The organism is Porphyromonas gulae DSM 15663, assembly GCF_000378065.1.
GTDB lineage: Bacteria > Bacteroidota > Bacteroidia > Bacteroidales > Porphyromonadaceae > Porphyromonas > Porphyromonas gulae.
In genome coordinates this window covers 1-49,352 of the sequence record NZ_KB899165.1, presented here as the reverse complement: position 1 = coordinate 49,352, position 49,352 = coordinate 1, and the positions used below count along the sequence as shown (strand labels likewise).

At 50.1% G+C, this 49,352-nt stretch carries 42 protein-coding genes and 2 pseudogenes; 15 read left to right on the top strand and 29 right to left on the bottom strand.

Annotated features, from left to right (window positions below; genetic code table 11):
• Nucleotides 1-193, top strand: a pseudogene (locus F452_RS11560) (IS3-like element ISPg5 family transposase); the annotation flags it as partial.
• Between the two features lie 142 nt (nucleotides 194-335).
• Here F452_RS11560 and F452_RS12815 read toward each other — a convergent pair.
• A complete protein-coding gene (locus F452_RS12815) occupies nucleotides 336-437 on the bottom strand; it encodes a DUF1661 domain-containing protein (RefSeq protein WP_235290115.1) in 102 nt (33 codons plus the stop codon).
• Between F452_RS12815 and F452_RS13365 the strand changes: the two genes are divergently transcribed.
• Nucleotides 418-510 carry a DUF1661 domain-containing protein gene (locus F452_RS13365; RefSeq protein WP_230587851.1) on the top strand — a complete coding sequence of 31 codons (93 nt, stop codon included), beginning with the start codon at nucleotides 418-420 and terminating at the stop codon, nucleotides 508-510. The two genes, F452_RS12815 and F452_RS13365, sit on opposite strands and share 20 nt — an antisense overlap.
• Nucleotides 511-763: 253 nt before the next feature.
• Here the strand turns inward: F452_RS13365 and F452_RS11550 are convergent, their stop codons facing one another.
• The 4 genes from F452_RS11550 to purN are packed head-to-tail and all read right to left on the bottom strand — an operon-like array spanning nucleotide 764 to nucleotide 4,276.
• The gene (locus tag F452_RS11550; protein WP_026292278.1) at nucleotides 764-1,087 is read right to left on the bottom strand and encodes a hypothetical protein; all 324 of its coding nucleotides are present in this window, start codon (nucleotides 1,085-1,087) and stop codon (nucleotides 764-766) included.
• Nucleotides 1,088-1,091: 4 nt separating this feature from the next.
• Nucleotides 1,092-2,633, bottom strand: coding sequence for a YifB family Mg chelatase-like AAA ATPase (locus F452_RS0106880; RefSeq protein ID WP_018965484.1), 1,542 nt, complete (start codon nucleotides 2,631-2,633; stop codon nucleotides 1,092-1,094).
• A 24-nt stretch (nucleotides 2,634-2,657) separates the two neighbouring features.
• A complete protein-coding gene (locus F452_RS0106875; protein ID WP_018965483.1) occupies nucleotides 2,658-3,698 on the bottom strand; it encodes a TlpA family protein disulfide reductase in 1,041 nt (346 codons plus the stop codon).
• On the bottom strand, nucleotides 3,695-4,276 hold the full coding sequence (purN, locus tag F452_RS0106870; protein ID WP_018965482.1) for a phosphoribosylglycinamide formyltransferase: 582 nt from the start codon (nucleotides 4,274-4,276) through the stop codon (nucleotides 3,695-3,697). Before purN ends, F452_RS0106875 begins: the two co-directional genes overlap by 4 nt.
• 169 nt (nucleotides 4,277-4,445) lie before the next feature.
• On the opposite strand from purN, the gene F452_RS0106865 reads away from it, so the two are divergent.
• The 3 genes from F452_RS0106865 to rnc are packed head-to-tail and all read left to right on the top strand — an operon-like array spanning nucleotide 4,446 to nucleotide 6,746.
• Nucleotides 4,446-4,682 carry an acyl carrier protein gene (locus tag F452_RS0106865; protein ID WP_004584733.1) on the top strand — a complete coding sequence of 79 codons (237 nt, stop codon included), beginning with the start codon at nucleotides 4,446-4,448 and terminating at the stop codon, nucleotides 4,680-4,682.
• A gap of 10 nt (nucleotides 4,683-4,692) precedes the next feature.
• A complete protein-coding gene (gene fabF, locus F452_RS0106860; RefSeq protein ID WP_018965481.1) occupies nucleotides 4,693-5,949 on the top strand; it encodes a beta-ketoacyl-ACP synthase II in 1,257 nt (418 codons plus the stop codon).
• Nucleotides 5,950-5,969: 20 nt separating this feature from the next.
• Nucleotides 5,970-6,746: a ribonuclease III gene (gene rnc, locus F452_RS0106855; RefSeq protein WP_230587852.1), complete on the top strand. Its 777-nt coding sequence runs from the start codon at nucleotides 5,970-5,972 to the stop codon at nucleotides 6,744-6,746.
• A 132-nt stretch (nucleotides 6,747-6,878) separates the two neighbouring features.
• Here the strand turns inward: rnc and secDF are convergent, their stop codons facing one another.
• From secDF to rpsO, 5 genes are all read right to left on the bottom strand, one after another.
• On the bottom strand, nucleotides 6,879-9,824 hold the full coding sequence (secDF, locus tag F452_RS0106850) for a protein translocase subunit SecDF (protein ID WP_026292276.1): 2,946 nt from the start codon (nucleotides 9,822-9,824) through the stop codon (nucleotides 6,879-6,881).
• A gap of 300 nt (nucleotides 9,825-10,124) precedes the next feature.
• Nucleotides 10,125-10,679, bottom strand: coding sequence for a GNAT family N-acetyltransferase (locus F452_RS0106845; RefSeq protein WP_230587171.1), 555 nt, complete (start codon nucleotides 10,677-10,679; stop codon nucleotides 10,125-10,127).
• Nucleotides 10,627-11,256, bottom strand: coding sequence for a metal ABC transporter ATP-binding protein (locus tag F452_RS0106840; protein WP_018965477.1), 630 nt, complete (start codon nucleotides 11,254-11,256; stop codon nucleotides 10,627-10,629). The genes F452_RS0106845 and F452_RS0106840 overlap by 53 nt, the downstream gene beginning before the upstream one ends.
• Nucleotides 11,246-12,193: a metal ABC transporter solute-binding protein, Zn/Mn family gene (locus F452_RS0106835; RefSeq protein ID WP_018965476.1), complete on the bottom strand. Its 948-nt coding sequence runs from the start codon at nucleotides 12,191-12,193 to the stop codon at nucleotides 11,246-11,248. Before F452_RS0106835 ends, F452_RS0106840 begins: the two co-directional genes overlap by 11 nt.
• A gap of 115 nt (nucleotides 12,194-12,308) precedes the next feature.
• Nucleotides 12,309-12,578, bottom strand: coding sequence for a 30S ribosomal protein S15 (gene rpsO / locus F452_RS0106830; RefSeq protein WP_004584741.1), 270 nt, complete (start codon nucleotides 12,576-12,578; stop codon nucleotides 12,309-12,311).
• A 272-nt stretch (nucleotides 12,579-12,850) separates the two neighbouring features.
• Between rpsO and F452_RS0106825 the strand changes: the two genes are divergently transcribed.
• The 3 genes from F452_RS0106825 to F452_RS0106815 all read left to right on the top strand — a co-directional run bounded on the left by F452_RS0106825 (nucleotide 12,851) and on the right by F452_RS0106815 (nucleotide 15,416).
• Nucleotides 12,851-13,882: a porin family protein gene (locus F452_RS0106825; protein ID WP_018965475.1), complete on the top strand. Its 1,032-nt coding sequence runs from the start codon at nucleotides 12,851-12,853 to the stop codon at nucleotides 13,880-13,882.
• A 255-nt stretch (nucleotides 13,883-14,137) separates the two neighbouring features.
• Nucleotides 14,138-14,338 (top strand): DUF1661 domain-containing protein, encoded by a 201-nt coding sequence (locus F452_RS12810; protein ID WP_230587170.1) that lies wholly within the window; start codon nucleotides 14,138-14,140, stop codon nucleotides 14,336-14,338.
• A 196-nt stretch (nucleotides 14,339-14,534) separates the two neighbouring features.
• A complete protein-coding gene (locus tag F452_RS0106815) occupies nucleotides 14,535-15,416 on the top strand; it encodes a fructose bisphosphate aldolase (RefSeq protein WP_018965473.1) in 882 nt (293 codons plus the stop codon).
• Between the two features lie 142 nt (nucleotides 15,417-15,558).
• Here F452_RS0106815 and F452_RS0106810 read toward each other — a convergent pair whose 3' ends face one another.
• The 5 genes from F452_RS0106810 to F452_RS0106790 form a co-directional block, all read right to left on the bottom strand.
• On the bottom strand, nucleotides 15,559-18,084 hold the full coding sequence (locus tag F452_RS0106810) for a S9 family peptidase (RefSeq protein ID WP_026292274.1): 2,526 nt from the start codon (nucleotides 18,082-18,084) through the stop codon (nucleotides 15,559-15,561).
• 18 nt (nucleotides 18,085-18,102) lie between these two features.
• The gene (gene selD / locus F452_RS0106805) at nucleotides 18,103-19,149 is read right to left on the bottom strand and encodes a selenide, water dikinase SelD (protein ID WP_018965471.1); all 1,047 of its coding nucleotides are present in this window, start codon (nucleotides 19,147-19,149) and stop codon (nucleotides 18,103-18,105) included.
• Nucleotides 19,146-19,370: a DUF3343 domain-containing protein gene (locus F452_RS0106800; RefSeq protein WP_018965470.1), complete on the bottom strand. Its 225-nt coding sequence runs from the start codon at nucleotides 19,368-19,370 to the stop codon at nucleotides 19,146-19,148. The genes selD and F452_RS0106800 overlap by 4 nt, the downstream gene beginning before the upstream one ends.
• Nucleotides 19,354-20,484: an aminotransferase class V-fold PLP-dependent enzyme gene (locus F452_RS0106795; protein WP_018965469.1), complete on the bottom strand. Its 1,131-nt coding sequence runs from the start codon at nucleotides 20,482-20,484 to the stop codon at nucleotides 19,354-19,356. The genes F452_RS0106800 and F452_RS0106795 overlap by 17 nt, the downstream gene beginning before the upstream one ends.
• Before the next feature lie 143 nt (nucleotides 20,485-20,627).
• Nucleotides 20,628-22,451, bottom strand: a complete 1,824-nt coding sequence (locus F452_RS0106790) for an alpha-L-fucosidase (RefSeq protein ID WP_018965468.1) — start codon at nucleotides 22,449-22,451, stop codon at nucleotides 20,628-20,630.
• Between the two features lie 414 nt (nucleotides 22,452-22,865).
• On the opposite strand from F452_RS0106790, the gene F452_RS0106785 reads away from it, so the two are divergent.
• From F452_RS0106785 to carB, 5 genes are all read left to right on the top strand, one after another.
• Nucleotides 22,866-24,485: a CTP synthase gene (locus F452_RS0106785; protein ID WP_018965467.1), complete on the top strand. Its 1,620-nt coding sequence runs from the start codon at nucleotides 22,866-22,868 to the stop codon at nucleotides 24,483-24,485.
• 128 nt (nucleotides 24,486-24,613) lie between these two features.
• Nucleotides 24,614-26,497 (top strand): membrane protein insertase YidC, encoded by a 1,884-nt coding sequence (yidC, locus tag F452_RS0106780; RefSeq protein ID WP_018965466.1) that lies wholly within the window; start codon nucleotides 24,614-24,616, stop codon nucleotides 26,495-26,497.
• A gap of 90 nt (nucleotides 26,498-26,587) precedes the next feature.
• Nucleotides 26,588-28,471, top strand: coding sequence for an amidophosphoribosyltransferase (locus F452_RS0106775; protein ID WP_018965465.1), 1,884 nt, complete (start codon nucleotides 26,588-26,590; stop codon nucleotides 28,469-28,471).
• Nucleotides 28,472-28,504: 33 nt separating this feature from the next.
• On the top strand, nucleotides 28,505-29,578 hold the full coding sequence (carA, locus tag F452_RS0106770) for a glutamine-hydrolyzing carbamoyl-phosphate synthase small subunit (RefSeq protein ID WP_018965464.1): 1,074 nt from the start codon (nucleotides 28,505-28,507) through the stop codon (nucleotides 29,576-29,578).
• 18 nt (nucleotides 29,579-29,596) lie between these two features.
• On the top strand, nucleotides 29,597-32,824 hold the full coding sequence (gene carB, locus F452_RS0106765) for a carbamoyl-phosphate synthase (glutamine-hydrolyzing) large subunit (RefSeq protein ID WP_018965463.1): 3,228 nt from the start codon (nucleotides 29,597-29,599) through the stop codon (nucleotides 32,822-32,824).
• 194 nt (nucleotides 32,825-33,018) lie between these two features.
• Here carB and F452_RS0106760 read toward each other — a convergent pair whose 3' ends face one another.
• From F452_RS0106760 to F452_RS12805, 3 genes are all read right to left on the bottom strand, one after another.
• The gene (locus tag F452_RS0106760; protein WP_026292273.1) at nucleotides 33,019-34,962 is read right to left on the bottom strand and encodes an NAD(+) synthase; all 1,944 of its coding nucleotides are present in this window, start codon (nucleotides 34,960-34,962) and stop codon (nucleotides 33,019-33,021) included.
• A 108-nt stretch (nucleotides 34,963-35,070) separates the two neighbouring features.
• Complete coding sequence (locus F452_RS0106755) at nucleotides 35,071-35,919, bottom strand: VanW family protein (RefSeq protein ID WP_026292272.1); 849 nt, start codon at nucleotides 35,917-35,919, stop codon at nucleotides 35,071-35,073.
• 154 nt (nucleotides 35,920-36,073) lie between these two features.
• The gene (locus F452_RS12805) at nucleotides 36,074-36,163 is read right to left on the bottom strand and encodes a DUF1661 domain-containing protein (protein ID WP_369794172.1); all 90 of its coding nucleotides are present in this window, start codon (nucleotides 36,161-36,163) and stop codon (nucleotides 36,074-36,076) included.
• Between F452_RS12805 and F452_RS13360 the strand changes: the two are divergent.
• Nucleotides 36,123-36,248 (top strand): annotated as a pseudogene (locus F452_RS13360) (DUF1661 domain-containing protein); the annotation flags it as partial. The gene F452_RS12805 and the pseudogene F452_RS13360 overlap by 41 nt on opposite strands.
• A 12-nt stretch (nucleotides 36,249-36,260) precedes the next feature.
• On the opposite strand, the gene mnmD reads toward F452_RS13360, so the two are convergent.
• The 8 genes from mnmD to F452_RS0106720 all read right to left on the bottom strand — a co-directional run bounded on the left by mnmD (nucleotide 36,261) and on the right by F452_RS0106720 (nucleotide 45,260).
• A complete protein-coding gene (gene mnmD / locus F452_RS0106750; protein WP_018965460.1) occupies nucleotides 36,261-36,947 on the bottom strand; it encodes a tRNA (5-methylaminomethyl-2-thiouridine)(34)-methyltransferase MnmD in 687 nt (228 codons plus the stop codon).
• Between the two features lie 30 nt (nucleotides 36,948-36,977).
• Complete coding sequence (locus F452_RS0106745) at nucleotides 36,978-37,625, bottom strand: polysaccharide deacetylase family protein (protein WP_018965459.1); 648 nt, start codon at nucleotides 37,623-37,625, stop codon at nucleotides 36,978-36,980.
• Nucleotides 37,626-40,925: a glycosyltransferase family 117 protein gene (locus F452_RS0106740; protein WP_018965458.1), complete on the bottom strand. Its 3,300-nt coding sequence runs from the start codon at nucleotides 40,923-40,925 to the stop codon at nucleotides 37,626-37,628.
• A 51-nt stretch (nucleotides 40,926-40,976) separates the two neighbouring features.
• Nucleotides 40,977-42,290 carry a ribosome biogenesis GTPase Der gene (gene der / locus F452_RS0106735; protein ID WP_018965457.1) on the bottom strand — a complete coding sequence of 438 codons (1,314 nt, stop codon included), beginning with the start codon at nucleotides 42,288-42,290 and terminating at the stop codon, nucleotides 40,977-40,979.
• Between the two features lie 64 nt (nucleotides 42,291-42,354).
• Nucleotides 42,355-43,254 (bottom strand): GTPase Era, encoded by a 900-nt coding sequence (gene era, locus F452_RS0106730; protein WP_018965456.1) that lies wholly within the window; start codon nucleotides 43,252-43,254, stop codon nucleotides 42,355-42,357.
• A 79-nt stretch (nucleotides 43,255-43,333) separates the two neighbouring features.
• A complete protein-coding gene (locus F452_RS0106725; RefSeq protein ID WP_018965455.1) occupies nucleotides 43,334-44,341 on the bottom strand; it encodes a beta-ketoacyl-ACP synthase III in 1,008 nt (335 codons plus the stop codon).
• A 175-nt stretch (nucleotides 44,342-44,516) separates the two neighbouring features.
• Nucleotides 44,517-44,702, bottom strand: coding sequence for a 50S ribosomal protein L32 (rpmF, locus tag F452_RS11540; RefSeq protein ID WP_080637703.1), 186 nt, complete (start codon nucleotides 44,700-44,702; stop codon nucleotides 44,517-44,519).
• A 6-nt stretch (nucleotides 44,703-44,708) separates the two neighbouring features.
• On the bottom strand, nucleotides 44,709-45,260 hold the full coding sequence (locus F452_RS0106720) for a YceD family protein (protein WP_018965454.1): 552 nt from the start codon (nucleotides 45,258-45,260) through the stop codon (nucleotides 44,709-44,711).
• Nucleotides 45,261-45,520: 260 nt separating this feature from the next.
• Between F452_RS0106720 and F452_RS13035 the strand changes: the two genes are divergently transcribed.
• Nucleotides 45,521-45,646, top strand: a complete 126-nt coding sequence (locus F452_RS13035; protein WP_255327689.1) for a hypothetical protein — start codon at nucleotides 45,521-45,523, stop codon at nucleotides 45,644-45,646.
• A gap of 456 nt (nucleotides 45,647-46,102) precedes the next feature.
• Here F452_RS13035 and F452_RS0106710 read toward each other — a convergent pair whose 3' ends face one another.
• From F452_RS0106710 to F452_RS10805, 3 genes are all read right to left on the bottom strand, one after another.
• A complete protein-coding gene (locus F452_RS0106710) occupies nucleotides 46,103-47,542 on the bottom strand; it encodes a DUF3868 domain-containing protein (RefSeq protein ID WP_018965452.1) in 1,440 nt (479 codons plus the stop codon).
• 39 nt (nucleotides 47,543-47,581) lie between these two features.
• Nucleotides 47,582-48,175 carry a DUF3575 domain-containing protein gene (locus tag F452_RS0106705; protein ID WP_018965451.1) on the bottom strand — a complete coding sequence of 198 codons (594 nt, stop codon included), beginning with the start codon at nucleotides 48,173-48,175 and terminating at the stop codon, nucleotides 47,582-47,584.
• Nucleotides 48,176-48,630: 455 nt separating this feature from the next.
• On the bottom strand, nucleotides 48,631-49,352 hold a 722-nt coding region (locus tag F452_RS10805; RefSeq protein ID WP_033317161.1), incomplete at its 5' end, for a T9SS type A sorting domain-containing protein.

Sequence of the window (49,352 nt, the reverse complement as noted above, 5' to 3'; positions counted from 1 at the left end):
AGCCGTGCGCATGTACAACGAGGCGCGTCCACATCAAGCTCTAAGGGCGAAAACGCCTATGCAAGTCATTACACCGGAGTCTGAAAATCCCTTACTGGCAAGGATCGAACATTGGCCGGAGATTGCCCCCGAGCTATACCGAAGAATGAATGTCAGACAAAAAGCTAACTTTGCTCGTGTCAACCGAAATTAGACCTAAGGGTAAGGGCTGTCAACCTAAAGTAGAATTATAGAAAGAACCAGTAAACCAATTGTAGAACGATCCCGCCCAACTGTCAACTTTTTTCAGTACACGTCAGTGTCATTTAGGGGTTGCCATTCCAATCATCCCAAACTTACCTTTTCGAGAACACGAGCGAAAAATATCCCGATTGCGGTTCGTGATTTCTGAGAAAGTGGCGCGAGATTTTTTTCGTTGTGGCGCGTAAATTTTTCACTTCCCGAACCGGAACGAATAAGTTTACGCGCCACGTTTTTTCGACCGATGTTCTGCGTTTTTTCGGTCTGTGACGTGTAACATCGTCAAGTCTGTCCCAAAGTATGCCACCTCGAATATCTTATTTGCCGACAACATCATTATGGCCAACAACGAACACTGTCAATCGCTTCTTGATATTCTTCAAACAGTGAAGTCCCGTTCCTTCGATTAACTTTCCGGCAAACGTCAGTCGATGAGAGTTTCATTACTGTGAAACTACTCTTGGCCGACTATAGACGGGAAAATTAGGAGAAAGGGTACACTTGTCCCTCCTCGTTCGATCCACTAACGCAGGAGATGGGCAGGAGAGGAGGCTGTAGGAAAGTGGTAGAGATGCACGGGAGCGGTCTGTAGCAAGTGGAGCCGACTTTGCATTTCAGGAAGTGTGATACTTTGTGTATCAGCAGGGAGGTGAGGCGACAGATCAGCCGGACAGAGCAGAAGACTCCCCGACAGAAAAACAACGGCCTCGGATTCATGAGAAAAAGAACTTAACTCCCAGCATCCGGATGCAGCATCAAACCGGAGAAAAGGGTAAGGGTAGCTCGTTTCGCCGATAATCAGGCGATGGGCGGCGAATGAGGGCAGGCGTGTGTGTGGGCTTTCCATTGTCTCAAGCCTTACCCCAGTTTTCTCGGTCGAGATTGCGGTAGCCGATGGCTTCTGCTATGTGTTCGCCACCCACATCTTCGCTGCCTGCCAGATCGGCAATGGTGCGTGCCACTTTCAAGATACGGCCATAGGCACGAGCGGAGAGGTCGAAGCGTTCCATAGCGGTCCTCAATCGTTGAAGTCCCTTTTCGTCGGGCAGTGCATAGCGGTTCATCAATTTGTCGTCCATCTGGGCATTGCAATGGACACCGGAGTAGTCGGCGAATCGTTTGCTTTGGATTTCGCGTGCTGCCACCACTCGCTGACGGATTTTCTCACTGCTTTCGGCCGGCCGGCTGTCGGATATTTTCTCAAAAGGAACGGGTGTAATCTCTACCTGTATATCGATCCGGTCCAAAAGAGGCCCCGATATGCGGCTGAGATACTTCTCCACCTGTCCGGGTGCACAGGAGCAAGCGCGTGTGGGATGGTTGTAGTAGCCACAAGGACAGGGATTCATAGCAGCTACGAGCATGAATCCGGCAGGATAGTCCACGGTCATTCTGGCTCTCGAAACGGTGATCCGCCGATCTTCCAAAGGCTGCCGCATCACCTCGAGAACGGAGCGGTTGAACTCGGCCAGCTCGTCCAAGAAGAGCACGCCATTGTGAGCCAGACTGATCTCTCCGGGCTGTGGATAAGTGCCGCCGCCCACGAGGGCTGCGGAAGAGATGGAATGGTGGGGCGAACGGAAAGGGCGTTGGGTCAGGAGCATAGAATTGACCCCCAACTTACCGGCCACGGAGTATATTTTGGTCGTTTCAAGCGATTCGCCAAGTGTAAACGGAGGAAGGATTCCGGGCATTCGCTTAGCCATCATGGATTTCCCACTGCCGGGACTCCCCACCATGATCAGATTGTGTCCGCCTGCAGCCGCCACTTCGAGGGCGCGCTTCACCTTCTCCTGTCCCTTCACCTCCGAGAAGTCGAAAGACACCTGCTGCTGATGGTCGAAAAATTCCCTGCGGGTATCGACTATAGTGGGCTGTAGTTGATCGCCTCCGTTGAAATGGCTGATCACCTCTGCTATATGCTTCACGCCATAGACATTGAGGTTGTTCACGACGGCTGCTTCGCGTGCATTTTCCGCCGGGAGGATCAGTCCGTCGAATCCTTCGGCTCGTGCTTGGATGGCGATGGGCAAGGCTCCTTTGATCGGACGGAGCGATCCGTCCAGCGAAAGCTCGCCCATAATCATATAGCGCGGCAGGGAGTCTGCTCCGATAATGCCATCTGCAGCCATGAGTGCAATGGCAAGGGGCAGGTCGTAGGCAGTACCTTCTTTTTTGATATCGGCCGGACTGAGATTGATCGTAATGCTCTTTTGGGGAAAGGCGATATTCAGGCAGTCGTATGTGGAGCGGATTCTATCCAGACTCTCACGAACTGCTGCATCGGGGAGTCCTACCATGCTGAGATAGCAACCTCGGGTGATATTGACTTCGACGGTAACGGTAAGAGCATCTATGCTGTGCAGAGCAGCGGCAAAGGTCTTTACTAACATAAATACGGGGAAAGTGCGTGCGAACTATGGGAGACTGTGACCGGCATGGCGGCTGCGGATGTATCCGGCAGTGTCGATATGGACAGTATATGGGAGGCTGTCTATGCCGTATCGTTCAAGAAGTGTCGATACCTGCCCGACACTGTCCGACACGACGCGCCCCGGCATGGCCAATCCTGCGGTCAGCTTTCGGAGCGATGAGTCCGGCGCAAAAAGTGTGAGGGTCAGGACTTCCGGCTTTTTCATTCCTGTTTTATTTTTCCAGGCTTTCAGGCATGCGACAGTAGCGGAGTCCGGCTTATTAGCAAAGTGCAAAAGGACATCTTGCCCCTTGTACCAGGAAAGCGTAAAGGATCGCTGATCGATATCCTTGACAAGGAAGTCCGGTGCCAAACGGCCGATTGCATACGACTCGTTCTTTCTAAGGACGGAATCAAGAGGTGCGGGGAGCCGGTGCATCGAAATACCGGAGCGACGAACGAATGCCGCATCGAAGAGATCGTATTCCTCCACCAATCTGTTTATACCGGGGGCATCGGAATGGGAGAGATAGAAGCGGAGGGCTTTGAGTCGCAGATCTGCGAAGGCTTCTGCCTTGGAGGGAAAGTCGGTCGTTCGGAGATGATCCTGATAGCTGCGGATCTCATCATCCGCTGTTTGCATGAACTCATTCAGTGTAGCATGGGTGCTTCCTCCTTTTATTTTAGGCAGGAGAGGTTGGTCGGCATCAAGCGTGATTGTGAGATCCTCTCCCCTTTCAGGATAAAGCCGTAGCACATTATTGCCTTCGTTGAAATAGAGCAAAATGCGATTAACATCGCCTTTGACTTTGTGTCGGATCCGGGCTTTGGGTGGCGTGACTCGTATTTCTTCTGTGCTAAAGGAGCCTCCTCCTTCCAGTCGAAGGACTAAAACAGAATCGCCACTGCTGAGATTGCTCAGCTTAAGTTTGAGGTGGCAAACATCGGATTCTCTACTGCATGAAAGCGTGAGGAACAGAATAAGCCCTATTACTATATAATATAGTATGCCGGATAGAGTGCGCATGGGGAAGGAGTGTTTCATGATTCTGCCGGAAGCCGGAGCAAGTATTCCTCTATGGCCTCAGGATAGTGTGCATATTCCAGAGCATGGATCCTTTCGGCAAGCGTATCGGGCGTATCTTCCGGAAGAACCGGACAGACAGCCTGACGGAGGATTTTGCCGTGATCATAATGCTCATCGACGAGATGAATGGTGATACCGCTTTCTTTCTCCCCCGCAGCAAGGACGGCTTCGTGCACATGATGGCCGTACATTCCCTTTCCACCGAACTTGGGCAGCAATGCCGGATGGATATTGACGATCCTGTCGGGGAAAGCCTCCAAGTAAGGAGGGGTGATATAACACATGTAGCCGGCCAGAACGATCAGTTCTATTCCCAACTCTTTCAGTAGGGCAATGGGCTTGGTTCCTTCGTGCATTTCTTTCGTAGTAAAGGCATAAGCCGGAATTTTCAGCCGTTCTGCTCGTGCCATTACTCCCGCATCGGAGTGATTACTAAGGATGACAGCCAAGCTTGCCAAACCTCTTTGGGAAAAGAAATGATACAGATTTTCTGCATTTGAGCCATTGCCGGAGGCTAAAACCGCTACTTTTCTCATTTTATTTACTATTTTTGCTGCACACAAAGAGTGCGATTGTGCAGATTTCACGGCGTCAATAATGGAAATAACACAGTATTTTCTGTACCGAATCCGCTAAACGACGCAGAATGAAACACAAAGATAAATAAGAAGATTATTAGTAATAACCATTTTAAAGAACAAGACTATGTCTGAAGTAGAAAAAAAAGTAATCGACCTCGTAGTTGACAAATTGAATGTAGAAGCTTCTGAAGTAACGCGTGAAGCCAGTTTCTCAAACGACCTTGGAGCAGACTCTCTTGATACAGTTGAGTTGATGATGAATTTCGAAAAGGAATTCAACATGTCTATTCCTGACGACCAAGCACAGGAGATCAAGACAGTCGGCGACGCCATCGACTATATCGAAAAAAACCTGAAGTAATAATACTCCGATGGAACTGAAAAGAGTAGTAGTAACAGGGTTAGGCGCCATTACTCCGCTCGGCAACACCGCTCCCGAAACATGGGAAAGCTTAGTGGCAGGCAAGAGTGGAGCCGGACCTATCACGCTCTTTGATGCCTCCAAGTTCAAAACGCAGTTCGCCTGCGAAGTGAAGGGTTTTGATCCTTTGCAACATTTTGACCGCAAGGAGGTGCGTAAGTTAGACCGCTACGCGCAACTTGCACAAGTAGCGGCCGATGAGAGTGTAAAAGACTCCGGCCTCGATTTGGACCAATTGGACAAGAATCGTGTGGGAGTGATCGTTTCTGCCGGAATCGGTGGTCTGACGACTTTCGAGAGTGAAGTGCGCGACTATAATCCGGAGAACGGGCCTCGCTTCAATCCGTTTTTCATCCCCAAGATGATCTCCGATATTGCAGCAGGCCAGATCTCAATCAAATACGGCTTCCATGGCCCGAACTACTCCATCGCATCGGCATGTGCGTCTTCTACCAATGCTCTGATCGATGCTTGTCATCTGATCCGCTTAGGTAAGGCCAATGTAATCATCGCAGGAGGCTCTGAGGCGTCGATTTGCGCTGCCGGAGTGGGAGGTTTCAATGCTATGAACGCTCTCTCCACGCGCAACGATGCTCCGCAAGAGGCCAGTCGTCCCTTCAGCGCCAGCCGCGACGGATTCGTTATGGGCGAAGGAGCTGCATGTATGGTTCTCGAGGAGCTGGAGCATGCTCTTAAGCGTGGTGCCCGTATCTACGCCGAATTGGTGGGAACAGGTCTTTCAGCCGATGCATATCACCTGACGGCAAGTCATCCTGACGGGTTGGGAGCCAAGCTGGTTATGACAAACGCCATCGAAGACGCAGGCCTGAAGCCGGAGGATGTTGACTACGTCAATGTGCACGGTACCTCTACTCCTGTCGGAGACATTTCAGAAGCGAAAGCTATCAAAGATGTCTTCGGAGAGCATGCTTATAAGCTGAACATCAGCTCTACAAAGAGTATGACGGGACACCTTCTTGGAGCTGCCGGTGCCGTAGAGGCTATGGTATGCGTGAAATCCGTACACGAAGATATCGTTCCGCCTACTATCAACCATCAGGACGACGATCAAGATCCGGAAATCGATTATAGCCTGAACTTTACTTTCAACGAAGCACAAAAGCGTCAGGTACGTGTAGCCCTATCCAATACGTTCGGATTCGGAGGACACAATGCCAGCGTTGTATTCAAGAAGTTCGAGAAATAATAGATTGATAGATAACTGCAATGTTGTCTTTGAGTACATACTTATCAAGACTCCCTTGGCGAAAGCCGAGGGGGTCTTTTGTTTTGCTTTCGGATACTCTTGGTTTCAAACCAAGGCAGATTCCTTTATATGAGCTGGCTTTTCGGCATAGCTCATGTAGTTTGATAGATGACGAGGGACACAGGCTGAACAACGAACGTCTGGAGTTTCTCGGCGACTCGGTTCTTGCCACTGCGATCAGTGGTTATCTGTATCGCCAACATCCTCATTGGAATGAAGGAGATATGAGTCAGCGGCGCAGCGCGATTGTCAAAAGACAGATCAACAACATCGTGGCGCAAAAGCTCAGACTGGACCGATTCCTGATCGTTCGCGGCGAAATATCTCAGATGAGTCCTGATATTATGGGCAATACACTGGAAGCCCTTATCGGAGCAATATATATGGACAAAGGATACCAAGCAGCGGAAAAGTTTGTCCTTACACGCTTCATTCCCGTCTTTCATGAATTGGAAGACAGCCTGACGGACACTACTACGAATTACAAATCCCTTCTACTTGAATGGGCACAGAAACACCACTTGAATCTGGAGTTTCGTCTCATTTCCGAACCTAAGCGTGCTCACGGAAATTTCAATTACGCTGTGTTTGTGGATGACCATCGTATCGGTAGCGGAATCGGCATGAATAAAAAAGAAGCTCATCAGAATGCGGCACACGATGCTCTGGAAAAGTTGAAGCGTGCACGCGATTACCGACAGAAAAAGAAATTCTCATCATCTTCAGAGTCGGAATAAAGACACAAAACCCTGTACACAATAGCTTGTGCAGCAGTTTCTTATTGCATTTTCAGAAAAAGAAGCAACCCCAACGACACTCCATTTCGTGTCGTTGGGGTTGTTGCTTTAGAAGTAAGCGAAGCGATCGAATTATTTCTTAGCTGCTTTGTTGAGCTTGCGCTTTTGGATCTCGTAAGCAAGCGGCGTAGCAACAAAGAGCGTAGAGTATGTACCGATAACGATACCGAGAAGGATCGAGAACGTGAAGCTACGCATCGTAGCACCTCCGAAGATGAAGATAACCAACATCACGATGAAGGTGGTCAAAGAGGTATTCAGCGTTCGAGCCAATGTTGAGTTAAGGGCATCGTTGATTACTTGGTAGCGATCTCTGTTAGGGTACAACTTCATCGTTTCACGAATACGGTCAAAGACAACCACGGTGTCATTGAGCGAGTAACCGATGATAGCCAAGATGGCAGCGATAAAGTTCTGATCAATCTCCATCGTGAAAGGAAGAATCTTCCACAGCAACGCATACAGAGCGATAATCGAGAATGTAGTAGAAGCTACAGAAACGAATACCCCGGCAGAGAATGAAATATCACGGAATCGAATCAGAATATAAATTGCCATGAAGATCATCGACAACAACACAGCCCAGATAGCACCTCTCGTGATGTCGCTCGACATGCTGGGGCTTACCTTTTGAGAGCTAACGATGTTGTCCAAGAACTGATCGGCCGCAGGCTCTTGTGCATAGAAGCCTTTCAGACCCTGATACAGTTTGTCTGTAATCTCAACTTCTATCTCTTCGCTTTCTTCCTGAATCTTATAGTTCGTAGATATACGCACCTCTGTTCCATCTGTACCAATCGATGTAACCAAGACTTTCTCTTGCAACGGAGAAGACAAGGCGGAACGGACAGCCTCGGAAGAAACAGGCTGATCGAATTTAACTACATAGTTACGACCTCCCGAGAATTCGATACCCCTGTTGAGACCGATCGTAAAGGAAGCCACAAGACCCAATGCGATGATAACCATCGGGATGATAAAGCCCACCTTACGCTTGCCCAGGATGTTGTATGTCGGATTGACAAGAACGTTGCGAGTAAGACTTGTCGTAAATGTAACCTTATCCAAACGACCTTTTTTCGCCAGTCTCTCGAAAACGATACGAGTCAGGAAGACAGCCGTGATAAAAGAAGCGATAAGACCGATAATCAATGTAGTGGCAAAACCACGAATCGGACCCGTTCCATAGAGGAATAGGATGATACCGGTAATGATAGTCGTAACGTTCGAGTCGAAGATGGCAGAGAAAGCGTTGCCATAACCATCCGTAACGGCACGAATCGGAGTCTTACCGGCACGAAGTTCTTCCTTGATACGTTCGAAGATAAGCACGTTAGCATCCACAGCCATACCAAGCGTCAGCACCAAACCGGCAATACCGGAGAGAGTAAGCACGGCATGGAAAGATGCCAATACCCCCAATGTAAAGAAGCTGTTTACGATCAATGCACCATCAGCAATGAGGCCCGGCAAGAAACCGTAAGCAAGACACATGTAGCACATCAGAATGACCAAAGCAAGGAGGAATGACAAGAATCCGGCTTTGATGGACTCAGCACCGAGCGTAGGACCAATCACGTTTTCCTGCTCGATACTTACAGTAGCATCCATTTTACCGGAGTTGAGTACGTTGGCAAGGTCGCCCGCTTCCTCCACAGTAAAGTTGCCGGAGATCTGAGAGCGACCGCCCGTGATCTCATCGTTCACATTCGGTGCGGAATAAACCACTCCATCCAAAACGATGGCGATAGCGCGGCCTACGTTATCCTTTGTGATACGCGCCCATTTGCGAGCACCTTCCTCGTTCATCGTCATCGAAACGATTGATTCGGAACGACCGAAGTCATTCTGGATGTCACTCTTGGCAGAAGTCACCACTTCACCACCCAAGTCAGGGTCTCCCGTACGATTGGTGCGAATAGCATAGAGCTCATAGAGGTCCGTTTCCTTTTTGGTTTCGGGATCTTCGATTGCTTTAGCACCCCAGAGGAAAAGTACGTCTTCACGCGTAACCTTCAAGTCGTGAGCTTGCTCGAGCATTTCGGAGATCTGAGCCATATTGGCACGACGGGCCACACCCACTACAGCACCACCACGATTCACGGGCGTGAGCAAAGAGAAGAGTACATCTTTACGAGTAGCATCCTTGGCCTCGTCTTGCACTACTGCAGCAGAATCAGCTACAGCTTGTACGGCGGCAGAGTCTGCAGTTGCGGCTACAGAGTCAGTAGCTGCAGGCACCGTTTCGGGTGTAGCGTCTGTGCTGTTCATAGCCAACTCGCTCAGGCGAGCATTAGCAGCGATCAAGTCTCCACTAACCTCGTCGAATTTGTATGTACGCCAGAACTGCAGATTGGCACTGCGCTGCAAAAGAGAGCGAACACGCTCCGGATCTTTCACACCGGGGAGCTCCACCAGGATACGTCCCTGCCCTTCCAATCGCTGCAGATTGGGAGCAACCACACCAAAGGCATCGATACGAGCGCGGAGCACATTGAACGAAGCCTCTACAGCACTGTTATATTTTTCTTTGAGCAGATGCACTACGTCTGCATCCGTAGACTTTGCGGTAATCTGGTCGCGAAGGTCACCCGAACCGAAGATAACGGCCAAGCGTCCGTTGGGGTCGAGCTTGCGATATTCCTTCACGAAAATATCGATGAAGTCGGATTGTTCCGTGCTCTTGGCAGCATTCTCCAGAGCTTTGTTGAAGTTGGGATCCAAACTTTTGTTAGAGAGGTTGCGAAGCAGATCGCTTGCGTTAAGTTTCAAGATAACGTTCATACCCCCCTTTAAGTCAAGGCCAAGACCGATTTGCTGGGCTTGAGCTTCTTTCAGCGTGTAGCCGAACCAGACCTTCTCATTCGACATGGAATCAAGATAGGCCATTCCGGCAACATCGCCCATCGCCTTAGCCTTCTTTTCGTAACGGTTCGTAACGAAAGAGAATGACAGGTAAAACGCACAGATGATGGCCAGAGCCGATGTGATAACAATCACAAATCCTTTGTTTTGCATTTTGTCTGTTACTTATTTTATTGTTAGATTTTTTTCATCTATACAAGCATATTCATAGGGCGCAAAGTTACGTTTTTTTTTACACCATCTCTCACTTTATATATAGAAAATAGCCGACGAATCCGATCATCGGCAGCAAAAACAGTGTCACTTTGCCTCAGTTCGGGCAGTGAACCGGATCCTACAGGATTCCCCTGTCATACCAACCAAGTAGAGCAAAAGAGGCTGTTCGCCAAATGACTCAGCCGAACAATCTCTTCCACACCGAGGATCAGATCGGGAGAGTCGGAGCAGCTGCTTTCAGAGCGATTTTTCGAAAGCGATGTATGGCAAAGGCTTCTGCTTCATATGGAAAGAGCAAACCTGCCGGTAGCCAAGGCGACGGAAAAGGCTCTGTGCAGCCGTATTGGGGCTATACGTATCTATGTGTATGCAGGTGCCCCCTTGTTCGCGCGCTATCGTCTCGGCAGAGGAAAGCATGGCAGCGGCATACCCCTTGCGAAGCAGAGAGGAATGAATGCCCAGGCGGTGTATCGTATAGGCTTTCCCTTCGGTCTGCCACGGCAACGAGTCGTATTCGGCCGGCATCTGATCGTTCACGGCCATTACCCCCAAAGGGATGCCCTCTATCTCCAGCAAATAGGCTTCTCTCCGGGCTATATCCTCCCGAGCTTCCGGTTCTCCGGGGTATGCTCCCTGCCACTGAGGATTGCCGGAGGCAAGCATGGTTCGGCGAGCATCCTCCCACAGGGCAAGAATGCTGTCGTAATCGGACGGAAGAGCCTGACGGATGAGATAAATATCAGTCGAGGGACAATATCCTGTCTGCCTGCTGCCAAATGGATTCTCTATCATGTGAAATCAATAAGATGGTTGCCCCCTCTTTGTGTCTTTGGGATACGGTCTGTTGTACAAGTGCTTCGGCCAATTCGTCCAAGTAACTGTTGGGTTCGTCGAGCACAAGAAGTTCGGGACGGCTCACAATGGCTCTGGCCAATAGGACACGCTGGAGCTGCCCTCCACTCAAGTCCGAAATAGGCCGCTTGAGCAAGTCGCTTATCCGAAGATCGGAGGCTGCACGGACTAAAAGCTCTTGGTGCGAACCACGATTGCTCTCTCCGAGCAAACCCGATCGAATGACCTCCTCCACACGAATGGGGAAAGCCCTATCGATACGATTGAGTTGAGGCAGATAGCCGATCGAAGGCTTCGCACAAGGCTCCCCCTCCCGGTCGTAGAACGTAAGACTCCCTGATCGTAGTGGCAGCAACCCGATTATTGCTTTCACGAGGGTGGACTTGCCCCCACCATTGCGTCCTACGATACCGAGAAATTCGCCACGAACAACATCGAGCGAATAGTCCCTGAAGACATTTTTCTGTCCATAGCCGAACGAGGCCGACTTCAGGCTGAGCAATAAGCTACCGTTCATGAGCTAAAGTGCGAGCAATATGTAAAATTTCCTCCTCCCACGAGCTGCGCAGAGGATTGATCCTTACCGGACGAGCACCGATCTCGCGCGCAATGTCTTCCGCCTGACGCGTTTCGAATTCGGGTTGGATAAATACGATTCTGACACCATCGGCACGTGCCTGATCGATCACACTACGAAGGTGGGCAGCCGTAGGCTCTTTCCCATCCTCCTCTATGACGATCTGCCGCAGGCCGAATTCTTGGGCGAAAAAGCTGAGCGATGGGTGATATATGACGAAGGCTTTGTCTGCCTTGCCATTGGCAAACATGGTATCGACGAGCCTCTTCACGCTGTCGATACGTGCGTTGAGACGGTCGTGCCCTTTGTCCCATTTGTCTTTCTCGTTCGGATAAAGCTCCACAAGTACATCGTATGCTGCACGACTGAGTGCCTTTGCTCCTACCACACTGCTCCAATAGTGCGGATCGTGGGCATGCAGATCTGCATGTGTATGATCTGTGCAGGAGTCGTGGAGATCCGCGCCTCCGGCATCCGTCAAGGCTTTGCCCATTTCAAAAAGAGGAAGCTTAGGGTTATTGTCCCGAATGGCCGAGAGATTTCTCTGCTCAAACCCCAATCCGCCTATATAGAGGTACGCATCTGCTTCGGACAAACGCTTCATCACGGCAGGCGAAGGGTCGTATTCCTCCGGATTGCTACCGGCCGGCACCAATGCCACCACCTGCACCGACTTATCCGCAATGGACTCGATGAAGTATTTCTGCGGCTCGATGGTCACAGCCAGCGTACGATCGAAACCTGAAGCAGTACCCCCTCCACAAGCCGACAAGGCAATACATGCGGAGATAAAACCGAGAAAAAGCGGCAAAAAAAGAGTAGCTCCCCGACCCCAAAAGTTCGAGAATACATATCGTGAAAGTATCGTTCTGATCATAGATTGCAAATCTACCAAAAAGAAAGGCTGTGTCCTAAGGTTTTACCCTTATTCGACACAGCCCGTAGACAACTTTTTTATTCAGGCAAATGCTCTTTGAGGCACTCTGCGAGAATTAGCGACGGATACCGAGTTCCTTGATGATGGCACGGTAACGCTCGATGTCTACCTTGATCAAGTAGTCGAGCATACGACGACGCTTACCTACCAGCATCTTCAAAGAACGTTCCGTGGCAAAGTCTTTCTTGTTCTGACGCAAGTGCTCAGTCAAATGCGCGATGCGAAATGTGAACAAAGCGATTTGACTTTCGGGGCTACCCGTGTCCTTCACTGACTTGCCATACTTCTCGAAGAGTTCTGCTTTTTTAGCTGAATCCAAATACATTTTCTTCCGTTTTTAACGTGTTAAACAATAACTACTTCCGCTACTACGGTCGTAGATCTGGCCGCAAAGATAATATAATTCCCTATACCACAGCACGAATCTGTTCCCTTCGCTCTCGTTATAACGATGCCGTTGGACGTACGGATCTACATTGGGCCAAGCATTCAAGGAAAGGTGAACTCGCCCTTCTTTGCATTTTTGGGCCCAAAAACAAGCCAAGAAAGCCGAGATTCTATTTACTTTTGTGCACTCTTTGAACAAAAATACAGCTTATGAAAAAGTTATTCTCTCTGAGTGCGGTCATCGTACTCTTAATTTCCTTGCATTCTTGCGCGCCTCGGATCATCACCGAGCTGAACAAACAGTACCCTCCTTTGCCCGAGGGAACACCTATTGCGGTCTACGAACTCGAAAACGGTAAGCGTCCCCCTTCGGAGGCTGAGCTGGTAGGGAAAGTAAGGATCGCCGAATCCGGCCTATCCCGGAGTCTCTCCTACTCGGAGGCCGTGCAGATTGCTCGCGAAGAAACCAGAAAAAGCGGTGCCAATATCCTGTACGTGATCAATCACCAACGACCCTCTATCTTCGGCAGCTCCATGCATCAGATAGGCGGACTGATGCTCCTGTCAGATTCTGTCGTGAGGAACGAGGGAGAAGGTTATCCCGACTCGCTCCTGTACGATTCGGGTCAAAGGGGGAAAATCGGCTCTCGGATCAAGGCACCCGTACACGACCTTTCATTCCATTTCGGCCCCTCTACCATCACGAATCGGACAAAAGGGCTGTCTTATTCGGAGCAGCAGCTGGAGAAAAAGCTAAGCAACGGACTTTCGTTCGTACTCCAATATAAATGTCACCCGAAAGGGAACCTCTACGGATTCGGTCTGATCGCCTCTCGATATGAAGCCGACATCACTAAGAAAATCGAATACCAGGGTATCGGATTCGCCAATCGATTGGACTATATCGCTCCCTTATTCAGCATGAGTACTGCTCTTTCGGAGCGGTGGTTGCTTGGGATGAGTTTCGGCTTAGGTTATTTGGGCTTCAAACAAACACTGACCGATATTTCCGATCCGAAGAGGGAAGGATACATCTCCGGCAGCACAGTCGGAGCAAATACGGCACTCAACATAGGATACAAGCTGAACAAACATTTAGGCATCGGGGGAGAGATCATGATGGTCGGTGGCGTTTTCCATCCGGATAACATAAAGACGACGAACATATCAGCACCCAAACCAAAAGAAAAGATGGGAGCCAATCGGTTCGACTTCACTATCGGTTTGCACGTTTATCTGTAGATCGGGATCTATCCGCAGTCGGCTGTGTACGGAAAAAATCGCCGCACACAGCCGATTGCCGTCTTACAGTGTCACCCCTTTATAGACCTTCATAAATCACACGCTCGGACAGGACGGACACGACACGTCGTGTCAATGATTCGCCATCACCCCTTTGGAGCAATACCCGTAACTCACTCATTCGAAAACACGAACCCAAAACGCTAAAATTGCGGTCTGTGTTTTTCCCAAAAGTGGCACCGGAATTTTTTCGTTGTGGCGTGTAAATTTTTCACTTCCCACGCCAAAAGCAAAAAGTTTTCGCGCCATGTTTTCAGCGACCACAAGCGCAAAAATTTTGGCACGCAAACTGATCGGGTACGGGATATCGTGTATCCGATCCTTCAATGCGAGTTCTCAATCAGTGAGATCATCGCATTTGTCAGTATCAGCCTTTCAAGCATTTATCCTTGCTAAGAGACCTCTCCGAAGCAGCAATCATGAGTAGATATTCGAGAGGGCTGATTTTCCTCAGACCTTTAGCCCTCAAGATCCCTTCCTCCGAATCAATTATTCATGTGCGAACCGTCCCCTCTCACAAATAATCTCTACCTTTGAGGAAAACAAGAAAAACCACAAGCTATTTCGCTAATCTTATTAAAATAAACAAGCAATGAACAAAGAACAATTGCAGCAGATGCGTCAGGCTCCCGGCTTTGTAGGAGCATTGGATCAGAGTGGTGGTTCTACCCCTAAAGCACTGAAGGCATACGGTATCCAACCCGATGCATATCAGTCCGAAGAGGAGATGTTCGACCTCATTCACCAAATGCGTACTCGCATGATTACTTCTCCGGCTTTCGCCACGGGCAAGATCATCGGTGTAATTCTCTTCGAACGTACCATGCGCGGGAAGATCGAAGGAGTGCCTACGGCAGACTTCCTTTGGGAGAAAAGACACATCGTCCCCTTCCTCAAAGTGGACAAAGGCCTTCAGGACGAAGCCAACGGCGTACAGCTGATGAAGCCATTCCCCGAACTCGGCAAGCTCTGTGACGAAGCTGTCGGATACCACGTTTTCGGCACCAAGATGCGTAGCGTGATCAAGCAAGCCAACGAGCAGGGTATTCGCGACATCGTAGAACAGCAATTCCAATGGGGAAAAGAGATTCTTTCTCATGGCTTAGTGCCTATCCTCGAACCGGAGGTAGACATCCATTGCCCCGAAAAGGCTAAGGCCGAAGAGATCCTCAAACGAGAACTGCTGGCACAGCTCGACAAGATGACGGAGCCTGTGATGCTCAAGATTACGATCCCGACAGTGGACAACTTCTACAAGGAAATCATCGAACACCCGATGATGCTGCGTGTAGTAGCCCTTTCCGGTGGTTATTCCCGTGAGCAAGCCAACGAATTGCTCAGCCGCAACCATGGCGTTATCGCTTCGTTCTCTCGTGCTTTGGTCGAGGGTCTCTCTGCCCAGCAGACCGATGCCGAGTTCAACGCTACATTGGAAGCATCCATCGAAGACGTTTATCAGGCTTCCATCAAGTAAAAAGCTTGGAAAGAGGAAAGCCGTAGAAGTGTAAAGGCTTCTTTCGGATTTTCCCGAATAGTGCAGGGGCTGTGTCGAGGTTTTATCCTCAGCACAGCCCCTGTTCTATTCGGTCGTTATCAGGCGATACAGTGCTTTCGCCTTAGAGATTCACGGGTGGATAGAGTTCGTTCCACCAGGTGGGATCGTCTTGCAGCCAACGGGCAAACCAAGCGAAGATACTGTTCGTCCAGCGAATGCGTCGCTCCGGTTCGAGGATGAAATGATCCTGCTCGGTAAATTCGATAAACTCTACCTCGCGTCCGAGTATCTTCAGCGCATTGTACAGATTCACACTCTCTGCCGTAGGCACATTCGTATCCACAGAGCCGTGCAGGAGCAAGAGCGGAGTATGGATCTTATCTGCCCTGAAGAGGGGGCTGTGTCCGGCATACAGATCCGGATTGTTCCATGGGTAGCTGTCGGCACTGGCCACGGTGCTGTAACCCATTCCCCAATATCCGCTCCCCCAATAGTTGCTGATGGAGCTGATACCGGCATGGCTGACTGCCGCCGCGAAAATATCGGTCTTCGTCTGAAGATACTGTGTCATGAAGCCTCCATAACTGGCTCCGAAGCAACCGACCTTCTTACCATTGACAAAGCTGTGCGTGCGGACAAACTCTTTTGTTGCCCCGATGATCTCATCGGCTGTCCGATCGCCCCAAGCATTGACGTGACGAGCTGCATACTCCTGTCCATAGCCGGTAGTACCGCTGGGATTGAGCGTATAGACTACGTAGCCTTGAGCAGCATACATCGCCAGCGAATAGTGTCCCTCCAGTGTTCTATTGATCGGGCTGGTTCCTCCATAGTAATAGACCAGCATTGGATATTTCTTGGAAGGATCGAATTGCGGAGGCAGGTAGTACCAACCCTCTACGACTGTGCCGTCCGGAGCCGTATAGTTCCAGTCGCGTGCCGGTGTGAAATCGATATTGGCCAGCTTCTCGGCGGAGAGATCCCATACAAGTTTTCCTTTGGCTCCATCGAGCCGATAGAGTCTGTCGGCATTGTTGGCACTCTGGCCGCTGTACCAGACAGCACCATTATCAGCTGCTACACCGAACCATTGTACTACATCCTCTCCTGTCTGAATCCGACTGATCTCAAGGGTTTTCAGATTCAGACGATAGAGCTGCTTGCGCGATCCGTTTTCGGCCCTGAAGTAATAGTAGTTGTTTTTTCTGTCGAATCTTCCGGCCGACACACTGGGGTCGAAATTCTTGGTCAAGGCTGTTGCTTTCCGCGTGGAGAGATCGAACAGGAAGAATTGCTTGTCGTAAGAATTGGGCGTCAGTCCCGATTTCAGGTTCAGTCCTATATTGCCGAAAGCATCTGCCGAACCCATTACGATCAGATGTTTGCCGTCGGGGGTGTACTGGATTCCATCGATGGAAGGATCGCGAGTGATAAGCGTATCAGCCTTGCCCGTCTCCATATTGTACTCCATGATAGTGGCAAAGCGGAAAGGACGACGCGTCCAGTCCGTGGAGAGGGTACCGATCAGAGCACGCTTACTATCCGGTGCAATGTCATATATATAGGTAGTAGAATAGCCGAATGTCAGCGGACCGTACACACCGCTCTCGGCATTCAACAGGTAGATCTGCGAACGATCCCGCCAGCCCGACTGTCTGTCGTCCGGATCCAGATGGCGGATAAAGAGGGGATCCTTTCCGGGGCCTTTCTCCTGTTTGTAGAAAAGATAATAGCGCGCATCGGGCGACATCCTGAACTGAGATTCAGGCAGATTGGGCACCAAGGTTCGTTCACCTTTCCCCATTGGATCGAAAGCCACCAAACGCTTTGCATTTCCTTCCTTGCGAATCACCATCAGCATATCTTCGTGCGGCATCCAACCAAGGGCATCTTTTTCGTTCAGATTGAGCAAGATATTTCCTTTGGCATCGCGCAGTTGATTATAGGTTACAGGAGGCTTATTGTCCCTGCTTACCCGATAAGAAGTAAGTACATACTTGCCCGTTGGAGAGAGACTCCCTCCCGATAGAAATGTGCCGCTCATCATGTGTTTGAGGCTCAGTCGCTCCTTACCCGTATAGTTGGGATAGAGAGCCGACGAATCGCGAGCGGTCTTCGGTTTTAGGACTACGCGCACATCCGTAGCAGTGGTATCGCCTTCGAGAAGCAGGCTCTTGAGCAGCAAACGATGTGTGCCGGGAACCAGCGAAAGGGATGCAGAGAAACGCAGCGTCGAGTCGCCCTTGGGATCCGGACTGTCAGCTATCCCTATCTGCTTGTCGTCCAACCAAAGAGACATTCGTCCCTGTCCGAATACCTCTATATCACCCTTTGCAAAATGTTCTGCCGTGAGGGCAAAGGTATAGACCGACATTTCCGAGCGTTCTGCCTTGGATCCGGCTTTTCTTCCGGCGATACGTCCGTTCTTGTCGGCCGACACGTTGCGCAGATCTTGATCCGTCGCATCGTAAACTTGACGTAGCAAATCGGCAGGATTATACTTGGAGCCGTTCATCCCCACGGTATCCGTCTTAAAAGCAGTACGCACCGGCCACGGGCCTCCGGCCTTCATCTGCTGTATCGTCTGTGCCTCGAGGGAGGACAGAGCCGCAGCAGAGAGCAAAAGCATGAGTAATGATTTTTTCATCTCTTTATTCTATATGATTTAAGTTACGATCAGTTTTGCGGCTTCCTCCGCATCGGTGGCATAACCGATAATGGCAGCAAAAGGATGCAGACCTGTCCGATGGAAATCCGCCACGAGATCTTCCGCCCGATCGGCATCGACGGCCATCAGCAATCCGCCCGATGTCTGTGCATCAGCCAAAAGCATTTTGTGCTCTGTGGGACAATCCGCCCGAAGCATATCCCCCACGAAGCGAAGATTGCGGAAGGCAGCACCGGGTATGCAACCATCCCTCAGCAGACTGAGGCACTCCGGCAAAGCCGGTACCGATCGGCTGTCGATATGTAAGCACACGCCCGAAGCCTCTGCCAGCCCCTTGGCATGTCCGAGCAAACCGAAGCCTGTAATATCGGTGGCACCCCTTATCCCGTATTTCTGCATCAACTCTGCCCCTGCTCTATTGAGCAGACACATCTGCCCGATGGCAGCTGCATAGGCTTCACTGCCGATCAGCTCCAAACGGTGGGCCGCCATCGCTACGCCTGTCCCCAGCGGTTTGGTCAGGACGAGACATTGCCCTGCACGTACACCGGCATTCGTGACCAAATGCTCCGGATGCACTGTGCCCGTAACGGCCAGTCCGTACTTCGGTATGGGATCGTCTATCGTATGCCCTCCCATCGTAAAAGCACCACTCTCGTCTATCGCCTGCTGTCCTCCACGGAGAATATCGGCCAAAACCTCTACGGGAATCCCTTCGGAAGGGAACATGGTCAGATTGAGTGCCAACAGTGGTCGCCCTCCCATGGCATACACATCCGAGAGAGCATTGGCAGCAGCTATGCGACCGAAGGTATAGGGATCGGAGCAAACCGGAGGGAAGAAATCCGTGGTTACGATCAGGGCGGTATCGTCATTGAGCCGGTACACACCGGCATCGTCGTGCGTACTCACATCCACCATGATACGGCTATCCACCGGCAAGGGTATATCGCGCAGGAGTTCGCTCAGTTTGGCCGGATCCAGCTTAGCCGAACAGCCACCGTACTCGACCGTAGAGAGCAGATCGAAGGAAGATTGGTTCATATTCCTATAGTATATGGAATGGAAATTCGTTTCAAAATAGTTTCGAGCAATTCCTCTTGAGCCGACGAAATGTGCAGACACATCCCACATTCGGCACTCAAATGAGTGGGAACCGCGATAACGCGATGAGTCAGTTCGGCTTGCTCGGCAGCCTTCATAGCCCGAATGAAATCGCGAGTGGTAGAGAAGAGGAAAAAACGACTGTCAGCTTCGTAAGACATGGCTCAAAGCATTTAGGAGATACTCCAGATCAGCCTCTTCGTGATAGGGAGAGAGCGACAAACGTACCGTTCCGGTAGCAAAGGTACCGATCGACCGATGCGCCAATGGTGCGCAGTGAATCCCCGTGCGAGTGACGATGCCGAATGCTTCGTACAGCGCATCGCCTATACGTGCAGGCGTCAGCCGGTCATGCGTCAGCGAGCATAGATAGCCCTGCTCGATCGGGTTGGCAGCAGCATACACCCGCAGTCCCGGGAACCGCTCCATCTGCTGCATACACTGTCTCCACGCGTCCCGACCGATACGAAAGGGTGGAAGTTGGCGAACGGAAGCCAGCAAAGCGGTAAGCCCAAGCACATTGACCGTACCGGCCATAAACCGCTCAGGCATCTCCTCTCTCACTGTCCAGTCAGCCGAATGCAAGCCATTGCCACCTGTGGTCAGAGGGCAGACGCTTCGTGGGTCACGGATATAGAATCCGCCCGTACCCGAAGGCCCCAAAAGTCCTTTGTGACCGGTAAAAGCCACGTAGGCCAATCCCAGTTCATCAGCTTTGAGTCGTGAAGCTCCGAGGTACTGTGTAGCATCGGCCAAGATAGGGATGCCACGCTCCTGTGTGAGCAAACGGGCTATCTCCTCTATGGGCTGAACCAGCCCATTGACATTGCTCTCCAGATTGACCACAGCAAGAGCCGTATCTGCAGGAATGGCATCGACCAGCCGATCGGTATCGACTCGTCCGTCAGGCATCGAAGGCATCAGGGCAATCTTTATGCCGACGGTATCAGCCAGACATTGGAGCGGACGCATCACAGCATTGTGCTCCATCGGGCTGACCAGCACGCTACAGCCGGCCTGCAAGGAGCCTTGCAGGATGGTATTGATACTTGTAGTAGCATTGTCCGCAAAACAGATATGAGCCGGCTCTGATACACCGATCAGATCGGCCAAAGCATCGCGCAACTCTTCTACTTCCGAAGTAACGCGCAGAGTCTCACTGTCGCGGCTACGGCCATAACTCCCCACCGGCACATCGTAGAAATGTGCCAAAGCCTGACGCATGGCATCGGGCTTAGGATAAGAAGTGGTGGCGTTATCGAAATATGTATTCATCCGCAATGCGGCAATTCATCAAGAGCAAAAGGGAGGTATTCCTCGTTACGGGAGACATTATACTGCCGACTCCGAACTGCCCGAATCCAAACAGCTGTCAAAGATAACCACATTTACCGACGTTCTCGGAGACTTGAGTGCCTCTATTCCACAGTTACGCCGATCTCCTGCATCGTGATCACGGCTTTGTCTCCCGATGGGGCAGTAGCATCCAAGCGGATGAAACGTGCCCTGACGGCCTGATTCAGATCCACGGTTTGAGGTACAGGATTATTGATCACATTGGCAAACTCTCCCATAGTCGGGATCTCTCGCCACTGCACGCCATCCTCACTCACAGCCAGCCGATAGCGGACAGCTGTCGTAGGCTTGGCTTCGGCCTTATACGGCGCATAGGTAAAAGCGCGCAACACGACCTCCCGACCCAAATCGATAGTCAATGGATCGTCCGAAAGCAGCCTCCAGTCCGCACGTGGAATATCGTTCCACGACTCATCGGCAACGGCCTGCTCCGGTGGCTCGGCGTAATACGCAGCTACGCGACACAGATTGACCGGCAGACGACACTGTTCTATACGCACCCGTATCCGATCCGCCTCTACCGCAGGAATGCGAAGAAGTCGCTTATAGCCGATGGTCGTACCACGGCCGATCTCCTGCCATGCTCCATCCACCCATGCCTCCACAGCGAAAGCCTCGGTTCGCTGCCCCTTGGTAATATCCTCTTGGAGCATCAGTATATTGATGCGTGCCTTCGACTCGAGTGCATATTCCTCGATGGCATGCTCTTGAATAACGGCATAGCGAGCCGAATCCGCTACCCGGTCATGAGCAAAGGCCTGACCGAGATAGTCAGCCCACTCCTTCAGTCGCGAGGCATCGGCTTCGTGAATCAGGCCTCGCCTATCGGGTGGCACATTGAGCAGGAGTACCGAATTATAACCTACGGACCGGAAGTAAATATCCACCAACTTGTCCAACGACTTGACCTTCTTGTCCTCCGCAGCATGGTAAAACCAACCCGGACGAATCGAAACGTCCACTTCGGACGGATACCAAAAGAGTTCGACAGCGTCTTTCAGCACCTCTCTGCTACCCAAATCCGGAGAGTTATCCCGAATCCCCAGGCGACTGCGTTCTGCCTCCGAATGGGAATAAATACCCGGCGTAAGCACTGTGGCACTCCATTCGGTGGTTCGTCCCAGTCCGCGCTCATTGCCCACCCAGCGGACATCGTCTCCCATGATAGCCATAACGGCTTGGGGTTGCAGTCGGCGGATAGTGTCGTAGAATGCTTCCCAATCATATTCCTGCCGCTTGCCGTTGGGGCCTTCGCCATTGGCTCCATCGAACCAAACTTCGTGTACCTCCCCATAGTGGGTGAGCAGCTCGGTGAGCTGACCGACAAAAAACCGATTGTAACGGGGCGAATCGCCATAGCACTCTGCATTGCGATCCCAAGGAGAAAGATAAACGCCGAACTTCATACCATACTCTTCGCACGCAGCTCGGACTTCTTTCACCACATCGCCTTTGCCCTCTCGCCACGGAGATGAAGCCACCGAGTGGTGCGTGGTGGCTGTAGGCCAGAGACAAAAACCATCGTGATGCTTAGCCGTAAGGATTACCATGCGAAAGCCTGCTTCGCGCAGCGTTCGCACCCATTGCCGAGCATCCAGCTCCACCGGATTGAAGAGCGCAGGATCTTCTTTCCCATCGCCCCACTCACGGTCTGTAAAAGTATTGATACCGAAATGCAGAAATGCAGTCAGCTCCATCTCCTGCCAAGCCAACTGTTGCAGGGTGGGGACAACCCTTGCCGCCATCTCCACCTTCTGCTCCAAAGTGGCATCGGCAGGAAAATCCACAGACTTCAGGTAATAGACTTCTTGCTCCTGTCCAAAAACAGGAATGGCAGTAAGCAAGAAGAAAAACAGCAAGAAACGATTTGTTGTCAGGATTTTCATGTATCGTATGTTTTTAACTGCACGAAGGAGAGATGGACTGCATCCTGTAGTCCTGTCTGCATAAGAGAGGAACAACTCAACGATAGAAATCCGACACAAGTCCCCGATACTCGCGAGAAAAAAGAGCGTCAGCCTTCCGCCATCATGCTACCACCAAAATCCGATTTAGGAACCAAATATACGGAAAAAGCTGACGTGTAAGTTTGCCTCGGATAGCCTTATCGCCGTTCGTCGGATGCCTCATTTCTCATTTTGATGCACCGGCATCGGGCAAGAGCTGTCGTATTTGCCTCTTTTAGCAGGCGTTCTTTTTGTATATTTGCGCACGAATCGGAGGAGGCTGGTCCGTTCGGGGTAGCTTTCCGTACCCCTGATTTATCGATCAAAGTATCAACAATACTATCTTTTCGCGCTATGGCAGATACTAAGTATATCTTCGTGACCGGTGGTGTGGTTTCCTCTCTTGGAAAAGGCATCGTAGCAGCATCTCTCGGCAAACTCCTCCAAGCTCGCGGTTTCAACGTAGCTCTTCAGAAGTTCGACCCCTATATCAATATCGATCCCGGTACGCTCAACCCCTATGAGCACGGCGAATGCTATGTCACCGAAGACGGGCATGAGGCCGATTTGGATCTCGGCCACTATGAGCGTTTCCTCAATACGCCCACTACTCGTGCCAATAATATCACGACAGGGAGGATCTATCAGAACGTAATCCGCAAGGAACGCAAGGGCGAGTACTTGGGCAAGACCGTGCAAGTGGTGCCTCATATTACGGATGAGATCAAGCGCAACGTCAAACTTCTGGGACAAAAGAGTCAGTACGACTTTGTGATTACGGAGATAGGTGGTACGGTAGGGGACATCGAGTCCCTGCCTTTCCTTGAAAGCGTGCGCCAGCTCAAGTGGGAATTGGGGCAGAATTGCCTCTGCGTTCACTTGACCTATGTACCCTATATCGCTGCTGCCGGCGAGGTGAAGACCAAGCCGACTCAGCACTCTGTGAAGCAGCTGCAGGAAGTGGGTATTCAGCCCGATATCCTTGTCTTGAGGACGGAGCATGAGCTTCAGCCCGATATTTTGAAAAAGGTTGCCCTCTTCTGCAACGTGGCTCCCGACTCGGTGGTACAGAGCGTGGACGTGCCTACTATCTATGAGGTGCCTCTGGTTTTGCAGCAGCAGCACATGGACGAGACGGTACTTCGGAAGGTGGGGCTGCAAGTGGGCCCTGTCCCTGAGATGCGTCAGTGGCACGAATTTTTGGAAATGAAGCATACGGCCCAAGAAACGGTTACGATCGCTTTGGTAGGTAAGTATGTGGAGCTTCAGGATGCGTACAAGTCCATAGACGAATCGCTGATGCAGGCGGCTATATATAATAGGAAGAAGCTGAACCTCATATCCGTTCACAGCGAAAAGGTGACCAAAGCTAACGTAGCCGAGACCTTGAAAGATATGGACGGCATCGTGATTGCTCCCGGATTCGGCTCCAGAGGAGTCGAAGGCAAGCTCGTAGCACTGAAATATGCGCGTGAGAACGATCTGCCCACACTGGGGATCTGTCTGGGTATGCAGTGTATGGTGATCGAATATGCTCGCAATGTATTGGGCTTCAAGGATGCGAATACGACAGAAATTGAATCCAATATCGAGCACAAAGTCATCGACCTGATGGACGAACAGAAGACGGTCACTGACATGGGCGGTTCCATGCGCTTAGGGGCATACGACTGTGCTCTGCGCAAAGGATCGAAACTGGCCGCTGCCTATGGCAAGGAATTCGTACGCGAACGCCATCGCCATCGCTTCGAATTCAACAGCCAGTATCGCGAAGCTTTCGAAAAAGCCGGTATGCAATGTGTGGGAGAGAATCCGGAGACGGGCTTGGTAGAAGCCGTGGAAGTGCCTGCCTGTCGCTGGTTCGTGGGGGTACAGTTCCATCCCGAATACAATAGTACGGTGGTCAATCCCAACCCCTTGTTCATGGCTTTCATCCGTGAGGCAATCAAAACGAGAAAAAAAGATAAAGAATAATCGCTTTGTCTGTCGGTTCTTTGGGTGTTGTGAAATTTTTTCCTCCCCTCTGACATACCGTAGCGAGCAGGCAACAGGATAAGGGGTGCCGATGTCGGTGCCGAAGAGTCCCTACGCAACGAAAATATATGGATAAAAATACAGTTATAGGTTTAGTTCTGATCGGACTGGTGATCTTTGGGTTTTCATGGCTCAATCGTCCCGATCCGCAGGAAATAGAAGCGCAGCGTAAGGCTGCGATAGAAGCAGCTCGGCAGGATTCCATAGCGAAAGCCGAAGCCGAACTCCTTGCAGCCCAAACCAAGGAGGCCACACCCGACTCGATCAAACAGGCTGCCGGATATAATCAGTATGGACTGCTGGCACCTGCGACAGCCGGTGCAGAAGAGCAGGTGGAGCTGGCCAACGGCAAGATCGCTCTCAAGCTCAGCACCAAGGGGGGAACTATTCGGGAGGTTTTGCTCCGGGACTATAAAACGCACGATGGCAAGCCTCTTTATCTTTTCCGAGAGGGAGAGTCGGACTTCAACCTGCCTCTGCGAACTGTGGACAACAGGCTGGTCGATACGCGCGATCTGTACTTCTCTCCCATCAGCCGAACGGATTCCTCCGTTGTGATGCGTCTGGCCGTGGACAGTGCTTCCTATCTTGATTTGGCCTACGTCCTCCTTCCGGATGACTACCGTTTGCGGATGACAGTAAGCGGACAGAACTTGCAATCGCTCTTCCCTGCCAATATGACGATGCAGGACATAGAATGGTCGCAGCGGATTCGCCGTCAGGAGAAGTCATGGAAGTTTGAGAATCAATATACCTCTATTTATTATAAATATTCGGGCGATGAGGTGGATCGTCTGAGCGACAGTAAGCAGGAAGACAAGAAGACTTTGGAAGAACCGTTGCACTGGGTGTCTTTCAAGGATAAGTTCTTCGCCTCTGTTTTGGTGAGCGATGGATACTTCGAAAACAATAAGCTAGCGCAGAAGACGGCAGCAGCCGAGTCCGACTATCTGAAGGATTGTACCATGTCCGCTACTTTCCCGTTGGATGTTCGCCCGGGAACAAAAGCCGGATTCACTTTCTTCTTCGGTCCGCTCAAATACAATATGCTACGCGCTTACGACAAAGGGGTGAAGGCCGAGGACAACCTCGATCTCGATCACTTGGTCTACTTGGGTGCCAGTATCTTCCGATGGATCAATCGTTATATGATCATTCCGGCCTCCACATTCCTGCAGCAGTATTTCAGCAACTGGGGGCTGATCATTCTCCTGCTCACGCTGGGGATCAAGCTCCTCATCTCTCCTCTCGCTTATAAGGGGTATCTCTCTTCTGCCAAAATGCGATTGCTCCGCCCGCAGGTACAAGAGATCAATGCCAAGTACCCGGGCAAGGATCAGGAGTCCATGATGAAGCGGCAGACTGCTACCATGAATCTCTATCGTGCGGCCGGTGCAGGTCCGATGAGTGGGTGCTTGCCTATGCTCTTGCAGTTCCCCTTCCTCATAGCCATGTACATGTATTTCCCTACGACTATCGACATTCGTCAGCAGAGTTTCCTCTGGGCGGAAGACCTCTCCTCCTATGATGCTATTTTCAGCTGGACGGCCGATATTCCTTTGTTGTCTCAGTTCTATGGCAATCATGTCAGTCTCTTCTGTCTGCTCATGTCCATTTCCAATATCCTCTATATCCGCTATACGATGAATCAGTCGGATACGGGACAGGAGGGTATGGCCATGCTCAAATGGATGCCTTATATCACTACGGTGATGTTCCTGTTCTTCTTCAATCAGAATGCATCGGGGCTTTGCTACTACTATTTCCTCTCTTCTATTATTACTGTCATCCAGTACATGTCTTCACGTTTTATCATCAACGAAGAGAAGCTGATGGCTAAGTTGGAAGCGAACAAGACGAAGCCACGAAAGAAATCGAAATGGATGGCAAGGCTCGAAGAGGCGCAGCGGCAGCAGGAAGCGATGCGACGCCAACAACAAAAGAGAAAATAGATAGAACGATATGGAATTGGCAACAGAGATCATGACTTACGGTATGGGTAGGTATGGCTGTTGCCAATTTTCTCATATAGAACAAACAAGATGGAACCTCTGAAACATGAATGCGGTATCGCCATGGTGCGACTGCGCAAACCGCTGAGTTATTATCACGATAAGTATGGCACATGGATGTATGGCCTGAACAAGCTATACCTCCTGATGGAGAAGCAGCACAATCGAGGTCAGGAAGGTGCCGGATTCGCTGTGGTGAAGCTCAATAGCCGTCCCGGAGAAGAATATCTCTTCAGAGAAAGAGCACTTGGAGCGAATGCTATCTCGGAGATATTCGACTCGGTACATAAGGATTTTCAGGCTTATTCTCGAGAAGAGCTGGGCGATGCCGAATTTGCCGCCTCTCAGATACCGTATGCCGGTGAGTGCTATATGGGACATTTGCGCTACAGCACTACGGGTAAGAGCGGTCTGACTTTTGTCCATCCGATGATACGCCGTAGCAACTGGCGTGCCAAGTGCTTGTCCATTTGTGGCAATTTCAATCTGACCAATGTGGATGGTATCTTCGACGAGATTACTTCTGTCGGACAGCATCCCCGCAATATGTCCGATACACACATCCTGCTGGAGCAGATCGGCCACCGTCTGGATCGCGAGGTGGAGCGTTTGTTCCGTATCGGGAAAGAACAGAATCTGAAAGGAATGGACATTACGCATTTTATAGAAGAGCGTATCGATTTGTCCAATGTGCTGAAGAAGTGCAGTCCCTTCTGGGATGGCGGATATGTGATGTGCGGTCTCACCGGAAGCGGAGAGAGCTATGCCGTGCGCGATCCTTGGGGCATCCGACCTGCATTCTATTATATAGACGATGAGATCGTGGTCACGGCTTCGGAGCGTCCCGTTATCCAAACTGTGATGAATCTGCCGGCAGAGGCCGTTCGGGAGTTGATGCCCGGAGAAGCTATCTTTGTCAATAGCAAGGGAGAACCTCGTATCGAGCGTATCTTGGAACCCAAGAATTATCAGGCTTGTTCGTTCGAGCGCATCTATTTCTCTCGTGGCAGCGATCAGGATATATATCGTGAGAGAAAGGCTCTGGGGTATCTACTTTCGGAACGTATCCTCCGAGCGATCGATTACGACATCTCCCATACCGTCTTTTCATTCATCCCGAATACGGCCGAAGTGGCATATTACGGTATGCTGGAGGGCATCGATCACTATTTGGATGAGTGCAAGATTAGAGAGATCCGTGAGAATCCGAATATGAGCGAAGCCAAGTTGCGTGAGATTTTGGGGCGAAAAGTTCGGTCGGAGAAGGTGGCGATCAAAGACATCAAGCTCAGAACTTTTATCACGGAAGGCAATAGCCGCAACGATTTGGCGGCTCATGTCTATGATATTACCTATGGCACGGTGCAGGCCGGCGTAGACAATTTGGTCGTGATCGATGACAGTATCGTCCGTGGGACTACTCTGCGGCAGAGCATCATCGGTATCATGGACAGGTTGCAACCCAAGAAGATCGTCATTGTTTCCAGCTCTCCGCAGATTCGTTATCCGGACTATTATGGTATCGATATGCGTAAGATGCGCGAATTCGTCGCTTTCCGCTCTGCTGTGGCACTGCTTCAGGAGCGTGGTATGGAGCAAGTGTTGCACGATGCCTATGCAAAAGCGTTGGAGCTTCGCAAGTTGAGCTTCGGACAAGAGGTCGAGAATGTCGTTAAGACTATCTATAAGCCTTTCACCGCCGAGGAGATTTCTGCCAAGATGGTAGAGCTATTGAAGCCGGAAGGTGTGCGTGCCAAGGTGGAGATCGTATATCAAAGTTTGGAAGGCTTGCATCAGGCGATACCGAATCATCCGGGAGACTGGTATTTCTCCGGCGATTATCCGACACCCGGAGGGGCCCATTTGGTAAATGAAGCTTTCATCAGCTACATGGAAGAGGACTATGGCAAATAATTATTTCCAGAATCGAAAGAGTATTAAGAACGTATGAGAGAGCAAAGAAAAGCGACATTGATATTGGACGATGGTAGCCGTTTCGAAGGCTATTCTTTCGGTTGCGAACGAGCTGTGGCCGGAGAGGTCGTTTTCAATACGGCTATGACCGGCTATGTGGAGAGTCTGACTGATCCGAGTTATCGCGGACAAATCATGGTTATGACCTATCCTTTGGTGGGCAATTACGGTGTTCCGCCGAAAGCAGTCGAGCCAAACGGCGTGTCTTGCTTTATGGAAAGCGACAGAATACACATGGAAGGAATCGTTGTGTCCGACTATTCCCATTCTTATAGCCACTGGAATGCTGTCGAAAGCCTTGGCGATTGGCTCAAGCGTGAGCAGGTATTCGGTCTGACGGGGATCGACACGAGAGCATTGGCCAAGCATCTCCGCGAACACGGTTCGATGAAAGGAAAGATAATTCTCGAAGGAGGCGAAGACATCGACTTCGCCGATCCTTACACAGTCAATCAGGTAGCGGAGGCTTCTTGTCGTGAAGTAATCGTCTACGGCACCGGAAGCAAAAAGGTGGTACTCGTCGATTGTGGCGTGAAGGACAACATTATTCGCTCGCTTCTCCGTGAAGATATAACGCTCTACCGTGTACCTTGGGATTACGACTTTCATCAGATCGCATACGATGGTCTCTTTATCAGCAACGGCCCGGGCGACCCCAATATGTGCGGTGTCACAGTGGAACATATTCGTCGGGCAGTGGCCGGCGACAAACCTATCTGCGGTATTTGCATGGGCAATCAGCTTTTGGCGAAAGCTGCCGGCGCGAGTATCTTCAAGCTCAAATACGGACACCGCAGTCACAACCAGCCGGTACGTGAGGTAGGTACCAATAAGTGCTATATAACGAGCCAAAATCACGGCTTTGCTGTAGATCCGGCATCTCTCGGAAGTGATTGGGAGGAGCTTTATATCAACCTGAACGATGGCACGAACGAAGGCATCCGCCACAAGAGCAAGCCTTTCTTCTCTGCACAGTTCCATCCCGAAGCATGCGGTGGTCCGGTAGATACGATGTTCGTTTTCGATGAATTCTTGAAAAACCTCTAAGCAAAGTAGCATACGAATATGATAGACAAGAGCAAAATAAAGAAGGTACTGCTGCTCGGTTCGGGCGCACTTAAGATAGGGGAAGCCGGTGAATTCGATTATTCCGGTTCTCAGGCGTTGAAAGCTATTCGCGAAGAAGGTATCAGGACGGTACTCGTCAATCCGAATATTGCCACAGTCCAGACGTCCGAAGGAATAGCCGACGAAATATATTTCCTGCCCGTAACGCCTTATTTCGTAGAGAAAGTCATTGAGAAAGAACGTCCCGATGGGATTCTCTTGGCATTTGGTGGTCAGACGGCTCTGAACTGTGGAGTCGAATTGTATCGAAGCGGTGTCTTGGAAAAGTACGGGGTAGAAGTACTCGGCACGCCCGTACAAGCTATCATGGATACGGAGGATCGTGAGCTATTCGTTCGCAAGCTCGATGAGATCAACGTGAAAACGATTCAGAGCCAAGCTGTGGAAAGCGTGGAGGAAGCACGCAAAGCCGCTCGCGAATTGGGCTATCCGGTCATTATTCGTGCTGCTTATGCTTTAGGCGGTCTGGGTAGCGGATTCTGCGATGATGAGGACGAACTGAATATCCTTTGTGAAAAGGCTTTTTCTTTCAGCCCTCAAGTTCTCGTAGAGAAGAGCCTCAAAGGCTGGAAAGAAGTGGAATACGAGGTTGTACGCGACCGTTTCGACAATTGCATCACTGTGTGCAATATGGAGAATTTCGATCCTCTCGGCATCCATACTGGAGAGAGTATCGTCATCGCTCCCTCGCAGACACTCACCAACAGTGAATATCACAAACTCCGCGAGCTGGCTATTCGAATCATTCGCCACATCGGTATCGTTGGAGAATGTAACGTGCAATATGCACTCGATCCCGATAGCGAGGACTACCGCGTCATCGAAGTAAATGCTCGTCTGAGCCGTTCGTCCGCTTTGGCATCCAAGGCAACGGGTTATCCCCTTGCTTTCGTTGCCGCCAAGTTAGGGCTGGGCTACGGTTTGTTCGACCTCAAAAACTCGGTGACACAGACCACTTCGGCTTTTTTCGAGCCGGCCCTTGACTATGTAGTCTGCAAAATTCCTCGCTGGGACTTGGGTAAATTCCACGGTGTAAGTCGCCAATTAGGTTCTTCCATGAAGTCTGTCGGCGAGGTTATGGCCATCGGTCGCACCTTCGAGGAGGCTATTCAGAAGGGATTGCGTATGATCGGTCAAGGCATGCACGGTTTCGTTGAGAATAAAGAACTCGTCATTCCTGATATAGACAAGGCACTGAATGAGCCGACCGACAGACGCATTTTCGTCATAAGCAAGGCATTCCGTCAAGGTTATACGGTAGATAAAATACATGAACTAACCAAGATCGACCGCTGGTTCTTGGAAAAACTCTATGGTATCGTTACCCTTGCGGAGGAAATGGAAGAACTCGACAAGCTCGAAGATCTTTCGCCGGCACTTTTGGCTGAGGCCAAATTGCGCGGATTTTCGGACTTTCAGGTTGCGCGCGCCGTGCTTAAGCCGGATGCCACTTCGATGGAAACTGCAACCAATCAGGTGCGTGCCTTGCGAAAGGAGCTGGGCATCCTGCCGGTAGTCAAGCGTATCGATACGCTTGCAGCGGAGTATCCTGCTCATACGAACTATCTCTACCTGACGTATAGTGGTGATCGTCATGATGTAGCCTATGAGAACGACAAGCGTTCCGTAGTTGTGCTCGGATCCGGTGCCTACCGTATCGGCAGCTCGGTGGAGTTTGACTGGTGCGGTGTCAATGCCCTCGCTACTATCCGTAAGGAAGGCTACCGCTCCGTCATGATCAACTATAATCCCGAGACGGTGAGTACGGACTATGATATTAGTGACAGGCTCTACTTCGACGAACTGACATTCGAGCGCGTGATGGATATTCTTGAACTGGAAAATCCCCATGGCGTTATTGTTTCCACGGGAGGACAAATCCCGAACAACCTTGCAGTTCGTTTCGATGAACAGCATGTGCCCATCCTGGGTACCTCCGCACAAAGTATCGACAATGCCGAGGATCGTCACAAATTCTCAGCCATGTTGGATAAACTGGGTATCGATCAGCCCCGTTGGCAGGAGCTTTCCTCGATGGACGACATCGACGGATTCGTTGCCGAAGTCGGTTATCCCGTTTTGGTTCGTCCGAGTTATGTCCTCTCCGGTGCAGCTATGAACGTGTGCTCCAATGATGAGGAACTCCATCGTTTCCTCGAATTGGCAGCCAATGTCTCCAAGCAACACCCTGTCGTGGTCAGTCAGTTTATCGAACATGCCAAGGAGGTGGAGATGGATGCCGTGGCGCGTGATGGTGAGATTATAGCCTATGCCATCAGTGAGCATATCGAATTTGCCGGTGTGCATTCGGGTGATGCCACGATCCAGTTCCCCGCACAGAAGCTGTATGTAGAGACCGTCCGCCGAATCAAACGAATCAGTCGTGAGATAGCGAAGGCCCTCAATATATCAGGCCCTTTCAATATCCAATTCCTTGCCAAGGGTAACGATATTAAGGTGATCGAGTGCAATCTGCGTGCTTCACGCAGCTTCCCTTTCGTGAGCAAGGTGCTCAAGATCAACTTTATCGAATTGGCTACGCGTATCATGCTCGGCCTGCCGGTAGAGAAACCGAACAAGAGCGAGTTCGATCTGGACTATGTCGGTATCAAGGCCTCGCAGTTCTCCTTCACTCGTTTGCAAAAGGCCGACCCTGTCTTGGGTGTGGATATGACCAGTACCGGAGAGGTAGGCTGTATAGCGGATGATACGGATGAGGCTGTACTGAAGAGTATGCTTTCGGTGGGCTATCGTATTCCTCAGAAGAGTGTGCTCTTATCTACCGGAGGCTATAAGCAGAAAGTGGATATGCTCGATGCTACAGCCATGCTCGCAGCCAAGGGGTATAAGATCTATGCCACGGAGGGAACGCACAACTTCCTCAGAGAGAACGGAATCGAATCGACCAAAGTGTTCTGGCCGAGCGAGAACGGACAGCCTCAAGCTCTGGAATTGCTTCACAATCGTGAGATCGAGCTTGTGGTCAATATCAACAAGAATCTTACCGCAGGAGAACTGACCAATGGTTATAAACTCCGCCGTGCAGCCATCGACCTGAATATCCCGCTGGTTACAAATGCTCGTTTGGCTTCTGCCTTCATCACAGCGTTCTGCAAACATAGCCCCGAGGATATTCGCATCAAGAGTTGGGCCGAATACAAATAGTAGCTTTTCTTGTTGAGATTGTCGATTGTAAATTCGAGAGAGCCTTTGTAAATCCGGTCGTAAGACCGACGCACTTGCAGTATTCTCTTCTCTCTCCCTCCTTGCTCCGATAGAGGAAAAAAAGACGGAGGCAGTGTCCAAATACCAAAGACACCGCCTCCGTCTTTTAATTTCCGGTGGATACCTCTGAAAGATCAATCCGTTTCGAACTTGGCTATCTCGTCCAACCAGAGTGCACTGCTGGCATCGCTGGCCATACGCCATGCTCCGCGGGGCGACAGACTGATACAGCTTACTTTTGGCCCATCCGGCATGCAGTTGCGTTTGTACTGCTGAGCGAAGAAGCGACGGAAGAATACCATCATCCATTTCTTGATCTCGGCCTTGGTATAGATTCCCTTGAAAGCTACACCGGCAAGGTAGTAGATCTTCGAGGGCTTGTATTCATTGTGGAGGAAATGGTAGATGAAGAAGTCGTGCAACTCGTATGGCCCGACCAGATCTTCCGTCTTCTGGCTGATATTTCCATCCTGCCCCACAGGCTTCAGCTCGGGACTGATGGGAGTACGAACGATGTCCAGCAAAACGGCCGAAGCCGCATCATCCAGCCAGCCGCTATGCGCTATATAATCGACGAGAATCTGTACCGTAGTCTTGGCTATCCCGGCATTGACGGCATACATGGACATATGATCGCCATTGTACGTCACCCATCCGAGAGCCAGTTCGGACAGATCGCCTGTGCCGATAACGGGAGCGTTGTATATATTGGCCAGGTTCATCAGTATCTGCGTCCGCTCACGAGCTTGCGTATTCTCGAAGGTCGTATCCTGCACCTCCGGATCATGCCCTATGGCTTCGAAGTGTCGGAGACAAGCCTCCTTGATGTCTATCTCTTTGATCGTCACGCCGATGGCCTCCATCAGAGCAAAGGCATTCCGATAAGTACGTTCGGAAGTTCCGAACCCCGGCATCGTAACGGCAATGATGTTCTTACGGGGCAAATCCAGCCGGTCGAACGCTTGTGCACAGACGATCAGTGCCAGTGCAGAGTCGAGTCCGCCCGAGATGCCGATTACGGCGTGCTCCGCACCCATGTGTAGCAGGCGTTGCATCAGGCCGCACACTTGGATATTGATCATCTCGCGCGAACGCTCCTTGAGATCCTTATCCTCCGGCATGAAGGGATTGCGATCCACACGGCGCGTCATCGGGAGAGACTCCTGCCGGCTACGCAGTTTGAAGGGCAGCTGATTGAACTTTTCGTCATGGGTGTGGAAGGTAACGGCAGCCTTGAAGCTGCTATTGATGAGCCGCTCCGTCTGAATGCGCGAAACATCTATATCGCTGATGATCATCCTTTCCTCATAGCGGAATCGCTCCATCTCCTCCACGATCTCTCCAGCCTCGGCAATAAAGGCTTTGCCGGTGAAAACAATGTCCGCGGAGCTTTCGCCGTATCCGCTGCTGGCATATACATAAGCACAGATACCCTGTGACGAAAGGCCGCTGATAAGCGATCTCAGGTAAGAATGTTTGCCTGCATTTTCGTTGCTGGAGGAGAGGTTGAAGATCACTTCCGCTCCATAAAGACAGAGACGTGTACCCGGAGTGAAAGGCGTCCACATATCCTCACAAATCTCTATGCCGACACCCACGGTACCACATTTGAATATGAGGTTCCGCCCGATCGGTACGCTGTGCTGACCGATACTGATGGTCGAGTACTGCAGGGTATGAGCCGGTGAGAACCAACGAGCTTCCTGAAATTCCCGATAGTTGGGCAGGTATGTTTTGGGGATGGCGCCGAGTATCTTTCCCTGCTGGAATACCACGGCCGAGTTGAACAGCTTTTCTTCCACGCGCAGCGGCATCCCCACTATCACCATGACAGTCGTATTGGCGGTCTGCTCCACCAGTCGGCACAAGGCGTCATTGGCTCGCTCTTGGAGGAAGGGCTGATAAAACAAGTCGCCACACGAATAACCCGTGATGCTCAATTCGGGGAACGTCATTATCTCTACACCCTTGGCATCGGCCTCGTGTACCATGCGGTCGATCCGCTCGATATTGTAGTCGCAGTCAGCCACTTTCACAAAGGGAACGGCTGCCGCAACTTTCATAAATCCGTATCTCATAGGGAACTCAGATTATGGGGATTGTGGTTTTTATTCTATTTCCGTACAAATATATGCTTTATTCTCAGTCTTTCTCTGAAAAAGAGCTATCCCAAGAAGCCGCCGAGATCACCGTTCAAAAGCCGTGGTGCCACTGTTTTGCGGTGGGCTAAGTAGCGGGTTGTACATCATGATGGCATGATTCTCCGCAAACGGCTCGGTATATTCGCTTCCATCGGCGCGGGTGACGATACGTACCAGTTTATTGTGCCGCGTATAGCCACCCCAGCTCTGATGCTCTATGCGGTGATCCGTCTCCTCGATGCGATAGCGATCCGTCTGCTCCGTATCGGAACTGATACGTCCGTTCAGGTACGTATCGTCCAGCCAGAGTTCCAGTCGGTAGGTGTGGGGCGTATCGTTCCTGACCCGAAGGTCGATATAGTTGTACGAAAGCGTAGCCCCTGCTCCGAAAGGAATGCTGCGATTGATATCGGGAAAAACATCGAAGCTGTGCCTGTGTCGCTCGACAATGGACAGCGGCGTATGGGCGAACATCCAAAAAAGCAGATTGCCAAGCTGACAGAGACCGCCTCCCACTCCTTTGCCGATCTTCCCCTGATTCAGCACCAGACCTTCGAGGTACCCCTTGCGAGCAGTCGGCCGGCCTACATGGCGCCAAACGGAGAAGGTCTCGCCGGGGCGTATGATCATGCCATGGAGCTTGGAGACGGCCAGTCGCAGATTGGTTCGTTTGTTCTCTTGCAGGTACATGTCCACATCCTTCAGCCGGCGCATAATGAGCGACCGATGCTCCATGACCGGATAGGAACAACCATGAGAATAGTCCCCCTCTGATGGTAAAGCCCATTTGATCGAAGAAAAGCAGTCCGACAGCTTGCGGTGAAGGATGAAGTATTCGCGTCCCAATTTGCGTCTTCGCTCGCTTCGTATGATCGGTTGTATGATGCGTATCATATTGGATCTGTTTCGATTGGATTGCAAAGCTAACGATTGTCCTCTCTCCATGCATAATCCCGTCAGATCGGATCGAAAGATGGACTGATGATTATGATTTTGTGCCATCGGGGCAAACTATCGGTTGAAAATTTACGCACCGGAACCTCGCCGATTACCATTCGTAAAATCGAGAAAAGTGGGACGAGATTTTTTTCGTTTCGGCGCGTAAAATTTTCACTTGCCGAACCGGAACGAAAAAAATCTCGCGCCACGTTTTTCAGCACGGCAAACAGTTATTTTCCCGAACCAAATACACTTGGGAGTCTGCATATGCACTATCGATATGATGGAGCGGTGATTTAGAGGTCGTCCCCTCTATTTTCAAGGGAATAAGTGCCGCGCAAGATTTCGCGTTTGCCGGGAGGTCCGGGTAGGCGTTCCATACGGAAGCCGGCGCGTGTGAGCCGGCGGCGGATCTCTCCTTTGGCACAGTAGGTAGCCAATACCGCTCCTGAACGGCATGCCCCGGCCATTCGAGTGAAAATCTCTTCGCTCCACAACTCCGGCTGAACTTCGGGAGAGAAAGCATCGAAATAGATGAGGTCGATAGGCTTACGGAATGTAAAATCGGTCAGGTCGGATGCTATCTTGTGCAACGTGAAGCCGGGATATATTTCACAATCCATTCCCCACGGTGCATGGTGGAGATCTTGCAGGAGTTTGTCTTCATCGGCCATTCCCACAGAAAAGCGAAGATGCTCATATACATCCCCTTCGAGAGGAAATTTCTCAATGGCAGAGTAATGAATGGAGAGACCCCGACACCGTTGTTCACGCAGGGTTAGTAGCGCATTGAGAGCCGTTCCGAATCCGACTTCAAAGAGATACAAAGTACCGGAGAGATGGAAAGATTCCAGACGGTGCAATAATCCCGTATGAACGAATACATGTTCGCTCTCACGACACGCACCGTGTATGGAGTGGTAGTGTTCGCCGTAATGAGACGAAAGGATGGTGGGAGATCCGTCTTCCGTAAGGACAATCATCGGGCAAAAGGGGAAAAACAGGTAAACGGCTTAGTCGGCCGGATCGCCCAGGCACTTGAAGGTGTAGCCCTCATCCAAAAGCCAGCGAACAGCGCGAGGCATGGCCTGCTGCATATTGGGAGTGGCTTTGAGGGAGTCGTGGAAGGTAATAATGGAGCCGTTGCGTGCATAGCGAACTACCGAACCGAAGACGGTATCGGGTGAAAGGCGAGCGTTATAATCACGCGTGATCACATCCCACATAATAATGTCGTAGTGATTGCTAAGCAGGAGGGTCTGCATGAAGCGAAGATGACCATGTGGTGGTCGGAAGAAGCGAGAATTGATAAGCCGGTCGGCCTCTTCCACATCTTTCAGATAGGTACGCGTGCGGACTTTCAGCCCTTGCAGATGGTGGAAAGTGTGATTGCCTACCTGATGACCACGGTGCTGTATCTCGGCAAAAAGATCGGGATAGCGACGCACATTGTCCGCCACACAGAAGAACGTAGCTTTGACGCCAAGTTCATCGAGCGTATCCAATACCCAGGGTGTTACCTCCGGTATGGGACCGTCATCAAAGGTCAGATAGATGCTTTTTCCTTCTTTGGCAGGAATACGCCATGTGGCACCGGGGAACAAAGCCCGGTACCACATGGGCACGCGACAGATAAGTCGTTCTACGAGTCTGAGCTGCATTTATTGCGGTTTGCTATTACCCTGCTGATCAGCGTAGAGAACCTTATAATAGTTCTGGAATACGGGCAGATATTCGTCCAGCACCTTGCTGTCGTAAGCAGTACTGAGTCGAAGAGCCGTAGCAACTGTATTCATCTCCTGATCGATCTCTCCTTCGGAAAGCATCTGCATAAACTTGGATTCCGACAGGCGGAAGAACCAGTTAAGCGTACGCATCGAAGAGCCTGCCACGGCCTTGACTATCCGATCTGCATCGGCCACCATATCTGCATCGTACAGGGTCTGTGCCAATACCAGCGAGCGATAATCATAGGGTACGACTTCAGGACTGATCTCTTGGAGGCATTTGGTGAGCACCTTGCGGGCACGAACGGTATCGCCTCTTTCGAGCAAGGCCTTTGCCAACGGAGAAAACACAGCTACGCGATAAGTATTGGTGGAATTACGAATATCTGCATCGAAGTACACCTTGGGATTATTGGCTCCTCCGAAGCGGAACTTGGTCATCACGTTGGTATAGGTCTTCTCCACATCGATGTTATCGCCTACGCGACGGGCCTTGAAAGGCACAAACTGATTGGCCATACCGGTCTGACGCAAGTAGTCCGGCAGGTTGGAGAAGGAATTGCTCGGAGACGTAATAGCCCAATAGATAGGACGCTTCCATTCGTTATTGGCTATCAGATCGAGGACGCTCAGATCGGCCAATGAGAGGATGCCCTTACCGGCCAAAGACAGATCGATGGTCCGACGGACATGCACCTTAGCCGAATCGCCAAACGCCTGTCCCAATGCTTGCGAATCTACCGGCAGGTACAGATTCTCGCTCGGCATCACACCATTACCATAAGTGACGGGGCGAGTAGCTATTTTCATGGCTTCGGACAGCATCATGACGGGCTTGCCATCGGCCGTGAATCCACTACCCGGGAGTGAACGAAGGTTCAGTTCCGGATCTCTGGCAGAGTAATTGGGGTCTATACGGACGAAGGCATTCCGGCTGATGAAGGATTCATTCATATTCTTCAACGGTAGCGGATCGGACTGATAGGCTTGCTGCTTCATCTGGCGTACGTACCAGTCTGCTCCCAAGTAGCTGAGATTGCTCACACGGACATCGGTACGAACGCCTTCTACCTCCTGAGCATACCAGAGCGGGAAGGTATCGTTGTCGCCATAGGTGAAAATAACGGCATTGGGATCGCAGCTCTCCAGATAATTGGCACCGAAATCGCGTCCCACGTAGCGTCCCGAACGATCGTGGTCATCCCAGTTCTGGCCGGCCATCTGGATAGGCACCAGCACGGCAGCAGCCGTAGCGATGGTAGCCGCAGTGGCGTGGCTGAGTTTGGCCCGACGCAAGAAATCGACCAATCCGGCCACACCGAAACCGATCCAAATACAGAAAGCATAGAAAGATCCCGCATAGGCATAGTCTCGCTCGCGCGGTTGGCCGGGTGTCTGATTGAGATACAATACGATGGCCAAACCGGTCATAAAGAAGAGGAAGAAAGTGATCCAGAAACTCTGTGCCCCTTTCTCCTTTCGCAACAGCTGGAAAGAAATACCGATCAGGCCCAAAAGCAGCGGAAGCATGTAATACACATTGTGTCCGCGATTCTTGGCCATGAAGTCCGGCATATCATCGGTTGGGCCGATAAGAATCTTGTCGATGAAGGGAATACCCGTCACGGCATTGCCACGCAATAGTCCTCCGTCGCCTTGCAGGTCATTCTGACGGCCGGAGAAATTCCAAAGGAAATAACGCCAGTACATATAATTGACCTGATAGTTGAAGAAGAATTTCAGATTCTCTCCGAAGGTAGGCATACTGGCATCCGTTTCGGATCGCCCCATCCAGATATTATAACTTTGCGGATGTCCATCGGTAGTGGAATAGACACGCGGGAAAAGCATCATGGAACCATCTCCGTATTCATACTCGCGTTGTGTATAGAGCGTTTCGTAGCGGTCTTTATCCATAGGATTTACCTTGGGCGAAGGCCCTGTTACTTCCTGTCCATCCTTCAAACCGATAGGTTGGGATGCAAAGGAAGGTCCGTAGATCAACGGGGTACTTCCGTATTGTTCGCGAGCAAGGTAGCTACGAAGCGAAAAGGCATTGGACGGAGCATTCTCATTCATCGGCGGATTGGCAACGGCACGAACGAGGATAACACCGTAAGAGGAGAAACCGACGAGGATAACCAGCATACTCATCAAGGCCGTATGCAAGAACCGCACATTCAATCGCTTGGATGCAAACAGCCAATAAGCTATGACCAGTGTAAGGACTATGCCGAGAAGGATGCCATTGCCGATAAAAGGAATACCCATCAGGACAACACTCAGCAACACGGCAAAGCGCATGCGCATCGATTTGGTTGTACCCTTCTTATCACCTTCGGCCTGTGCGGAATAAGTCTCCCTCACAGACCAAATCAATATGGCTGCCAGTAGGAAGAAATAGAAATACAAACCGCTATTGAAGCTGAAACCAAGAGTATTGACGGCGAAGACATCGAATACGCCGGCAACCTTGGGGATACCCTGTATCACACCGAACATCATCACCCCGATAAGGGCGAAGGAAGCCAAAAGGGCCAACAAAGCACCCTTCCCTGTGGGCTTGGAAGCACGGCGATAGTAATACACCAAAGCCATGGCAGGGATACAGAGGAGATTGAGCAAGTGCACTCCGATGCTGAGTCCCATAAGATAAGCGATCAACACGAGCCAGCGGTCGCTGCGTAGATTGTCGGCACGCTCCTCCCACTTGAGCATCAGCCAGAAAACGGCAGCCGTAAAGAAAGAACTCAATGCATATACCTCAGCCTCGACGGCACTGAACCAAAACGTATCGCTGAACGTATAGGCCAAGGCTCCAACGACTCCACTGCCGAGGATCGTGATTACCCGTGGAACGGATATTTTCCTCGACGGCTCTTCCAATCCGGATACATTGCGTACTGTCGGTACAAGTACGCGGCGGACAAGGTGGGTAATCGTCCAAAACAAAAACAGGATGGTAAAGGCACTGGCCAATGCACTGGTAGCATTGGCAAGCCATGCCACCTGTGACGGATCGCTCGTGAAATGCGATATGATATTATAGACGAGCATGAAGAAGGGTGCTCCGGGCGGATGACCGATCTCCAACTTGTTTACGCAGACTATGAACTCGGCACAGTCCCACAGGCTGGCTGTAGGCTCGATTGTCATCAGATAGACGATAGCTGCAACTGCAAAAACGCCCCAACCGACGACATTGTTCAGAAATCTAAAACGTTTCCATTCCATATCATTGTATTCTTCTATAATGACTTAAACGTATTGAGCAGGGGGCAAACCCTACTTCTCACGGATAAAAATGTTGATGGGAGTACCGCAAAAATCCCAGTGGGTACGAATCTGATTCTCCAAAAAACGCTTATAAGGCTCTTTCACCCACTGAGGCAGATTGGCAAAAAAGGCAAATGAAGGCACTGCCGTCGGAAGCTGCATCACATATTTTATTTTGATGTATTTGCCCTTGGTAGCAGGAGGCGGTGTAGCCTCGATAATGGGCAGCATCACTTCATTCAGCTTGTGCGTAGGAATACGAGTCGAGCGGCGTGCATAGACCTGATTGACCGTCTCCAACACTTTGAAGATCCTTTGTTTGGTCATAGCCGATATGAAGAGAAGGGGGAAATCCGTGAAGGGAGCAAAACGCTGCCGGATGGCATTCTCGAACGTCTTGATGACGGCCTGACTTTTATCTTCCACCAAGTCCCACTTATTGATACATACGACCAGTCCCTTGCTATTGCGCTGGATAATCTGAAAGATATTGAGGTCCTGCGACTCCACACCTCGTGTGGCATCCAGCATCAGCACACATACGTCGGAGTTTTCGATGGCACGAATGGATCGGATAACGGAGTAGTATTCCAGGTCTTCATTCACTTTACCCCTTTTGCGAATACCGGCGGTATCGACAAGGTAAAAATTGAGTCCGAACTTATTGTACTTAGTGTATATAGAGTCCCTTGTCGTGCCTGCTATATCCGTCACGATATGCCTGTCCTCTCCGATGAAGGCATTCAGCAAGGAACTTTTCCCTGCATTGGGACGGCCTACGATGGCTATTCGAGGGAGTGTTTCGTCCAGGTCCGATTGGCCGCTCTCTGCCGGCAATAGCTCCATCACCCTGTCGAGCAAATCGCCTGTCCCCGAACCGCTGACAGCTGCAACGCAGTAAGGATCGCCCAAACCAAAGGAATAGAATTCGGAAGCAGAATAATGATCTTCGGTATTGTCCACCTTATTGGCTACGACTATAACCGGTTTTTTGCTTCGGCGCAGGATCTCGGCGACTTGTTCGTCAAGGGAAGTCACTCCGGTCTGGTTGTCTACGACGAAGAGGACTACATCTGCTTCCTCGACAGCAATATACACTTGCTTATTGATTTCTTCCTCGAAAACATCTTCCGAATTGACCACCCAGCCTCCGGTATCGACGATGGAAAACTCCCGACCGTTCCAATGCACCCGGCCGTACTGCCTATCGCGCGTAGTACCGGCCTCTTCGGCTACGATGGCTTGCCGGCTTTGGGTAAGGCGGTTGAACAATGTGCTCTTGCCCACATTCGGACGGCCTACGATGGCGACTAATGCTCCCATATCTCTATTTCTATTCTATGATTTCGTTCTGATTGTTGCTTGTCATGCTACGACCGACCAAGGACTAATCCAACTGATAGCCGAAGGCACGAAGCAGATTATCCCTGTTGCGCCAGTCTTTTTCGACCTTCACAAAGATCTCCAAGAAGATTTTCTTTCCGAAGAAACGCTCCAAATCGCGCCGGGCCATTGACCCCACACGTTTGATGGCCGCTCCTTTCGGGCCGATGATTATCCCTTTCTGAGAATTACGCTCTACGATGATCAGCGACTTGATGCGGATAATGGTCTTCTCCTCCTTGAATTCCTCCACGACCACTTCCACCGCATAGGGAATTTCTTTTTGGTAGTACAGCAAGATCTTCTCACGAATGATCTCCGTAACGAAAAAACGTGCCGGCTTGTCCGTGAGCGCATCTTTTTCGAAGTAAGGAGGAGAGGGTGGGATGAGGCTTTCGATGCGTCTCTGCAGCAGCCCGACATTGAAGTTGTTCGTAGCCGAAATGGGGTGAATCTCTGCTTTGGGCAATATGCTACGCCACTCTTCCACCAGTTTTTCCAATGCTTCCTGATTGCTCAGGTCGATCTTGTTGATGACCAGAAGTACAGGGCACTCCATTCGGGATACGCGAGCGAGAAAATCAGCATTCTTATCTGCCTTCTCCACCACGTCCGTCACATAAACCAGTACATCGGCATCCCCGAGAGCAGATTCGGAGAACTCCCGCATTTCCTGTTGGAGTTTGTAATTGGGACGAAGTACTCCCGGTGTATCGGAATAAACGATTTGCATCTCCGGCGTATTCACAATCCCCATGATTCTATGTCTGGTGGTCTGCGCCTTGGAGGTAATGATAGAAATCCGCTCACCGACAAGCAGATTCATCAGTGTACTTTTCCCGACGTTGGGGTTTCCAACGATATTGACAAATCCCGAACGGTGACCGGACTCCCCTACTTGCATTTCGAAGCTTTGTTATATGTACGAATAAGGGGCTGTTTGCCTTCGCGGCGAAGCAGCCCCCTGTTTCTATTGTGTATGATCAACGAACCGTGCTGCCATCGTATGCCCACTTGACATAGACAGCTCCCCACGTAAAGCCGGCACCGAATGAGGTCATGACCAGAACATCGCCTTTCTTCAACTTATGCTCCCACTCCCACAGACAAATGGGGATTGTAGCCGAACTGGTATTGCCATAACGCTCGATATTGACCATCACTTTCTCGTATGGGACTCCCATCCGTCGGGCAACGGCATCGATGATTCGGAGGTTGGCCTGATGAGGTACTACCCAAGTAATATCATCGTGCGAAAGATTGTTGCGCTCCATGATCTCCACACAGCTGTTGCACATATCTACGACAGCATGCTTGAATACTACCTGTCCTTCCTGATACACATAGTGCCAACGATTATCCACCGTTTCGTGTGTAGGAGGACATGCCGATCCACCCGCCTTCATGATCAAATGATCTTTGCCGATACCATTGGAGTGCAGCACCGCATCCATAACGCCTACTTCTTCTTCGGTAGCCTCGAGCAAAACACAACCGGCACCATCCCCGAATAGCGGACAAGTAGCCCGATCGGTATAATCCGTAATAGCCGTCATCTTCTCCGTAGCGATCACAAGGATCTTGGAGTAACGTCCCGAACGGATAAAATTGGCTCCCACTTCAAGAGCATAAATAAACGTGGGACAGGCCGCCTGCATATCGAAAGTAAAGATGTCGCCACAGCCGATCTCATGAGCAACGATGCTGGCCGTGGAAGGGAAATGATAGTCGCCCGAGTTGGTTGCAAGGATCAAGCCGTCGATGCTCTTGGGATCGATACCATGACGATCGAAGAGGTCTTGTGCCGCACGAATAGCCAGATAGGAAGCCCCTTTATCCTTGTCTCGAAGGATCCGACGCTCCTTGATGCCTACACGGGTCATGATCCATTCGTCATTGGTATCAACCATTTTTTCCAGATCGGCATTGGTAATAACATCTTCAGGGAGATAGGCCCCAACGGCTGTTATAGCCGCGTTTATTTTATTCATAATTGAATTTGTTGCATAATGGACGGGCGTCAGCCTTTTTCAAAGGCCATATCCCGCCGGAAAAGATTATTTGTGGCCGCTAAAATAAAAAAAAAGTCCCAAAGAACAGGTCTAAGGGACTCTTTTGCTCGTTCTTGCCGCCTATGCGACCGACATCGACCGAGGGCAAGCAATTTTACACTGCCACTTCTTTTTCGATTGCCAACTTACCGCGGTAGTAGCCACAATCACCACATACTGTGTGATAGATGTGCCATGCTCCACAATTGGGGCACTTGGCCAAAGTCGGCATAGCGGCTTTGTCATGAGTTCTCCGCTTGGCGGTTCTCGTTTTGGACTGTCTTCTTTTAGGATGTGCCATTTTTATTTATTTAAATTGTTCTTTTTGTTCCAATAGTTTTCCAAGAGAATCCCACCTCGAATCGTGAGCGGTCATACCGGATTCTTCTGTTGCTTCATCAGCATCTATCGCCAGCAGATCGGACATTCGATTCATCATCTCGGGGTCGCATTCTCCATCCGAATGCATACGCTGCATCGGGATAGCCAATTCGGAATACTCATAAAGAAGCGAGCTTAGATCCAATGTACCTTCCGACAGAGGGACTACAAGCAGATCGTCGCTCAACTCTTGATAAGAATCGCCGAAACGAACCACCAATTTATTTTCCTCTTTTACCGGCATTTCCACCTCATCGAGACATCGGTCACAAGCAGTCTTGACAATTCCGTCAAGCGCGATGCAAAAATTAAAGACATCGCCATTGCGTTCCACTTCGACCTTTGCAGCCAATGTCCCGCCTAAAATATCGTAACTTCCGGACTGCTCAAAAAAGGAATCACCCAATTCGTAATCGAATCGGTGCTTGCCTTGTGGCAGCGACTTGAGATTCAGTACGTATCTTCCGGATGATGCCATTTCGTGTAAGATGAAAAACTTTGCAAAAGTAACGCTTTAGGATGACATTACAAACAGTTTTATGTCTTTTGTCTCGTATGTACATAGCACGAACGAAAGCAGCGACGAGGAAATGACAAGAGCTTCGCATCTTCGGAGTCGGCTTTTTTCCTACTTTTGCAGTGCGATAGGAGACCCCACAGGAATGCGGACACCTGTATATCACAAAAAGGGTTGGTCCATCGAACAAAACCAGTTTACTAACGTTTACCAACGACTCAATGACAACAGATATGCACTCTGTTTTCTCTCCTTCCTTTCGGCCTTTGGACGGATTCTACCCTGTCCATACCGGCATATACCGTCACAGCATGCTCACAAAAGAGATCAGTGTCCATGAGGTGTAAAGCCCCATAATCTTCCGATAACCTCACGACATAAGGCACCCGTCCGGTTTCCTCTTGAATCGGACGGGTGCCTCTGTTTTATCACCTTACGAGAAAGCCTTTAGGGGGCTGCGATTTATATACAAACCGTTTTCGATCTGTATATTTATTGAAAATGATTTATATATAAATGGGAAACGGTTTATATATAAATTGAAAATGATTTGTATATGGATTGCTCTTCGACCTGACGAAAAAGAGCTTCCGATCCAAAAAAGTTCATCACAGCATCATTTTCTCCTTGAATTCGGCTTTCATAGAGTCGCTTATTTGGAATGATTCCAAACTCGTCTTCGTTGTTGAAAAGTTTTTTGGCACACAAAACACATCTCTGTACGCAGACTCGATTTGCCACAAAAAAAGTGCACCGAAACAGAAGTCCCGGTGCACCTTAATAATCAATATGGAAAACTCCACTTATTTTTTGCCAAGCAACATATCAAGGTTGCGCTGCGCATTTGTATCTCCTTCTGCAACCGCCTTACGGAAGAAGGTTTCGGCACGAGCAAAATCTCCCGTACGAGCATAAGCAGCTCCAAGGATATTGCTTACACCCTTTTCTGTCTGAATCGGACTCAACAGAGCAATTGCCTGCTGAGCATCTCCACCTTCAAAAGCGGCCACAGCCAAATTGATTCGGCCCGTTACACTTTCAGGGAAATACTTCAGGGTCGTATTCAGAGCAAACAAACGCTCTTGGTCTCCCTTGGGATAAGACATTGCCACACGGTACATTTCGGCCTCACTAAGTTCTTTCGGAGCAGTCTTAATGATTGCGCGAGCCTCTTCGAGTGTATAATCGCGAACGATATATCCCATGGTTATCGTATTGCGACGCAAATTCGGATAGATCTGATCCAAGATATGACGATAAGACGAAAGTTGCTTCAGAGCCTGCTCACGTGCATCATCATCGGCATATTTATCGGAGTTGATTATCTCCAGTACGCGATCACGATCGGCTATATCGCTCTTTTCGATAGCCAGTTTCAGTCCTTTCCAGTCTTCACCGCCGAACTTAGTGGTTATATTCGGCAACGTTTTCCCATACTTGCGCACCAATTCTTCTGCAAGCCTTTTGGCACGACGCTCAGACAAAGCCTTATTGTGGGCTATTGAAGCCTCGGGAGAAGCAAATCCTTCGATGATCATTTTATTGACCGAATAGTTAGGATTAGCCTTCACAGTGCTTACAAATTCTCTGATTTTCTCTAACTCCGCCTTATTGTTACGGTATTCAGGAAGGACATCTGCCTTATTGACTTTGAAATTGATATAAGCATCGAAGCTGGACTCTCGCTGCTTTTCCACTTCTTCGGCCGGGGTAACCTCAGCCAACAGATAAGGAGCTTCCGCAGGATTGAACAAAGGTTCGAAAGGCACAGCAACGTCTGCCAGACCAACGGGACACTTGGCACAACCTCGCACCTCTTCGCGAACTACAAATTTGGCATGCATCATCCAGGGAGCATAAGCATGCTCTCCCATGAAAGCAAACTGCTCGCTCTTCCCATTGTGGCGGCGAATGTATTGGGCTGCATTTTTTGCTTGGGGCAAAGCCGAACTAAATGCGATTTCACGCTTGAGAGCTTTTGTTCGATTGCGACCTGTAATGACTACCGAAGGAAATTCCACTCGGCTCGTACCATCTTCTGAACGAAGAATAGGCGTAACAATGATCATCTGAGTGCTCTTGAGCTTCAAACCACTCATATCTGCCACACCATTTAGTGCGACCTTATTTCCGGTTTTGTCCAACGAAATTTTATATGAAATTGCTCCTTCGTAAGTATTTTGAGCGACCAAACCGGCAACAGCGGCGAAGAGAGCGATAAGAGTTAGTTGTATTCTTTTCATATTAAAAGCCTCTTTTTTTGAGAGTTCATTTATTAGGAATTACTTAAACAGATAGATTAACGAAAGAGTGGCTCGCGTCAGGCCAAAGTAATCGGCCTTCTTGTCAACACCAACTTTCTTCCCACACTCTACACACTGATACTTGTCATAGTCGAAGTGAATATAGCCACCACCGATACTTGCTTCCAGATTCCAATGATTGCCCAAGATCCACTGACGGCCTATACTGATACCACCACCATAGAACCATCCTTGATAACGATGATACTTGGCATCGTCGAAGTCACTCTTAGGATGAATGGAGCCAACAGGAGGAACTGATATTCCTGCGATATTCATTTGACCGACATGACCATGAAGTCCGATAAACACTCCATTGAATTTCTCACAGAACCAATAACGCAATTCCGGCTGGGCAAGCCAATGCTTCCAATAATGATCATCGCTGATCTTGAAAGGGTTTACTCCTCCCAAGAGGTCTACAGTCATTTTAGGGCCTACACCTATTTCCAAGGCCAAGTTGGGGGTTAGCGTTGCATCATAAAGCAAATTATTCTTAAGAGCCACGCGCTGAGCAGATGCAGCAAACAGTCCGCTCAAAAACAACACCAAGAAAATCAAATTCTTCTTCATACGCTTCCTTTATCTTACACTTTAATTACTTGCATGCCAACATGCACTTTTTTTCGAGAAATTATTTAATATCAAGACACAATAACACTACAGAATGAGAGTCAGCCCCTTCTTTACACAAAGGTGCACAAAAAAAATGAGTCAGAAACCTTATCCATTTAGAAAACGTAGGTTACGAAACATAAGATTCATTATTCGTATTAGCAATGCCTACTACGAACAATCCTTTTTGTTTCCACAAAAAACTGGTCTTTTTAGATAATAAATCCAAATTACCCATTGAAATTTGAAACAAAGAGATTTTAACGGTAGAGTAAGGATGTTAAGAGGGGGTTGGAAAATACTTTACTTCACAACCCCCTCTTACTAACATTTAGAGAGATGTATCAAGTCCGATGTAATTGGATATGCAACGAGCAATCTCATCGTTACAACGGTGCTTTGATTTTTACTCATCAGTTAACGATTAGCTTCCTTACGTCAGTAGCTGTAGTAGGACTATGAAGACTGACAACATACGCTCCATCAGTCAGAGCTTCTGTCATCGACTTGCCTCCGGCCTTTACATCCCCGCGGAACAATAGCTTACCGTCAGTGGTGTAAATTTGCACTGTGTAGTCATGGGCACTGTTGTTGCTAACAACAATCCGCTTTCCAACCGTACCAACCACAACAGACATTTCCTCCGAATCAACGCCGGCCTCATCAAACGAGAGTCGGAATCGTGCACCCGAATCCCCTCGTTTGGCCTCGAATGAATACGAAGTGGTATTCGTTATACGGTGCTTGGATTCGGTCTGAAGATCGTGCAGATATACAGCCCCTTTCGAAAAATGATCAGAAAGGGCAAACTCCAATGTGTATTGACCATCCTTATCTGCATCGAAGCCGATCTGCAGATTATCCAACTCAGGAACAGCCGCAACCTGGAATTTATCATTGCCGATATCCGACAGCGCATAAAGCTGTGAAAGTCCCTTCTCCGGCAGCTTGCGACCATCCCAGCCGTTGTCGAAACCGAAAGAAAGACCCGGCTCCGTAAAGATCCACAAACGGTCGGCAGACTCGTTGCCAAGAACATCCATCACAAGAGAAGGCATACCGGACGAACCCGTATCGTTAGAACGCCATACGATCTGAGCCCCATTGCCGTTGTTCACCGTCGTATTCTTCATCA

Excerpts from the sequence above, each read along its gene's own strand:
- yidC (WP_018965466.1), top strand. The coding sequence starts at position 24,614 with ATGGATAAAAATACAGTTATAGGTTTAGTTCTGATCGGACTGGTGATC.
- F452_RS0106725 (WP_018965455.1), bottom strand. The coding sequence starts at position 44,341 with ATGAATAAAATAAACGCGGCTATAACAGCCGTTGGGGCCTATCTCCCT.
- F452_RS0106710 (WP_018965452.1), bottom strand. The coding sequence starts at position 47,542 with ATGAAAAGAATACAACTAACTCTTATCGCTCTCTTCGCCGCTGTTGCC.
- F452_RS0106790 (WP_018965468.1), bottom strand. The coding sequence starts at position 22,451 with ATGAAAATCCTGACAACAAATCGTTTCTTGCTGTTTTTCTTCTTGCTT.
- mnmD (WP_018965460.1), bottom strand. The coding sequence starts at position 36,947 with ATGATTGTCCTTACGGAAGACGGATCTCCCACCATCCTTTCGTCTCAT.
- F452_RS0106775 (WP_018965465.1), top strand. The coding sequence starts at position 26,588 with ATGGAACCTCTGAAACATGAATGCGGTATCGCCATGGTGCGACTGCGC.
- F452_RS11550 (WP_026292278.1), bottom strand. The coding sequence starts at position 1,087 with ATGGAAAGCCCACACACACGCCTGCCCTCATTCGCCGCCCATCGCCTG.
- F452_RS0106740 (WP_018965458.1), bottom strand. The coding sequence starts at position 40,925 with ATGGAATGGAAACGTTTTAGATTTCTGAACAATGTCGTCGGTTGGGGC.
- der (WP_018965457.1), bottom strand. The coding sequence starts at position 42,290 with ATGGGAGCATTAGTCGCCATCGTAGGCCGTCCGAATGTGGGCAAGAGC.
- F452_RS0106810 (WP_026292274.1), bottom strand. The coding sequence starts at position 18,084 with ATGAAAAAATCATTACTCATGCTTTTGCTCTCTGCTGCGGCTCTGTCC.
- carB (WP_018965463.1), top strand. The coding sequence starts at position 29,597 with ATGATAGACAAGAGCAAAATAAAGAAGGTACTGCTGCTCGGTTCGGGC.
- F452_RS0106745 (WP_018965459.1), bottom strand. The coding sequence starts at position 37,625 with ATGCAGCTCAGACTCGTAGAACGACTTATCTGTCGCGTGCCCATGTGG.
- F452_RS0106840 (WP_018965477.1), bottom strand. The coding sequence starts at position 11,256 with ATGAACGGTAGCTTATTGCTCAGCCTGAAGTCGGCCTCGTTCGGCTAT.
- F452_RS0106760 (WP_026292273.1), bottom strand. The coding sequence starts at position 34,962 with ATGAGATACGGATTTATGAAAGTTGCGGCAGCCGTTCCCTTTGTGAAA.
- F452_RS0106755 (WP_026292272.1), bottom strand. The coding sequence starts at position 35,919 with ATGATACGCATCATACAACCGATCATACGAAGCGAGCGAAGACGCAAA.
- rpsO (WP_004584741.1), bottom strand. The coding sequence starts at position 12,578 with ATGTATTTGGATTCAGCTAAAAAAGCAGAACTCTTCGAGAAGTATGGC.
- era (WP_018965456.1), bottom strand. The coding sequence starts at position 43,254 with ATGCAAGTAGGGGAGTCCGGTCACCGTTCGGGATTTGTCAATATCGTT.
- F452_RS0106800 (WP_018965470.1), bottom strand. The coding sequence starts at position 19,370 with ATGTCTTACGAAGCTGACAGTCGTTTTTTCCTCTTCTCTACCACTCGC.
- carA (WP_018965464.1), top strand. The coding sequence starts at position 28,505 with ATGAGAGAGCAAAGAAAAGCGACATTGATATTGGACGATGGTAGCCGT.
- selD (WP_018965471.1), bottom strand. The coding sequence starts at position 19,149 with ATGAACCAATCTTCCTTCGATCTGCTCTCTACGGTCGAGTACGGTGGC.
- F452_RS0106815 (WP_018965473.1), top strand. The coding sequence starts at position 14,535 with ATGAACAAAGAACAATTGCAGCAGATGCGTCAGGCTCCCGGCTTTGTA.
- F452_RS0106795 (WP_018965469.1), bottom strand. The coding sequence starts at position 20,484 with ATGAATACATATTTCGATAACGCCACCACTTCTTATCCTAAGCCCGAT.
- F452_RS0106785 (WP_018965467.1), top strand. The coding sequence starts at position 22,866 with ATGGCAGATACTAAGTATATCTTCGTGACCGGTGGTGTGGTTTCCTCT.
- rnc (WP_230587852.1), top strand. The coding sequence starts at position 5,970 with ATGTTGTCTTTGAGTACATACTTATCAAGACTCCCTTGGCGAAAGCCG.
- fabF (WP_018965481.1), top strand. The coding sequence starts at position 4,693 with ATGGAACTGAAAAGAGTAGTAGTAACAGGGTTAGGCGCCATTACTCCG.
- rpmF (WP_080637703.1), bottom strand. The coding sequence starts at position 44,702 with ATGGCACATCCTAAAAGAAGACAGTCCAAAACGAGAACCGCCAAGCGG.
- F452_RS0106865 (WP_004584733.1), top strand. The coding sequence starts at position 4,446 with ATGTCTGAAGTAGAAAAAAAAGTAATCGACCTCGTAGTTGACAAATTG.
- F452_RS0106835 (WP_018965476.1), bottom strand. The coding sequence starts at position 12,193 with ATGATCAGAACGATACTTTCACGATATGTATTCTCGAACTTTTGGGGT.
- F452_RS13035 (WP_255327689.1), top strand. The coding sequence starts at position 45,521 with ATGACAACAGATATGCACTCTGTTTTCTCTCCTTCCTTTCGGCCTTTG.
- purN (WP_018965482.1), bottom strand. The coding sequence starts at position 4,276 with ATGAGAAAAGTAGCGGTTTTAGCCTCCGGCAATGGCTCAAATGCAGAA.
- F452_RS0106875 (WP_018965483.1), bottom strand. The coding sequence starts at position 3,698 with ATGAAACACTCCTTCCCCATGCGCACTCTATCCGGCATACTATATTAT.
- F452_RS0106705 (WP_018965451.1), bottom strand. The coding sequence starts at position 48,175 with ATGAAGAAGAATTTGATTTTCTTGGTGTTGTTTTTGAGCGGACTGTTT.
- F452_RS0106720 (WP_018965454.1), bottom strand. The coding sequence starts at position 45,260 with ATGGCATCATCCGGAAGATACGTACTGAATCTCAAGTCGCTGCCACAA.
- F452_RS0106825 (WP_018965475.1), top strand. The coding sequence starts at position 12,851 with ATGAAAAAGTTATTCTCTCTGAGTGCGGTCATCGTACTCTTAATTTCC.
- F452_RS0106880 (WP_018965484.1), bottom strand. The coding sequence starts at position 2,633 with ATGTTAGTAAAGACCTTTGCCGCTGCTCTGCACAGCATAGATGCTCTT.
- F452_RS0106845 (WP_230587171.1), bottom strand. The coding sequence starts at position 10,679 with ATGATAGAGAATCCATTTGGCAGCAGGCAGACAGGATATTGTCCCTCG.
- secDF (WP_026292276.1), bottom strand. The coding sequence starts at position 9,824 with ATGCAAAACAAAGGATTTGTGATTGTTATCACATCGGCTCTGGCCATC.